Here is a 56,901-nt window from a genome sequence, read left to right as displayed (position 1 = left end):
TGTACGTTCCAAGTCGCTTTTTGATTTTACTTTATCTATATAGTTTTTCACTGCGCTTTGTTGATCTTTAGTTACAATCTTCTCAACAAGCGGATGTTCCGGTGCTAAAACAGCATAGGTTGCACCGTATAAGGTGTCCGGTCTAGTTGTAAAAACGGTAAATGTATCTTCATGCTCATCAATGCCAAAATGAACTTCTGCACCCTCAGAACGTCCAATCCAGTTACGTTGCATATCTTTAATACTTTCTGGCCAATCTAATTCCTCTAAGTCTTCAAGCAAACGGTCAGCGTAAGCAGTTATTCTTAACATCCACTGTTTCATTGGTTTACGTTCAACTGGATGTCCTCCCCGTTCACTTTTACCATCAATTATTTCTTCATTAGCAAGTACTGTACCTAGTGCAGGACACCAGTTAACTGCTACTTCATCTATATAGGCTAATCCCTTTTCATATAATTTCAAGAATATCCACTGTGTCCATTTATAATAGTGTGGATCTGTTGTATTAATCTCACGGTCCCAATCATACGAGAAACCAAGGTCTTGAATTTGACGTCGGAAAGTATCGATATTTTTTTTCGTAAATTCTGCCGGATCATTACCCGTATCAAGCGCATACTGTTCAGCCGGTAATCCGAAGGCATCCCATCCCATTGGGTGGAGCACCTCATAGCCTTGCATCCGTTTCATTCTCGAAATTATATCAGTAGCTGTGTACCCTTCAGGATGCCCTACGTGTAACCCTGCACCAGACGGATATGGAAACATATCTAATACATAAAATTTCTCTTTATTCGTTTCTGAATTCGTTTTAAAAGTCTTGTTTTGTAACCAGTGATTACTCCATTTCTTTTCAATCTTAATGTGATCAAATGACATGGCAATTACCTCCTCGTTTTAACCTATATAATTGTTGTGTTTCTTAGTTAATTCAAAGTTCCAGAGTTCCAGAAAACGAAACGTACGTTCCCACCATATAAAAAAATCCCCCTATCCCAAAAATGGGACGAGAGATCTTTCCCGCGGTACCACCCAACTTAGCGTAATTTTCATACGCCCGCTTTGAATCCTTAACGCGGAAAACGGCAGGAACTACCTATTTTTCATCCCTGCAACATCAAAGGTGAGTTCATAAAGTTCAAGGACAGTTCGCACCAATATACTGTCTCTCTTATACTTGAAGCCCTACTACTATTCCTTCTCTAAGTCGTTCATTAGTTATTGTAATCGTATTGTAAAGAAAGCGTTCCTCTTTGTCAAGGTTTGCCACATTTACATATTATTTCTCATTAAATCCAAAAGGCCTCGTACTTTACGAGGCCTTTTGGATTTATTCAAACTTATTTAAATCAATTTGATCTAATACCATATCATTCATATAGTTACTTACTTTTAGATGTAAGCGATGGAGTTGATCTCTTTGCTGATGGTTCGCACTATCCATCATTTTTTGAATCTCTTGTTCAACTTCGGCCAAACTTTGTTGGGATTGCGAATACGCTTCATCAACTTCAAAACCATTGCGATTAGTGATTTCCAACTGTTCCTGAGCAGTTGAGAGGTACGTGTTTGCTTTTTCAATTAAATTTTCAACAGATTGTCTAGTAGCCAAATAATCACCTCATTTTTAAAATGCTCAAAAAGATGATTAACATACATTCAGGATATTTACGCGACTTTTGCAACTTTTCTAGACATGCTACAATAAAGCAATACTAAATTTATTATGAAGTAAGATAAAAAAGAGGAGTTTAACCAATGAATAATCCTTTTCCATTTTCCTTTGATAAAAAAAGATATCATTCATGGAATTATCATTTAAAAAGTACATTTGGGCATAAGGTTTTTAAGGTAGCACTTGATGGAGGATTTGACTGTCCAAATCGTGATGGTACAGTCGCACATGGAGGTTGCACCTTTTGTTCGGCTGCTGGCAGCGGAGATTTTGCAGGAAGCAGATCAGATGACCTTAAAACACAATTTAATGAAATAAAAGACAAGATGCATCATAAGTGGAAAAATGGTAAATACATGGCCTACTTTCAGGCATATACTAATACCCATGCACCCGTTGAAGAGTTAAGAGCAAAGTATGAATCCGTCTTAAAACTAGATGGAGTAGTCGGAATATCCATTGCTACACGCCCAGACTGCTTGCCTGACGATGTCGTTGATTACCTTGCAGAATTAAATAGTCGAACTTATTTATGGGTGGAACTAGGATTACAAACGATTCACCAACAAACATCTGATTTAATTAATCGAGCACATAATATGGACTGCTATTTAGATGGTGTGGCAAAGCTTAGAAAACATAATATCAGAGTATGCACTCACATTATTAACGGTCTACCTGGCGAAAATTTTGAAATGATGATGGAAACTGTTAATGCTGTAAGCAAGATGGAGGTTCAAGGTATTAAAATTCACTTACTCCATCTACTTAAGGGGACCCCAATGGTTAAACAGTACGAAAAAGGGCTTCTTCAATTTCTATCAAAGGAAGAATATATTAAGCTTGTCGTTGATCAACTGGAAAGGCTCCCCAAAGAAATGATTATCCACCGCATTACTGGTGATGGTCCACCTGAACTATTAATTGGTCCAATGTGGAGTATGAATAAATGGCAAGTTTTAAACGAAATTGATAAGGAATTGGAGCGCCGTAACAGCTGGCAAGGCAAACTATTTACCACAACAGAAAAGGTGTTCTCATGTTAAAAAGGGTAATTGCATATGCACATGAACTCTTAGAGAATTCAGTTAAGCCTGGTGAAACGGTGATAGACGGAACATGCGGAAACGGAAATGACTCATTATTTCTTAGTAATTTAGTAGGTAGCGATGGAAACGTATTGGCTTTTGACATCCAAGAACAAGCAATAAATAATACAAGAAAGCTATTAGAAAATGAGGCAAAAAACAATGTTACCCTCATACAAGAAAGCCATCATAAAATACTCGAGTATTTAAATGAGGACCAAAGGGAGCGCATCGGTGGTGCTATTTTTAATTTAGGATACCTACCTGGTAGTGACAAAGAAATCATCACAAAACCTGAAAGTACTATTTCTGCTATCGAAGTAATTGGAAGCTTTTTAAAACCCGGTGGAATTATTGTGCTTGTTGTTTATCATGGCCATCCAGGTGGTGAGCTAGAAAAAGAAGAACTACTTAATCATCTAGGAAAGTATGATCAAAAAAAATTCAATGTAGTAAGGTATGGATTCATTAATCAGAAAAATAGCCCACCTTTTGTATTAGCAATTGAAAAAAAATAATTGAAAAGAGGCCTAGTATAGAACTCAATCTAGGCCCCTTTAACTTCTTCCTTTTAATTTATTGTATAATTTGATATTTAAATGGAAGAAGGAAGATTGAAATCCACTTGCCTGTAGCAATGTTTTTGTAATTTCTTTTCCACTTTTAAGTCCTTTCACCTTTGGATCCGCCAAATAAAGACCGACTAATCCATTGTGGACCATCTCATGAAACTGCTTATTCGGTAATTGCTGGACGTTTTTATTGGCTTGTTCAATAAAAAACAGTAAACGTTCTTTCATATGATCATTACTATTGTAATAATTACAAAAATTCAAGTCTCCTTCTATCCGATCCTCTTGTTGATCAATATAGTAATCCAACAGAATATGTAAACCCTGCATAAAGGGAAAATAACTTTCATAAATTCTTTTTGCGAGCTGTTTTGTCATTTCTTGGCCCATTCCATACGAAACAAGACAGAAAATACCTAATGTGGAGCCACTTGAAGCCGAGAATTCATACCAACTAAGGGATGGCCAACTTTCTTTATAGGAACAATACCACTTTTCCAGTCTCGGGATTCTTTCATCCTCTTTTACATGTTTATGTACTTGTAAATCACCATACAAGCGTTCCAATTGAAGCAAATAACCTTCAATATGTTGATAATCCGTGATTTGCCATAAGCTATGCTGACAAGTTTTCACTAAATCTGATAAATACTCTCCATCATCCTTCTCACATCTATATTGATAGTAGTCATTAGTTGGATTTCCAATTGTTAATGCATCTTCCATTGATCGATGGAGCATACTGAAGTCGTTTGGATCCAGTGATGTACTGCGATCACATAAATTATCTAAATAATCACTAATCGTTTGATAAGCAATTATAAATCGGATTGCTTCTTTCCACCTATGACCCGCCAAGATACTGTAAACCGCACCACCCTGACAATGAAATCTTTTTGACTCTAAACTTGCAAGAGCTTGTGCTCTTAATTCTCGATTTGGAATTTTTTCTGCTCTATCTTTCCAATAGTTCAACTCAACATTAACTTGCGGAAAGATTTTTCGATACACAAAACCCATTAGCATTGGTGATGTTTTCGGAATACTGTACATATGGATTCCCTCGTTTCCTTAATATAAGGTAAGCTCTACTTTAGATATCACTAATTAATAATAACCGTTTATGGTATTATTTATTATATCACCACAATAATGAGGAGGATTCAAATGTTTTACGAATACAAAGGAAAAAAACCAACAATTCATGAAACATCCTATATATCTGACGACGTTGTAATAACAGGTGATGTAACCATTGAGGAAGAAGTAAGTATTTGGTTTAAAACCGTAATTAGAGGAGACGTAGCTCCTGTACATATTGGAAAAAAGTCTAATGTTCAAGATCTCTGTTTACTACACCAAAGTCCGGATATGCCTTTAATTATAGAGGATGAGGTAACGATCGGACATCAAGTAACACTTCACTCCGCAATTATTCGGAAGAAGGCACTAGTGGGGATGGGCTCCATTATACTTGATGGGGCAGAAATTGGAGAACAGGCCTTTATTGGTGCTGGTAGCCTCGTTCCGCCTGGAAAAAAGATTCCTCCAAGAACGCTCGCTTTTGGTCGTCCAGCTAAAGTAATTCGCAATTTAACCGATGAAGATATAAAAGAAATGAATCGAATCAAAGAATCTTACGTAGAAAAAGGCCAGTACTATAAAAAATTACAAAACTAACTATTTTTTTCATAAGTAGTCAAAGCCAAATTTATTGTTCATGTTTTTTTATAAATCTGGCTAATGGTGAGGAGTGTAACTATGCTTTTCTTTTTAATGTTTTTTACTATTTTGATGACATTATTATTATTCTATCTGCTGAGAACTCCATTGCAATATGTGTACAAAAGTGCTTTAAAAACATATATTATTCTTTTTGGACTCTCAAGTTTAATGGTTACTGGTATTATACTTTATAATTCAAAATCCACTATCTATGATTGGTTGAAAAATCAAAGCGATAAATCCTATACTTATGCCACTGAACTACCAGAAACAGAATTAGAAATTGTATTGCCACCTGTTGAACTCGTCCAACTCCGCCCTGACGTTAGACTTGACGCTCCTATAGTAGGACAACATCCCGAGCTACCGCGAGGATGTGAAGTGACCAGTTTAGCTATGTTACTTCAATATTTTCAAGTGGATGTAGAAAAAATGGAACTAGCAGAAAAAGTAAAGAAGGATAACACTCCCTATAAGGTCACATCTGACGGCATTTTCTTCGGTAACCCGTCAAATGGTTTTGTTGGAGACATGTATTCTTTTTCAAATCCAGGCCTCGGTGTCTACCATGAACCAATAGCTGAGCTAGCAAAACAATACCTTGGTGATCAGGTGCTTGATTTCAGTGGTGGATCATTCTATGAGGTATTACAACACCTGAATCAAGATCGTCCTGTGTGGATCATTACGAATACGTTATATAAAGAGTTACCTGAAACTGAATTTGAGACGTGGCAAACAGATGATGGACCTATTGAAATCACAATGAGGGAACACTCCGTTTTAGTGACTGGCTACGATGAAGAATTCATCTACTTTAATGATCCAATATTAGCTGAAACAAGAAAAGCACCCTTTAAGAGCTTCGAGGAAGCCTGGGTGCAAATGGGAAAGCAAGCAATCACGGTAATTACACCGTGAGCTTGCTTTTTGTTTTATCTTCTTCCATTAACTCTTCAAACGAGAATTTTCGTTCTACATAAATTTGGTGCCAGAGCATAAACATCAAAACAGTCCAAATCTTTCTACTGTAGTCCCCTTTACCCTGACAGTGATCTTCTAGAAGCCTAAAAATAACATCTTTGCGAATAAGATCATCTGTTTCACTTTCCTGTATCAGTGTCTTCGCCCAACTATACAACTCTTTTTTTAGCCAATGACGAATCGGCACTGGAAAACCTAGTTTTTTTCGATCTAGGACATGATCCGGTACAATTCCTCTGGCCGCTTCTCTCAATATACTCTTCGTGGTTCCATTTGCAATTTTAAGGTTAACAGGAATTTGACTGGCAACCTGAAATACCTCTTTATCTAAGAACGGGACACGTAATTCTAAGGAATTAGCCATTGTCATCTTGTCTGCTTTCAATAAAATATCTCCACGAAGCCATGTATGAATATCAATATATTGCATTTGATTTACAGGATGATATTCGCTAACATTTTGATATAATTCTTCTGTTAGTTGTTGATAAGTTAGATTAGAATGATACTTCTTCAAAATCTGTTTCTTTTCTTGATCTTCAAACATTTTGGCATTTCCAATATAACGATCCTTTAAAGGAGTCGTTCCTCGCTCTAAGAAACTCTTTCCTGTCACACCCTCTGGTAAAACATTTGCAACACGGGAAAGCAACTCTTTGGCCGGGGTTGGTATAGATTGGAAAATTTTTAACGATTCAGGCTCTCGATAAATGTTGTATCCCCCGAACAATTCATCCGCACCTTCACCAGATAGTACCACTGTTACGTGTTTGTTCGCTTCTCTTGCCACAAAATACAATGGAACGCAGGCAGGATCAGCAAGCGGATCGTCCATATGCCACATTATCTTGGGTAGCTTTTGAACATATTCTTCTGGCGTTATCATATACGATATATTTTCTACATCTAATTTATCTGCAGTTTCTTTTGCTACATCAACTTCAGAATACCCATCGCGCTCAAATCCTACTGAAAATGTCTTCAGGTTCGGATTAAACTCTTTTGCAATGGCAACAATTATAGATGAATCTATCCCACCCGATAAAAATGATCCTACCGGTACATCACTTCTCATATGAACTTTAACCGAATCATACATAACATCTTGAATACGTTTAATCCAGTCTTTCTTTTCCATTAATACTGGACTAAAGGTCGCGTGCCAGTAACGGTGAAATTCAATTGATTCTCCTGGTTTTTTAATGAAAAAGTGTCCTGGCTCCACCTTATAGATTCCTTCAGTTAATGTTAACGGTTCTGGAGCAAACTGAAAACTTAAATAGTGTTGCAGTGCCGCTGTACTTACCTCTTCTTTCTCTTGAAACAGGGTTATAGTCTTCTTTTCAGAGGAAAAATATGTACCCTCTTCTGTCTCACTATAAAATAACGGTTTAATCCCAAATGGATCCCTTACTCCGTATAGAACTTGTTCTTGTTTATCCCATATTAAAACAGAAAACATTCCTCTTAAATGTTTAAATGCTTCTGTTCTATGTTCTTTAAACATAGCAATAATAACTTCCGTATCTGATTCTGTTTTAAATGTATATCCTTTTTCAATTAATTGTTCTCTTAATTCAACATAGTTATATATTTCTCCATTAAAAACCATCCAGAATTGTTCATCATCATAGTTGAATGGTTGATGTCCACTCTCAATATCGATAATACTTAATCGTCTAAATCCAAAAGAAATATATTCATCATGAAAATATCCTTCATCATCAGGTCCTCTATGAGCAATAAGGTTGTTTCGTTGTTGAAACGTATCTTGATTGTCCTGTCCAGGTAACTGAGCATGATTTCGAATCATTCCAATAAAACCACACATAATTTTTTGCCTCTCTTTCTCTTTACATCCTAACGAGTATATCATAAATCCAAATCAAAAAATATGCAAAATCATCGCTAAACACCCTACTCTTATTAGTCGTTCTTTCTATTAGAAAAGTCTCAGTCATTTAAATAAAAACAGAAAAAGATCATGCCTTTTACAGGTGGCATGATCTTTTTCTCAGGACAATCAATTTTTTGCAATATAGTTCTTAATATCTTCTACTTTATCTGTTTTCTCCCAAGAGAATTCAATATCTGTTCTCCCAAAATGACCATAAGCTGCAGTATCCTTATAGATAGGTCGTCTTAAGTCGAGCATCTTGATAATTCCAGCAGGTCTTAAGTCAAACAAAGCTCTTACTGCTGCCACTAGTTTTTCCTCGCTAGCTTTTCCTGATCCAAATGTATCAATGGAAATAGATACCGGCTCAGCTACACCTATTGCATAAGCGAGTTGAACCTCACAGGAGTCAGCCAATCCAGAGGCAACAATATTTTTAGCTACATAACGCGCAGCATACGCTGCAGAGCGGTCTACTTTCGTTGCGTCTTTACCACTAAATGCTCCGCCGCCATGACGCGCATAACCACCATAAGTATCGACGATAATTTTTCTACCAGTTAAACCAGCATCGCCTTGAGGGCCACCTATAACAAATCTCCCAGTAGGATTGATGAAATACTTTGTATTTTCATCAAGTAAATGTTTAGGAACAATTGGATTAATAACATGTTCTTTCAAATCCGCCTGAATTTGTTTTAGCTCTACTTCAGGATGGTGTTGGGTAGATATTACAATTGTATCAACCCTAACTGGTTTATTGTTCTCGTCGTATTCTACTGTTACTTGGGTTTTACCATCTGGACGTAGATAGTCTAAGGTATTATCTTTACGTACGTCTGATAGCCTCTTTGAAATTTTGTGTGCTAATGAAATTGGTAGTGGCATCAACTCAGGTGTTTCGTTGTTTGCATACCCAAACATTAATCCCTGATCACCAGCCCCAATTGAATCAATTTCACTCTCAGTCATTGTTCCTTCGCGAGATTCTAGAGCCTTATTCACCCCACCAGCGATATCTGGTGATTGTTCATCAATTGCAGTTAACACAGCACAGGTTTCTGAATCAAAACCATATTTTGCTCGAGTATAACCGATTTCTTTAATTGTTTTACGTACAATGCTCGGAATATCCACATAAGTTGACGTGGTAATTTCACCAGCCACTAATACTAAGCCAGTGGTTACTGTTGTTTCACATGCTACACGAGCATATGGATCATGTTTTAAAATTTCATCTAGAATGGCATCAGAGATCTGGTCACTAATCTTATCTGGATGTCCTTCTGTTACAGATTCTGATGTAAATAATCGACGATTTGCAGCCATTCTGCTAAATCCTCCTTCATGTATCTTATAATACGGAATTTCTCTTTCCTTGTATTAGGAAATTATAAGGCAAGTAATACTCATCTATTTTAAGTGTTTACTATTGCTAATTCAATTATGAGTTTTTAAAAAATTAATCACAAGTGAAATTTCACATAAAACCATGTGTTTGCAAAAAAGTAAAAGGAAGGTCAAATGCCTTCTTTGGATAAGAGTTAAGAGTTTCCGCTCGAATTTTATCGTATCGAAAGGTTTGTCTAATGTCAATTAAATCAAACCAAATTACTTGGGTATTTTACAAACTCCTTTGCATTTTTTCTTAAACAATTGATAGCGATTCTTCGCAACCCAACGATAGGCAGGTACACCAACTTTTGGTGATTTCGGTATATACATAAGAAGACCTATTATAACTGTAATTGGACATCGCAACAAAATGTATCTAACTGCAAAGTATCCCACAAGCACGCTGTCTTTCTTTGTAATAAGGTGGATTTCACCCTCCATTTCACTCAATTGCTCGTCTGTAAGAATGTGATTACCACTATACGTTTGTAAAGACTGCCACTCAAACACTCGGAGCCAATCAATTAATTGTATGATTTTTTTGCTTTGCTGACATAAATAGCAGGTTTCATCATATAAAACTGTTGCTTGATTCATTATCAATCTCCTTTATTTCAGATATTTAAAGCTATATTAGTAATCCTGACAGGCCTGATAGACAAAAATACCGGGCCAACTACATGTATTTAAAACAACAACCCTGCTCCGAATTATACAGAGCAAGGTTGTTAGTTAAATTCTGTAAGTTGATAGATTTTAGTAAGACTGTTCGGCAGAACTCCATCTTTCATCATAAAACTGAATTCTGGAGTTGTTTTTATTTTATCAGGCAACTCAGCTAAAATAATAGGTCCATCTGTTTCATAGTACGTCGATTGTTTTATTACTTCCTTAACATTCGCAAAGTAAATGTTCTTTACTACATTACCACTTTTTCCAGAAACGTAATATTGCCCCACATAAGTAATATGGTTAACAACACCTCCTGTTTCTTCATCCACTTCTCTAATTGCCGCTTCTTCAGCTGATTCTCCGAGTTCCACTTTACCACCTGGAAACTCTATTCCACGATCTTTATGCTTTGTTAATAGCCACTGATTTTGAAATCGACATATAACCCATACGTGCTTAGGGTGTTGCGTAAATGGATGGTCTTCAAATGATAGCTTAACCTCATTATTATAATAATCATTAAATATCTTCACTTTCACTCAGCTACCTTTTGTCAATTATGAATGTACTGTATTGGAAATTCTCCATCTTTCATCAAATGTTAGCACAAGTTCTATTGTGTATTTTCCATACAAGTCACTTTCATTTGTTTGTATTATTTTCATCTTATTTTCATCTAAATACATCATCTCATATTCTGATTTTTTTTGAAACCATGGCGGAGTTTCCGTTGGTAAAATGTACAGACCATCTTCTTTTTGTTGATAATAAAAGTCGATATATTTCACAGCTACAGTTTTTTCAACAATCGATTCAAAATCTTTGATAAGAGCATCTTTGGTTTGATAATTTTTCACTTTATAGTTCTTGTCCGTTTCTTGAACTAATAGACGCATAAATTGATCAGTTAGTTCAATTATTTCTTCATGGGTTAATTCAACATTTCCTTGATCTTCCTTGTTATTCGAAATTACCTCTTGGTCAGCTTCGACTGTTTTCTTCTGTTCTATTCCTTTGGTTGCTGTTTCATGTGTAGTTATACTCTCTTTACTGGCAGACACGACATCGACATTTGTTGTCTGTGAAGTCATAACTAATAATGGCAAAACAATAATTGTTATCCATTTCAAGATATTTTTCATATCTGTCTACCCCCTTCTATGTTCTTATTATATCTATACCTTTTTTGAATATAAGTTCAAACATTTGTATTAATATTTTGCTTAATTCCAAATAAATACTTACTTTATTAGACGTATGAACAGTAAAAAAGTTTCAAAAACATAAAATTAACCTTATCCATATTATTATTAGGATAAGGTTAATTTGAGACTACATTTTTCCCCCTTGGTCCAAGACTCCCATGCTTTCAATGTGCTCCATTGTACTCTCATCCCCTAGGTCATGGATCATTTGAAAGACTTTTTTTATTCCGTCATCGTATTCATCATTCGATTCATCGTTGTGATATTGCACAAAAGGTACATGCGCTCTCCAAAATGAAACCATGTCAGAATCGTACATTTCTGTTAACTTTTCTCTTAATTGAAAAACTTCTTCATCTGTGGCATGTATTGTAAAATCCTTGTTGTTCCCAACCTCAATTTGGGATATTTCCTGAGTTCCTATGTTTACAAAATACTTTTTCTTTTCCATTTTTCACCCTCCTACCCTTTTATTTTCTCCATTAGATAAGATTTATGAACAACTTTTCATTCTTTTTGCATAAGGTATGTTCAAAGACCACTAAAATTTGAAGGGATGATAAAATGAGATTTGCTGACGATGTACTACAACTATATCTACAACACTTCAATAACAATGAACATGATGATTCATTAGAACTATTTGTACAATCTATACTTGAACAAATGGATCACAATGATTTATTACAACTTGTTCAACGATGTAATAAGGAAGAACTGAATAAGATACTGACTAATTACTTGAGAGAAGACATCGAAGTAAAACTGAAAAATACTTCTTCGACAACTGAGGATTCTGATGGTAATATGACCTGGAAGAAAGTTCAGTGACTCGGGTCTAGTGATCTACAGATGACTTGTTATAGCCCTTAAAAAATATACATTAAGTTGAGTACGGAATTTTACTTTCTTATCCACAAAAAAACCTCACCAACAAGTTGATGAGGTTTAGCATATTTATTTTAATGAGCAGTTGCAGTTTTATATGATTCCGCCACGGCATTTTTAATTAAGCAACGACCTCTACCATGCGGTATACACATTGGAGTTCCAAACATCGGATCATACGTAACATCACACTTCATTTGGAATACATCATGAACCATGTTACAACTGATGACTTCTTCTGGTTTTCCTTGTGCATATACCTTCTTATCCTTTATAGCTACTATGTGATGTGCATATCTGCAGGCAAGATTTAAATCATGCAATACCATGACAACAGTACTACCATTACGCTCATTTAATTCAAATAAAAGATCCAAAATTTCAATTTGATGAGTCATGTCTAAATAGGTAGTTGGTTCATCTAAAAGAATAGTATCTGTCTTTTGAGCAAGTGTCATCGCTATCCATGCACGTTGACGTTGTCCACCGGACAAGGAGTCCACTGATCGTTCTTGTAAATCAATCATATTCGTTGACTTTAAGGCTTCATTAACAGCCTGATCATCTTCTTGAGACCACTTTTTAAACATACTTTTGTATGGATGTCTTCCTTGTTTAACTAGATCATAAACAGTTAAACCCTCTGGACTAACAGGGCTTTGTGGAAGAATAGCAAGTTTTCGAGCTACTTCTTTTGTAGGCATCTTAGCAATATCTTCCCCGTGAAGTACAACGCCACCTTCTTTTGGTTTTAAAAGGCGTGCCATTGATCGAAGCAATGTTGATTTCCCACAACCATTTCCACCAATGAAAACCGTGATTTCTCCTTTGGGAATAGCAATATTGAGATCATCAATAATAATTTCCTCACCGTATCCAAGGGTTAAATCCTTAGCTGTTAATGTCTCCATCTGTACTCTCTCCCCTACAAGCGCCTTAATTCCAACACATTATTTTAAAAATGAGAATCATTCTCATGTCGTTTAATTACTCTGCTTCTAGTTTATTTGGTTTATGTCCTCGCGTCAATGATTTTGATAATCTTTCTCAATAAAGTTTTTTATTTGTGTCTTTTTGCTGTATTATTCAGGATTTTGCTAAGCTTTTTCTACTGAATGGGATTAATTAACACTTTTTAAATAGATGTATTCAAGTTATACTATAATAAAAACGAACGTATGTTCCGCGAGGTGAGTTTACGATGAATTATAATAATTTTCCTCGAAATGATATTCTCTGTATTGATATGAGGTCATTTTATGCCAGTGTAGAATGTGTCAAGAGAGGACTTAATCCTATGCAAACTATGCTAGCTGTTGTTGGCGACAAAAAAAGAGCTGGAAGTATTATCCTTGCCGCTTCACCAGAGCTAAAAAAACGGCACGGTGTCAAAAATATTAGTCGTTTTTTTGAATTACCCGATGATCCTGCCATCCATGTGGTCGAAGCAAAAATGGGGGATTACTTAAAAGTATCTGTAGAGATTACAAAGTTAGTTAATCAATATGTACCGAAAGAAGCCGTCCATCAATATTCTGTCGATGAATTATGGGTAACTGTTAATGGTTTAAAACAACTTTACGGAAGTCGTTGGAATGTTGCTCAACTAATTAAACAAGAACTATACGATACTATGGGACTAAACTGTTCTATTGGGATTGGTGATAATAAATTTTTGGCAAAGGTTGTCATGGACTTGTATGCAAAGAAAGCCGGAATTGCAGAATGTACTTATGAGGATGTAACAGAAAAACTTTGGCCCATCCCTGTCGAAGAGATATGGGGGATTGGCAAGCGAATGATGCAAAACCTTAATCGTATGGGTATTGTTACATTAGGAAGCCTTGCCAACTACCCACTAACTCGGCTCAAGAAAAGGTTTGGCGTTATGGGTGAACAACTCTACTGGCATGCTTGGGGAATCGATCTTAGTCCAGTTCTAGGAGACTTTCAAAAACAAAGTCAAAAAGGATTTGGACATGGGATTACTCTATTGAGAGATTATCAAGGGGATGAAGTTTACGCATGTATTCTAGACCTAGCTGAGGAAGTGTGTCGGCGAGCAAGAACCGCTGCAAAAGCTGGTCGGACGATTCATTTAGGTATTGGTTATTCACAGGAAACAGGTGGCGGTTTTAGCCGATCGAAATCAGTGTATTTACCAATAAACATAACACTCGATGTTTATCATGTTTGCATGCAACTATTTAATCAATTTTACGATGGGCACAGTAAAGTACGCAGAGTATTTGTAACATTAGGTAACTTACATGATGATCAGGACACACAACTTGATTTATTTGAAGATAGAACAAAGAAACAAGACATTGGCTATGCAATGGATCAAATTAGAGACCGATTTGGTTCAACTGCCCTTTTAAGAGCAACTAGTTTCACCGATATTGGGGTAACAATAGATCGAAGTCAAAAAATAGGTGGACATAAGGCATAACTATTTTTCACTTTTTACATAGGAATTAAATAAATGAGTATCTAGTTCCTACTTTTTCCCTGCCATCTAGGTTGCTTTCTAAAAGATTGTTGTTTATGACACAAAATCTATAAAATACGTCGTAACTGTTATGGTGATTTGCGCTCCGGGCAGTCGCTTTCCGCGGGCAACGCTTCAACTTCCTCGGAAGAAAACCGCTTCCTGCGGGATTTTCAGCCGTCGCTTTTCCCGCAGGAGTCGACTGCCCTTCGCTCCAATCATCATATAAGCGGAGTTATTAACATTACTAGCGTTGTAAATACACTAAAACTCATAAAAAAATATAAACCTCTACGCAATGAAATTTTCAAATTAGTAAGTAATAATATTTCACGAAATAAACTTTTCATGGAGTTCAGTTCACTTAAACAGAAGCTATTCTAAGCTGCTGATAAACACTCCCTTTCAATTAGAGCAGTGTCCATGGAAACTTAATGATTATGGGTTTTTACTATCGCTAATCAGAACACCATTACTAGTGGAGGCAGAATACGTAGACTCCTATGGGAACAGCGCGTTCCGAAGACCCCGGAAGAATCGTTCTTTGATTCTGAGGAGGCTGAGGTCGTGCCCATGGAAAGCGAAGTATTCTGCCGAAACGGTAGTATAGCACCGATTTAACTAGTGTAAAAGAAAGCAAATCGATGCAGAAGTTACGACGCTTTTTATATCAACTACGCAATAGCAACAAAACTTACGAAAGAGCCTTTATCTAAGAGTAAGGCTTATCTTCTATGATTCAACTGATTTTTCTGGTATTCATTCTCATTTCTTCAATAAACCTTCTAACTTATACCTTACTAATTTACTCGATGCATTTCTAGGTAAAGAGGGTACAAAGTAGATTTCCTTAGGAATTTTATATTTTGCTAAATGCTTTCTACAATATGTTAGAATCTCTTCTATACTTAGTTCCTTGTTTATACGTACAACAAACGCTACCGGGATTTGCCCCCATTCATCATCTTGTTTACCAATAACTCCTACTTCTTTGATACCAGGTACTGCTGCCAATACACCTTCTATTTCCGCCGGATAAACATTTTCGCCACCAGAAATAATTAAATCTTTACGACGATCGATCACATAAAGAAAGCCTTCTTGGTCTAAATAGCCTAAATCGCCTGTTTTTAGCCAATCATTTTCAAATGTTTTTTGGTTAGCAATTTCGTTATTATAATAACCTCTGGACACCATTGGACCTTTCACTTGAATTTCTCCTACTTCAGACTCAACCGCAATTTTGCCATTCTTCCATATCCGAAGCTGTGCTGGAAACAATGACTTGCCTGCGGAACCGATTTTAGTTAATGCATACTTTTGACTTAGAGTTGCAATTTGCGAGGAGGTTTCTGTCATACCGTAAGTCTGAAAAACTGGAATATCATTTTTTTTCGCTCTTTCTAACAGCGTCTGAGAAGCTGGACCACCACCAAGCAACATACAGCGGAAACTAGCAGGATATTTACTCTCACCTAATTTATCAATTAATCTTTCTAACATAACAGAAACAACAGAAACAATTGTAACTCCGTCAATTTTAATTCCCTGATCTACTTGTTCGACATCAAACTTTTCCATTAAGTAAACAGGCATTCCGTAAATGACACTTTTTATTAAAATAGATAAACCACCAACATGAAATAGTGGTAACGCTACAAGCCATTTATCGTTGTGATCTAAACCGAGATTTAATGCAGAAGAAATGGCACTCCACCAATGATTCCCGTATGTATGTTGAACTCCTTTTGGAAATCCTGTTGTACCAGAGGTATATATAATTGTAAATAACTCATCTAAATTCAGTTCTTTCTTTAAAGAAATAGCTAATTCATTATGCAGGTGAACTTGCTCAAAGGTACATATTTGATATGATTGATTTACGGTTGCAATAAATTGCTTAGCTTCAACGGAAGTCAGCACTAAAGAGACGTTAGCATCCGTTAGCTGATACGTTAGTTCTGTTTCAGATAATCTTGTATTTAATAAAATAGCAACGGCTCCTAAGTAGGAGAGTGCATGTAGTCCTAGAACCATATCGAGAGAATTATTAGAATGAATTGCAACATGATCCCCTTCTGAAACTCCTTTATTTGATAACTTTCTTGCAAAACGTCTAGACTCATCCCTCAACTGGTGAAAGGTAACTACATGTTGGTTTGGAATCTCAATTGCTGTCTCATGCGGTGATAATTCTGCTTGTTTATCTAACCAATGCGGGATGACTTCAACCATAGCTCAGGTCCCCTCCTATCCTTTTTAGCGCTTGATTTCCCAACTATTTTCAACATCCAACATATTCGAAAATAGAACAAAGACCAAAACACAATGGTGTAATGGCCTTTATTTATGCCTTATTTAATTGTGGTGATTATGGGAACCTTGGAAACTGCTTAAAGTCAGGATCGCGCTTTTCTTTGAACGCATCTCGCCCTTCTTTTGCCTCATCCGTTGTATAATAGAGTAGTGTTGCGTCCCCACCCATTTGTTGTAATCCAGCTAGACCATCAGTATCAGCATTAAGTGACGCCTTTAAGAAACGTAGCGCTGTTGGAGATTTTTCTAAAATTTCTTCACACCATTGAACTGTTTCTGCTTCTAACTGGTCAAGAGGAACAACTGTATTAACTAGTCCCATATCTAGCGCCTCTTGGGCACTATACTGACGACATAGGAACCAAATTTCACGAGCCTTTTTGTGTCCAACAATTCGAGCTAAGTAACCAGCACCATATCCCGCATCAAAGCTTCCAACCTTAGGACCTGTTTGTCCAAAAATAGCATTATCTGCAGCAATTGTTAAGTCACAAATTATATGTAATATATGACCTCCACCAATAGCATAACCAGAAACCATAGCAATAACTGGTTTCGGAATCACACGGATTAAGCGTTGTAAATCAAGCACGTTTAAACGTGGAATTTGATCATCCCCAACATAACCACCGTGGCCTCGAACCTTTTGGTCACCTCCAGAACAGAAAGCATCATCTCCTGCTCCTGCGAGTACAATAACCCCAATACCTGAATCATCTCTTGCATACGCAAACGCATCTATTAATTCATTGACCGTTTTTGGGCGGAAAGCATTTCTAACCTCTGGACGATTAATAGTTATTTTTGCAATCCCATCGTTTGTTTCATATAGTATATCTTCATATTTACGTTCGTTGATCCATTCAACTGCCATAATTTTTCCTCCTATTCAATACATTGTTTAATAAATTCATTTACTATTGTACCAAAAATTTGTGATTGTTCCACATGAACTGCATGTCCTGCTTGAGATATAATTCTAAGGGTACTAGTGCCTATATATTTGTCCATTCGTCTAGCTATTCCAACAAACTTTTTATCTAATTCACCTACAACAAGTAAAACAGGGCTAGACAAGGTCGGTAGTTTTTCCCACCATGAAGGCTGTTTCCCAGTTCCCATTCCTCTTAGTGATGAGGCTAAACCAGCAGGAGATTGACTCAATCGCTCTTGCCTAATTGCAAAACGAACAGGATCAGACAAGTTATTTTGACTGGCAAATAAGGGAATGGTCTCCCAGTAATCTACAAATTTCAAAATACCCTGTTCCTCAATTTTCTTTGCTAACACTTCATCCTTAGTCTGTCTTGCCAATTGTTCTTTGGATTCTACCAGACCCGGTGATGCACTTTCTAGAGTTAATGATGCAACCCGTTTGGGATGAGTTAGAGCAAACGAAAGAGCCACACGGCCACCCATTGAATAACCAATAAGGTGAACATTGTCAATGTCCATCAAATCAAGAATAATGTCTAAGTCCTCACAAAATTCTTCTATTCTCACTGGCTCTACTATCTTTGTTTTACCATGCCCAGGCAAATCAACAGCAATAACCTTATAATTATTTTTCCAAGTATTCATATAAGAAGCCCAAGTACTACTACTCCCTGTAAATCCATGTAGGAACACAACTGGTGTTCCTGTTCCACATGATTCTATCCAGTATTCTTTTTTATTTATTATATAATACACAATTTTTCACCCTTCAAACAGTGCAAGTAGTTCCTTCTCTATTTGTATCCATTTTTGTCTATGCCATTCAGCATTCTCAGAACGATTTGTTTGGACTTCAATAACAGACAAACCTGCTTGTTGATGACTTTGAGCAAGTAGCTGTTGAAACTCAGACCATGAGGTTGGATTGGAGTAATTTCCACCATACATCGTGACAATATGCTCAAAATCTATGTCCATGGGTGTCCCAAATAACACTTCAAAATGCTCAGTATTATTAGTTGCTTGAGGAAGAAATGAAAAAATTCCCCCACCATTGTTATTAATTAAAACTACTGTCAGGTTCACTCTATATTGTTTAGCTAAAAGAAGCCCGTTAAAATCATGGAAAAAGGATAAATCGCCAATTATTAATGTGACTTTTTCTCCATGAGCGGCCGCACCAAGCGCACTGGATGTCAGACCATCAATACCATTAGCCCCGCGATTAGCTACAATTTTAAGTTGCTTAGGAGTATTCATAAAAAAGGTATCCATGTCACGTATCGGCATACTATTCCCAACATAAATAATACTTTGATCTGGCACTGATTCAGATAAATATTTAATTATATGCCCCTCTGTAAATACTTGCTCTGATGTCTCTTGTAACAAAGACTGTTTAGTCACTTCATTCATGTTTAACATTGTTTTTAACCAGTTTTGGTCAAAGGAAAGTCGTCCACTGGACATCAAATCCTGACATAGTAGGATCGGATCCGCAAAGATAAATTGAGCTGGTAGACCAACAGGCTCACGATATCCTTCATGGTGTTCTATAACAAAATGTAACGTGTTTTTTTTCTCTTTTAAAAATAATAGATAGGGTTTTGAAACAGGCATAGCACCAAATCGAATAATAAAGTCGGGATTCAACTTGTCCCTAATTTGTTTGCTTTTTAATATGGCATCATAACCTTCAATAACATTTTCTTTATCGTGCTTTCCAGCACGCAACTGTGATAAAGGGTCTGCAAATATTGGTAAACACCAACACTTAGAGAGCTCAATAATTTTTTTTACAAGCCCATCGCTCATTTGAGGACCACAAACAATAATGCCATTTTGATATTCAGCAATCTGCGAAATCAAAAAGTCCAACTGTCCTTCATTCAGTCGACGCTCACCATCAGAATAGTAATGATAGGCTGAAACGTTCTGTTCTCCCCATAAATCGTTAATTGAAAAATCAGGAAGTAGTGGTTCCCTGAATGGAAAGTTAAGATGAACTGGACCAGGGTTGCCGCCAACAGCTGTATTAATCGAGCGAGATGCCTTACCTCTTACATACTCTAATAACGATGGGGTGTCATCTGGCAGAGCCATCTCGTGAAACCACTTAACGTATTCCCCATACATTTTAATTTGTTCTATGGCTTGTGGCGCCCCTACATCACGTAGCTCATGGGGACGATCCGCAGTTAAAACTAGCAATGGCACTCTGCTATAATAAGCTTCAACAATAGCAGGATAGTAGTTAGCAGCTGCAGTACCTGATGTACAAACAATTGCCACAGCTCTATTCTGTTGCTTTGCCATACCCAACGCAAAGAAGGCTGCCGAGCGTTCATCCAAATTAACCCAATGTTGGATATTTGGATGCTCTGCGAATGTCATTGCTAAAGGAGTTGACCTTGAACCAGGGGAAATTACTACATCGGTCAGTCCGCTTCTGTACAACTCATCAACAAAGTTTGCTACATATCTTGTAAGTGCCTCATTGTTCATGTTTATCCTCCTAATACAGACAGCATCGGTGTAAATTTAATATTTGTTTCCTGATATTCGGCTTCTGGATCTGAATCTTTTACTACTCCGCAGCCCGAGAAAAGCGATGCTTCTGTACCTTGGATTAAAGCAGAACGTATGGCAACAGCAAATTCTCCATTTTTGTATGCATCTAACCACCCAATTGGCGCGCCATACCAACCGCGATCTAATTCCTCATTTTCACGTATATACTCAAGAGATTTAACTTTAGGCAACCCTCCGAGTGCAGGGGTGGGGTGTAATCTTTTTACAACATCAATAATCGTGTACTCACTTTTCAACCTTGCTTTCACTGGTGTATATAAATGTTGTAGATTTTTAAGTGGATAAAGCACTGGTTGACTTGGTACATCTACATCAATACAACAAGCAGTAACTGCGTCACGTATCATCTTGACAACAAACTCATGCTCCTCACGATTTTTTACATCGCGTAAAAGATCAAGGCCTATTTGATAATCCTCTTCCTTATTCTTTCCTCTAGGGGCCGTACCAGCAAGACACGTCGATAACAGGTGCTGGTCTTCTACACGTACTAATCGTTCAGGAGTTGCACCTAAAAAGCAACTATCACTATTCTCAAAAGCAAAAATGTAACTATTTGTTTGAGCCTTTGTTAACTTTGACAGGATAGGAGAAATGTTAGCCTTTTTCTCAAATGTAACTCTCATCTCTCTAGCTAATACAATTTTGTCTGCTTTTTCTTCTTTAATATCATTGGTTGCTCTTCTTACTAATTCTTTCCAGCCAACGGGATCTATCTCTATTTTACTGTTTATTACAGGCCCTTCGGGTAAACTAGTATTATTAGCTAGAAGCATCTTTTTATTTTTAGCTATGTTAAATTCCATTTGCTTTTGATGATCTTCTGGACGAACTACCGTATTAATGGTTAAATAAGTTACTCCATCAACAATCGTTAACAAATAAGCCGGGACCCGAAACTGGCTAGCCGGGAATTGTTGCCACATTCTGGTTTTTTCTTTCTCAGGATCAAATGAAAATCCACCTATCGCTATCGGTCCAGTACCTGGAACTCGATATGAATTATAAATTAAGGATTCAGCGAGCATCGCTTTGAACTTCGCTTCAGTTTGATCAAACCTATCCACACTAGAGCATATGTCAAAGGCCTCACCTGCTCCAACAAGGTAGAAGTTTTCAGCTGAGCTTGCCCAAAACACCCTATTTCCTTCAATATGCTTGGCTTGATCAAAAAATAAAAACGGATCTATATAATCAATCATTTCTGTTATACTAAAAAGTTGTGGAATTTGTTTATTTCCAGCAATGGTAATAGCCTCATTGAGAGCTTCATCTAACTTCTTTATTTCTGTTTGAATCATTTCCAAAACCCTCCAATATGGTTAGGGGCATAGCCAATAACGGCTTATATATTATATTATAAATGAAGATATATTGAAATAAATATGTTATAGTAAATAATTCGTTTTGCCCATATCTATTCTATTTTATTCGCTTTTACTAGGATTCTCAACAATTGGAACTAATTCCTTGTAAAACCGAACAAAAGTTAATTGACACTATAGCAACGATTCCATAAACTAAGAATGTTGATTATCGCTATAAGGGAGTTATTAAGGAGAGAACATTTATGCAACCAATAGAGAAAGATGCTTTTAAAATCGCCTTAAATGAAAAGAAAGGCTTTCATGTGTGGTGGAGATTATTAAGACCACATACATTAACAGCCTCGTTTATACCTGTATTTATCGGAACGATGATGGCAACACTTGATCAATCGATTAATTTTCTATTATTTTTAGCAATGTTGCTAGCTTCTATGCTGATCCAATCAGCAACAAATATGTTTAATGAGTACTATGATTTTGTACGTGGTCTTGATAATGAGGAGTCCGTTGGTATCGGTGGAACAATTGTTAGAGATGGTGTCCAACCAAAAACAGTACTTCAATTAGCTTTAATATTTTTTATCGCAGCTATGCTACTTGGAGTTTATATTTGCCTAGAGTCTAGTTGGTGGGTATGTGCGATAGGTCTTGTTTGTATGCTTTTTGGATATTTATATACTGGAGGTCCTTATCCTCTTGCTTACACACCTTTTGGTGAATTATTTGCCGGTTTTTTCATGGGGACCATTATTATAGGAATTAGTTATTATATCCAAACTCTTTCTGTTACAGGTACGGTATTACTAATATCAGTACCAATTTCAATTTTTATCGGAACAATCATGCTATCAAATAACATCCGCGACCTAAAAGGCGATGAAGAAAATGGTCGAAAAACAATCGCAATCCTCATTGGGCATAATAATGCTGTTAACCTGCTAGGGGCTAGTTTTGTAGCAAGTTATCTAATCACTTTTGTTTATATTATCATTGGTATTTTCCCTTTGTGGTCTATGATTGCTTTCTTAAGTATCAAGAAAGCATGGGAAGCATTTAATGGTTTTAAAGGAAAAACTAAAAACATTGAAATGATGTCAGCTATGAAAGCTACCGCCCAAACAAATACTATTTATGGTTTGCTGTTAGGCTTATCATTATTATTACAATTAATATTCTCATTTACATTGTAACGGCAAGCTTATGCTTGTCGTTTTTTATATCAAACTTAACTATGTTCCCCATTAAAATAACTATGCTACATTGTTAAAAACTGGCAAAGGAGAAATACAATGATTTTTGAAAATACATTAATGGAAGCTTTACAAATGGAAACTGTGACACTGACTAAGGATTTTGTGGAAATGAAAATGCCGGTAAATGCTAAGACTCATCAGCCTATGGGGTTCTTACATGGTGGAGCAAGTGTTGCTTTAGCCGAATCTGCTGCAAGTATTGGCGCTTCGTTAAATGTTGATATGAGTAAAGAACAAATTTTCGGAATAGAAATCAATGCTAACCATATAAAAAGCAAACGGGACGGATGGGTTTTTGCAAAAGCCGAACCGATACATATTGGTAGAACTACAATGGTTTGGGAAATAAAAATTGTCGATGAGCATGATCGTTTAGTTTCTATTTCAAGGTGCACAATTGGCATTGTTCCATTAGCTACCACTTAGGAATGGATCAAAAAAAATGCTACCGAATTCGGTAGCATTTCCATTATGATATAGTAGCTCGTTTTTGTTCAAACCAAGGTCTGAGCTTTGTAAACAGCGGTATAAATAAAAGAGCGATAACTATCCCTTTAATTACATTAAAAGGTAAAATCCCTGCCGTTACAATCGTCCATTTAACAGAAGGAATAGCCATGTCTGACATCCCCATAAATAAACTATATGCAGGAAGAATTAGATAATAGTTTAAAATCCCCATGCCAATGGCCATCACAATTGTACTAGTTACTAAACCAGCAATAAGACTCTTAACTCCTTTAAATCTGTGATAAAGAATAGAGACAGGTAAGACAAACATTGTTCCCGCAAGGAAATTAGCAGTAACGCCCACCGGCTCTCCTCCCCCAACTAAAAGGTGAAGTAGATTTTTGAATACCTGAACGATCACTCCAGCAACTGGACTAAATAATAATGCCGCAAGTAATGCTGGCACATCACTAAAGTCAATTGTTAAGTAAGCAAAAGCAGGTAAAACCGGAAAATTCACAAACATTAATAACATAGAGATTGTACCTAGTAAAGATAAAACAATTAATTTTAATAGCTTAGACGATTGCATTTGATTATTTTTCATATTCCTTTTCCTCCTTCATCTTTTATCGATTCTAATCTTTTCGATGAAGGGGAGTATTATCCTGTGTATACAAAAAACCCTAAAACCTATCGGGCTTTAGGGTACATGTGCATCAGGAAATAAAGGTATAAAAATACCTTATCTACTCCTTATCTTCTCCCATCCAGACTATAACTGTCGGTCCCGGATTTGCACCAGGTCCACCGCCAAAGAAAACTAAAGCGGGTCACGGACTAAGAGTGGTTAAACCACTCATCACCGTCGGTCGGGAATTTCACCCTGCCCCGAAGATAGAATCGATATTAAATTATATTCTTATTATACATCTAAAAAAGAAGCTTGTGAAGTCCTTTTGTGAAAATATTCACTAACTTAATCTTCTAATGGATTAAGACTTTCATGTCCTGTTAAATCTTCTATCATTTTGACAAGTAAATCAATTTCTTCATCAATATCTTTAGTACTTGCTGTTTCAACCGGCGAGTGCATATACCTTAAAGGTAAAGAAACTAAGCTTACAGGAACTCCTCTACCAGTTAACCGCATTTTATCTGCGTCGGTACCAGTATTTCTTGGTGTTAACTCATACTGGACATTCATATTTAGTGATCTTGCAGCTTTTTCTAATAGTTTATTCATCTTTAGGTTGATTGGTGCACCCTTAGCCAGTACTGGTCCTTTTTCTAGCCGGATATCTCCGTGCTTATTTTTATTAACGCCCGGGTAGTCTGTAGCAAAAGTAACATCACAGGCGATGGCTACGGTTGGCTCAATTCCCGCTGCTGCGAAATAGGCACCTCCCATGTTTGTTTCTTCATTTACCGTACTAGCCGCATAAACTCCAACATTGATCTTTTTCTCTGAAAGCCTACGAAGTACCTCGGCAACAATAAAAGCACCAGTACGGTTGTCTAACCCTCTTCCTGCTATATACCTATCCATTAGTAGTTCTGGTTCGCGTTTGTAGACAGCTAAATCACCAATTTGAACGTATTTGTCCATTTCCTCTTTGGACTTTGCTCCACAATCAATAAATAAGTCTTCTAAACCAAAGTCATCTTTAATACCACCATGATGCTGAGCATTCACGCCTATAACACCCGTAATCGCACCACTAAAACCTTCAATTATTACTTTCATTCCGATTGCTGCTTTAGGATTAATTCCACCCATCTTGTCAAAATGAAGATACCCCTGTTCATCTATACGGTTAATTACTAAGGCTATTTCGTCACAATGACCAGCCAACAAAACTTTAAAATTAGCATCCTTGTTTAATACACCAATTGCATTACCTGCATTATCTGTTATAATCTCATCTGCAAATGGAGTAACGTAATTTATCCATTTTTTTTGTATTTCCATTTCCATGCTTGATGGTGACGGAGTTCGCAATAACTCCAACAAAAAGTCCTGTCTTATCTGTTCCATATGTAAGTCCTCCTTTAGTTATAAAGTAATCATATCAAAAAGATTGGAAATTACTAAGAAAAGAGCGTATTCATTTACTTACATATGTAAATTCTTTACACTTTTACTACTATAAAATAAAGGAGTGGACGATTTTGGAATTAGAGCAGTGGTTTAAAAAAGGCATTGACCCTGACACATATGTAGAATCAATGCAAACACATAAGGAAAACCTTTTGCATGTTTATGATCAGTTTAATTTACCAAAGGAGGATACAGAGTCTCTCCATAAAATAAAGGAACAGAATTTACGTGTAATTGTTTTAACAGAAGATTGGTGTGGGGACGCAATGTTAAACATTCCTATTTTATTTCGACTTGCCGAGAAAACAAATATTAAAATCAGTCTGTTATTAAGAGATAGCAATTTAGAACTTATGGACGAATACCTAACAAAGGGGAAGGCTAGAGCAATCCCTATCTTTATCTTTATTGACGAAAAAGGAAAAGAAGTTGCCAAATGGGGGCCGCGGGCACCTGAAATTCAAGAGTTTATCGAAGAAGCAACTTCAAAATTACCGACAAAAGAAACAACTGATTTTAAGGAAAAACAAAAAGAAGTTTTCACGTTTGTAACCAAAGCATTTAAAGAAAATAATGAGTTTTGGGATAAAGTATATCAAAATCTAAAGCAAACACTTCTTAAGTCTATTTAAAATTAATTGGATAAAAGAATTTGTAATCATATTTTAAATGTCCTGTTTCTTGTCCATACTGTTAAGAAAAATTGTGTGGTGACAAGTAGTGAATTTATATAAGTTCTGGCAATTTTATTTTCGAATGCCGACCATATTTAGACTATTAGCAACAGTATCTTTAACAATGCTTTCATTTGGTATAGTCATACATTTTGTTGAGCCCAAACATTTCCCCACGATTTTTGATGGAGTTTGGTGGGCATTTGTTACGGGGTCAACAGTAGGGTATGGAGATTATGTTCCACTCAGTACAGTAGGAAGAGTGGTTGCGATTTTATTAATCCTAGCTGGTGGTGGAGTTGTAACCTTTTATATGGCCACTATTTCTGCAGGTACGATTAAACATGAGCAAGAATTATCAAAGGGGACTATTACTTATAAAGGTAGTAATCATATAATATTCGTTGGTTGGAACGAACGAACCAAACAGTTATTAGAAATGTTAAAAGAACGTAACACACATGAACAAATTGTATTAATTGATAAAACGTTAAATAATTTACCTTTTCAAAAGCATTTTCTTCATTTCGTTCGAGGAGATGCAACAGAAGATGAAATATTGCAAAAAGCTAATATTAGTCAAGCAAAGTATGTAGTGATTACATCAGATCCGTCAAAAAAGGAAAGGCAGGCTGATCAAAGCAGTATTCTTACAACTGTTGCGACAAGAGGCAATAATTCCGATGTTTATATTATTACAGAGATTTTAACTAAAGAGCAAGTCACAAACGCAACTCGGGCTGGTGCTAACACGGTTATCCGTTCTAACGATTTCATGAGTACATTATTCTTTCATGAAATTTTCCGAGATGAACCAATTAAACCCTTTGATATTTTACTTAAGGTGCTGGCCAATCAGCAATTCCATCAAATAGATCTCAAACAGCAAATGATCGGTAATACGTTTCTTGAATGCTCTGATCATTATGTTGCCGAAGAACAAATTTTGATTGGCATCATTAGAAAAGGAGAGTTAATACTCAACCCCCCCTTTGATGATAAACTTCAAAAAAATGATACGCTTATCGTTTTATCAAGGCTATAGTAGTAAATGCTCAAGTTGTTCAATTAATCTCTTACCTTTTTCTACATACTTTTCTGGTACTTCAGCATCTTTATCTACCGGTGACTGGAATTGGTTAATCATACCTTGGATCACGCCATTATCAGCATGATCCTCTACACCAGCTTGAAAAACGTGAGTGAGTATAAACGGTTGTCCTAAGCGAACAATTGCACCAGGAGAATCAAGCATTCCTTCTTCGGCTTTAAAAGGAAGCCTAATGAATTGATAGCCATCTTCATCCGACATTCTATAATCAAGGGAACCTTCATTAAAGTCCCAATTCCCACCAATTACATAGCCGAGCGGTTTTAATTGCTTTTCTAGTTCATATAATGGGAAAACCTTGTTTTCTAGATCTGAGGTCACTGGAATCATAAGAGAAACTCCTTTTTAGCTTACTTTTCCCCATTCTTTGAAACTTATGTTTAATAATAGAGGATCCTTATTTATGATAAATAAGGATCCTCCTTTTTTCTTATAATCTTTTTTCTAATTCTTCTTTTTCTTTTTCAAATCCTGGTTTACCTAACAGTGCAAACATGTTCTTTTTATATGCCTCAACACCTGGTTGATCAAAAGGATTCACTCCAAGTAGGTACCCACTAATTGCACATGCCTTTTCAAAGAAGTAAACAATATACCCAAATGTGTAGGCGTCAAGCTTAGGTAAATGCACAATCAGGTTTGGCACTTGTCCATCTGTGTGAGCTAACATCGTCCCTTGGTACGCCTTTTCATTGACAAAATCCATTGTTTTTCCTGCAAGATAATTTAATCCATCAAGGTCCTGTTTATCTTCTTCAATGGTAATATCTGATTTTGGTTCTTCAACATGAAGAACTGTTTCAAATAAATCTCTTCTTCCCTCCTGAACATATTGTCCCATAGAGTGTAAATCAGTCGAAAAGTTCGCGGAGGCAGGGAAAATACCTTTAAAATCTTTTCCTTCACTTTCCCCAAATAACTGCTTCCACCATTCAGAAAAGTATTGAAGTGATGGCTCATAGTTGATTAACATTTCAATAGTTTTGCCTTTATTGTAAAGCACATTTCTAACAGCAGCGTACTGATAAGCAGGATTTTTATAAAGATCTTCCTCACTAAGCTCAGCCTGTGCTTTTTGTGCACCACTCATCATAGCATCAATATCTACACCACTTGCAGCAATTGGAAGTAAACCAACAGCTGTTAGTACAGAATAACGACCACCAACATCATCAGGAATGATAAAACTCTCATAACCCTCTTCAGTTGCAAGTGTTTTTAAGGCTCCTCGTTCTTTATCCGTTGTAGCGTATATTCTACCCTTTGCTTCTTCTACTCCATATTTATCTTCAAGGAACTTTCTAAAAATACGGAATGCTATAGCTGGCTCGGTTGTAGTCCCACTTTTAGAAATAACATTAACAGAAACATCCTTGTCTTTTAGAGTATCGAATAAATCATTAATGTAAGGGGCACTAACACTATTCCCTACGAAGAAAACTTGAGGAGTTTTCCGTTGTTCTTTAGACAATGCATTATAGAAAGAATGATTTAACATCTCAAGAGCAGCACGAGCCCCTAAATAAGAACCGCCGATTCCAACAACTAAAAGTACATCAGAATCTGATTTGATTTTTTCTGCAGACTTTTTAATTCGGCTGAACTCATCTTTATCATATGCTTCAGGTAAGTCTACCCATCCAAGGTATTCATTTCCTGCCCCTGTTTGATTATGTATGGCTTCGTGAGCAAGTTTAACAGGCTCTTTCAAATAATCTAGTTCATGCTGACCAAAGAAAGATAAAGCTTTATCGTATTCAAAACGTACATGAGTCATTATAGAACCTCCATAATATTTTAATATCATCTTCTTAAATTTACCTTAAACAACGCCATTAAATCAAGTAAAGACTTGAATATTCTTTCTAATCCAGAACAAAACTACTACATAATGTATAAATTTCAATGAAAAAGAAAAAATACTAATGAAATAACTCACAAGGAGGTTTAATAAATGAGTACATTACAAAGAATTTCATTACTTTTACTTATTGTCGGAGGAATTAATTGGGGACTTATTGGTTTGTTTCAATTTGATTTAGTTGCTGCTATCTTTGGTGGTGGTGAACAAAGTGGAGCATTTGCTCGTGTAATTTATGCCATCGTAGGTGTTAGTGGCTTAATCTGCCTGTCTTTACTTTTCAAACCGTCAGAAGAACTCGCTGATCGAAGAGAACCAAAAGCAGAGCGTTAAATATACGTCTATCCCCTTAGAATTTCCCAACAATATAAGTAAAACCGAAATAAAGACTTCATTTTTAACATATTGAACATAATTCAGCCTTTCGATCTATCCGAAAGGCTGCTTTTTTCTGTTCAAACTTCATCTTCTTCTTTAAACTAGAATAAAATGGGAGGGGAAATTTATGGTTTTTAGTTACATATCACATTTATATTGTCCAAAATGTTCATCCACCTATGATCACCTTAAAATACAACAGCTATGTATATGCGGCTCACCGTTATTAGTAGAATATAAAATCGATGAATTAAAAAGAAACTTAGCTCCTGAGCAAATACAAAAACGGTCTGCATCTCTGTGGCGATATCATGAACTATTACCAATTTCATCTACAGAGAACGTTGTATCTTTAGGAGAAGGAATGACACCACTTGTAGAACTAAAAAAATTAAGCCAAGAAATGAATATAGAAAACTTGCTTATGAAAGATGAAGGGCTAATTCCAACCGGTTCTTTTAAGGCACGTGGAGCAACAGTCGGAGTTTCAAAAGCGAAAGAATTAGGAATTAAAAAACTTGCGATGCCCACAAATGGAAACGCAGGTGCAGCTTGGTCACTATATTCCGCCCGTGCTGATATAAAAGCTACTATCGTAATGCCAATCGATGCTCCTAAAATAACCCGAGAGGAATGTGCTATTGCTGGCGCGGATCTTTTCCTAGTAAATGGTTTAATTAGTGATGCAGGTAAAATTGTTGGTGAGTGGATAAATAGAAATAACATCTATGATGCATCAACCTTAAAGGAGCCTTACCGAATTGAAGGAAAAAAGACAATGGGATTTGAAATTGCCGAACAACTAGACTGGAAATGTCCAGATGTCATTGTATATCCAACTGGTGGTGGAGTTGGTCTTATTGGCATATATAAAGCATTTAAGGAACTAATTCAGCTTGGTTGGTTAAAGTCTGACAAACTTCCTCGTTTAGTTGCCGTTCAGGCTGACGGGTGTGCCCCAATAGTAAAGGCATGGGAAGAAGGAAAACACAGTTCTGATTTCTGGCCAAACAGCTCGACAAAAGCTTTTGGAATTAATGTCCCAAAAGCAATTGGCGACTTTTTAGTCTTAGATGCCTTATACAACACAGATGGTTACGCAATATCGGTTAGTGATCAGGAATTATTCACTGAACAGCGAACTGTTGCTAGTCTTGAAGGAACATTTATTTGTCCTGAAGGTGCTGCGGCATTTTCGGCAATTAGAAAGTTAAGAGGTAATGGATGGATTAAAGATAAAGACAAAGTAGTTGTTCTTAATACAGGAGCTGGCATCAAATATCCTGATTCAACTGACGTACAAGTTCCAATTTTACAACCCGATGATATATTATCATAAATAAAAAAAAGGACCCAAATTCAAAACCGGGGTCCTTTTTATATTGAAATTCAATTATTTCTTAAAAGTACTTTCTCGCTCTTCAGATTGTTTAATCCAATCGCCAAGTTTGTCTTTTAAAGTATTAAATCCTTCTTGATCATCTTGTTTTTGTGTATATGTTTGTGTTTGCTTAGGCTGCTGAGGTCTCTTAACACTTTGTTTTGGCGCCTCTTCTGTTGCACGAATAGAAAGAGAATATTTATTTTTCGCTTCGTCTATTTGAAGAATTTTCACCTTAACCTGATCACCAAGAGTAAGATGTTCGTTAATGTCTTTTACAAAACCATGTGTTACTTCTGAAATATGAACTAGACCTTGGACTTTATCGTCTAGTGCTACAAATGCTCCATAAGGTTGAATACCTGTTACTTTTCCTTCTAATACTTGACCTACCTCAAAACTATTTTCCATAAAAAACAACTCCCAATTTTTTATCATCGTTATCTTGATGTACTATCTGATAATATACGTATATTTGAAGATTGAATTCACTCAACATTCCAGACATTCACATCGATTAAACAACAATTATTAGCAAAATGAATGAAGAAAAACCCACTAATAAAAGTTTAGCTTTATACACAATTATCTATTTTAGCACAGATAAGTCTTTTACGGCAAAGAATATTAAGAAATAGTAAAAATTATATATTTTTATGTTTAAAACTGTGCAATTTTGGCAATACCTATATATGTAAGACTTTCTCGTATTCCCCCTGTGAGGCAAAGCGATACTATCGCTTTGCTTTTTTTGTGTTCAATTTGAGTGAATGATTTAAATTATCGATAAAAATTTCTTTGTTGGAGCATGATAAGTCATACTAATAATGAAGGTGAAAGGAGTACAACCTTTCATGGAAAACATCAAAGTCAAGAAACAATGGATTACCTATAAAGGAACCAATATATGTTTTCAAGCTTATAAAGAACCACTGGATTCTAATAAACCTTATATGATATTTATCCATGGATTTCTTTCTTCTCAATACAGTTTCAGGAAAATGATTCCTTTACTAATAGAAAAATACAACATTGTAACTATTGATCTTCCACCATTTGGAGATAGTGACAGACTAACAAGATTTAAGTATTCCTATGTCAATTTAGCAAATATTATCATATATTTTATGAATACAAAATCTATTAGCCAAGCCTATCTTGTTGGACATTCAATGGGTGGACAGATCGCCTTAACTTGTGCCTATCACTATCCAGAACGTATAAGAAAACTTATACTACTCGCTCCTTGTAGTTATCTGTCAAAGGCGGACCGATTTAGCTATCTAATTAGTTGGTTACCTTTTTTTCCGTACTTATTAAAAGGACTTCTTTATCGAAAAGGTGTTTATGAAACACTTAGGCAATGTGTTTACAATGAATCCATCATTTCTAAGGGTATGTTGAAAACATATATAAAACCTTTCCTAGATAATGCGATCTATTTGTGTCTAACAAAAATGATTCGAGATCGGGAGGGTGATTTGGATTCAGAGTGTTTAGCAACGATTGAGATTCAATCTTACATTTTTTGGGGAAAAAAAGATGAGATTTTACCGATATCAATCGCATACCATTTAGTACGTGATTTGCCTAGGGCTGAGCTTTGTACCTTTGATTTTGCTGGACATTTGTTACCCGAAGAAGTCCCAAATGTAATTTGCGAAAGAATTCTCGATGAATGCAACTAAGAAAATACACTTAAAATTGTCTACTGAATTCAGGGATTTCTTAAATAAACATTTCCATTCTTTCACAGCATTTACTATAATGTTCATAATGAAAGTACAAGAGGAGGACAAATTTTATGAGTTTCGATTACGTTCATGAAAGAAAAGGAACTCGTTCTGTTAAGTGGGACTTAATCAAAGCTATATATGGATCGGATGAGGTGTTACCCTTGTGGGTTGCGGACATGGATTTTCAAACCCCTCAACCAGTAATTGACTCACTAGTTGATAGATCAAAACATGGGATATTTGGTTATACAATTACAGACACAACAATTAATAATACCATAATAGATTGGCTCTACCGAAGACATGACTGGGAAATCAATAAATCTTGGCTTTTATACAGTCCAGGTGTTGTTTCTACACTACATACTGCAGTACAAGCATTAACAAAGCCCGGAGATTCTATACTAATCCAAACTCCTGTGTATCCCCCATTTTATAACATAGTTAAGAACCATGATCGCAATTTAGTTACCAATTCTTTGAAGCTGGTTAATAATAGTTATGAGATAGATTTCGAAGACTTTGAAGAGAAATTGAGACTAGGTGTGAAAGCATTTATTCTTTGTAATCCCCATAATCCAGCTGGAAGAGTCTGGACAAAAGAAGAGTTAACAAAAATGGGGGAATTGTGCTTAAAATATGATGTTAAAATTTTCTCTGATGAAATTCATGCCGATCTAGTCTATTCTAATCAGAAACATATTCCAATTGGCCTACTCTCAAAAGAGATAAACGAACAAACAATAACTTGTATGTCACCTACAAAAACATTTAATTTAGCTGGTTTGCAAGTATCCTATGCGGTGATACCAAATACGAAAGACAGAGATTTAATTAAAGATTTCTTTAATAGTCAAGGTATTTATATGTTAAACACAATGGGAATATCCGCTTTGGAAGCAGCCTATAAATATGGAGAGTCTTGGCTAGAAGAATTATTGTCCATTTTAGAAGAAAATAGGGACCTTGTCACTCGTTCATTTAAAGATAGAGATGAAATAAATATTATTGAGCCTGAAGGAACTTACTTGGTTTGGATGGACTGTCGGGGACTTGGACTAAAGAACGAAGAATTAAAGAAGTTCATGGCAAATAAAGCAAAAGTTGGTTTAAATGATGGAGTTTCTTTTGGGGAAGAGTCAGATGGATTTATGCGAATGAATATTGCGTGCCCAAAAGCTGTGCTTAAAGATGGAATTGATCGAATTATCACAGCCTTAGACAACTATAACAAATCAAACTAGACGATAGATTGATATAGGAATTTTTTAAAAGTGTACTGTACTTTCTTGAAATTCCTATTTTTTTAGAGTCTTTGGTTATTGAATTAATGATTGAACGACTATTTGTAAGTTATTCTTCCTCTTCATTGGATTCAGTAGGATCTGTTGGAGGCTCGCTTTTATTTTCGTCTAAGGATATCGTCCCACACGCAATTCTTGATCCAGCATCCCCAGCGGGCTGACTAACTCCATCATCCTGCTTTTCGTGTATAATTAAAGCTGTCCCGTCATTTTGAAGGATAGAGTTTTTTTCATCCATCAATGTCGCGCCACTTAGTACCAGTTCTGTTTCAACTGTTCCATCTTCCCCGACTTCTATGTTAGGTAAATCACCTAAATGGGCTCCCTCAGGATGCATTAAACCATGTTCATTACCTTCTGTGTCAAGGTGATTTCCAGCGGACTTAAAATCTGGCCCTTCACATTCTGGAAACTCGTGAACATGGATTCCATGTAAACCAGGCTCCAAGCCTTCAACGGATAATTTAATTTTCACACCATCAGGTTGCTCCGACAAGGTAGCTGTACCAATCGAATCATCATTACCATTGTACATACTCACTTCCAAAGGAGTTCGTTCTTGTTCTTGACAAGAAGTTAACAAAAGAAAGAAAATAACTATACAAATAGAAAAAAATTTCATTGCTTAACTACCTCTCTTTTTACATACTCCAACTAGTATCGCCAAGTTAAATCATCAATATAACCAAAAGAAAAAACCTTCATCGAAGATAAAGGTTTTGGGGTTTAATTATCTATTTATTTGTCTCATCCGTTGTAGACTGATATATTTCGGATTGGTATTTCTCATCTATTCTTCGTTCCTCTTTTTTTGAGGATTTATGAAATAAATACATTGCCACAAATGCACCAATCACGAAAAACAACAAACTAATAATAGCAGGAAAATATAACGATTTATCTTCTGGAAAATAAAGAAACTCCATCATGGTAATCACGTCCTTATTTAAGTATTATACCAAATATCATTTGAAAATTTAAAGCATTTAAAATGTAATCGCTTGTATTACCATTGGTTGTTCTGTCAAAATATATGTAATTACTATCATATAAGGAGTTATTCACATGGATCATGCTAAAATTGGCGAAATAGTAAAAGCTCACTATAAATCAGGTACTTACGTTGGGGAGGTAATTGAGGAACGCGGTAAAGACTATTTAATAAAGGTCTTGGCTGTTGTAAAACACCCGCTGCAAGGTGACTTGCATAACTTTGGTAAAACTGAAGATATTTTCTTTCACCAGCGAAAAGCATTAAGCTATAACGAAAAAATGAATGTATCAAGATCCGCTGTCCATGAATTCAATGAGGAAGTTCCAGACTATCAATTGTCACTTAAACAATCGGTAGAAGTATTAAAAGAAAAGCTTAACGACAAAGAATCAGATTTTAACCAAGCTGCAATGAAGAAGTTAGAGGATTTAGAACAACATTATTTTAAACAAAAGAAAAATTAGGGTTTTGTGCACCAAATAGACACTCTAGGAGTAAATTAAAGTACTGTCATGTAGTTTGACAGTACTTTAATAGTTTTTATTCTCCGGGTACCTTTAAATCCTTTTTCTTAGGCTTCTTTTTACCATAAACCTTATTAGCTATGGCAGGAGCTCTCTCAAATAAAAGCATCCCTAAAAAGGCAGCAGCTACGATATAAATTCCACCCATCACCTTAATCGCTCCAGTAGCAACACTTGCAATAACTACTGAGAATTCACCTCTCGCACATAGTGAAAGTCCTGCCCTCAAGGAAACCTTTTTCGAGAGTCCATACCATCGTCCACCAAGTATTCCAACAATTATTTTAGCTGCAATTGACCATAATAAAAGAACTGCTAAAAATAAAGGCATCGGTATCCCATCTCCAAATGTAATCGATGTACCAAAGTATATAAAAAATGTTGGTAATAAAAGGTCTCTAACCGGATCAACCGCTTGTTCGACTCGTTCAATCTTAGCAATTTCAGCTAACATCATACCTGCTAGAAATGCACCAAGTACTTCTGAAAGACCTAAGTATAATGCAAAACCCCCATAACTTACTGCTATCCCAATTAATAATACGATTTTAAAATCTTCATCTTCGACTTTATCTAGCAAATCGTCAAACTTTTTGAAAAGTGTCTTACCTAAAATAATTGCTAATGCAGCTAAGCCAATGACCTTACCGACGAGCAAGAATAAATCATTCGCTTCAAAGCTACCCCCTGTACTTATACCAATTAATATTGCAATAACTATTGGGGCAATTAAATCCTCAAAAATTAAAATTGCTAGAATAAATTCTGTTTCAGTATTCGCCATCCTACTTTTATCATCTAATAATTTTGCTGTAATCGAAGAGCTAGTTGCGTAAGCAATTCCCCCAATCAAGAAGGCGCTAAACAAATCCATCCCAAACCCTAACGCAATCAGCATGGACACGCCTAAACTTAGGAAGATATCTAATAAACCCGAAGGCCATATTTTTTTGGCAATACCTCCAAGTCTACGCACACTAAATTCAAGACCTAATAAGAAAAAGAGTAATACTATACCTATCTCACTTGCAAAGTGCAATAGTTCATTGTGACTTAATAAGTCTGCAAGTACTACACCAAATAGTATATATAATATAACACTTGGAAAATTTAACTTCAGGCTTAAAAAGCCTAAAAAAAAGATTCCAAGTAACACCAATCCTGCTCCCAGCAATAATGGAAAATCACTTAACAAAATAAGATCATTCCTCTCCTTTACATAACGCATCAAGGCTATCTATTTGTTCTTTTTTTCCAATAGACATAAGTATGTCACCAGGTTCTAATTTTCTAGTTATATCTGGTATGGCAATCATATCATCGCCTTGTACGATGCCTATAATTGTTGCTCCTGTTTTGTTCCTTATTTCAGACTCTTCTAGGGTTTTGTATGCAATTTGGGACTTTTCACTTAACTTGATATAATCCACTACTATTTGCTTTTTAAACATTTTTAGTTGATCAGAATTTACTGGTTGATAGGTAGCACCGAGTAGTTGAGCACCAAGCTCTCTCGTTTCATCTGGGGTTAAATCCATTGCGAAATCTGCCTCGTCACTATCTGCATCATCAAAAAAGTAAAGTTCTCTCTTTCCTGTATGATGAACAATTACCACTAGCATACTTTCTTCTGCTGTTTGCAACGAAATTTTTTGTCCAATTCCAGGTAACTGTGATACGGAAATTTTCATTGATATACACCTCTGAATACACGTTTTTAAATAGTCTTCATACTAGTATAACTTAAATGATATAAAATTGTGCGTGGTCTTTATAAGAAGTTCAAAGTTCGTATGGTTTCAAAACCCTATATGCAAAAAAGCTAGAGCATAAGCATCTCTAGCTTTTGATTAAATTTAAGTATAGTTATTACTCTCCAAGATGCTCTTTAATCGTTTCTTCTACACCTTGTAAAGCTTGTTCCTCATCACTACCGTCAGCTGTAACTACAATCTCTGCACCTTTTGGAACACCTAGAGACATAACACCCATAATAGATTTTAAGTTAACTGTTTTTCCATTATAATGCATTTCAATGTGTGCCTCGTATTGACCTGCTTTATTAACAAGTAAAGTTGCTGGTCTTGCATGGATCCCTGTATCATCTGTAATAGTAAATTTTTTTTCTTTCATTGTAAATCCTCCCTTTGATTTCATTAAAATTTTACATATATTACTATTTAGTATGAAAATCTTACCTATGTGAAATTACTAACTAAATCTATTATATACGAAATGTAAACGTTAAGAAACTAAAAAGAAATTTTGCTATCTATGTATTTTATTATACGATTGGTTTAACAATCTATACATAGCAAGATTTGTGTTCTACCTATCGTTATGATACGTTATTTCTGTAAAACAACAGTTTTTAGGAGGCTATAAAATATGAGTGTCCATATCGGGGCAAAAACAGGTGATATCGCAGACAAAATATTACTACCGGGTGATCCACTTCGTGCCAAGTATATTGCAGAAAACTTCTTAGAAAATGTAACTTGCTACAATGAAGTTAGAGGAATGTATGGATACACAGGTACATATAAAGGGGAAAAGGTATCTGTTCAAGGAACAGGAATGGGTGTTCCTTCCATTTCCATCTACGTAAATGAGTTAATACAAAGCTATGATGTCCAAAAGTTAATCCGAGTTGGTACATGTGGTGCGATACAAAAGGATGTACAAGTTAGAGACGTAATCTTAGCATCAACCTCTACTACTGATTCACAAATGAATCGAATGGTATTCGGAGGTGTTGATTTTGCACCTAATGCCGATTTCCAGTTATTAAAAAATGCATACGACACTGGGATTGAAAAAGGACTTGAACTGAAAGTAGGAAATGTTTTTACGAGCGATAGTTTTTATCGAGACAATGGGCTAGAACTATTCCATTTACTTGCTAAATATAACGTATTAGCGGTTGAAATGGAAACTACAGCTCTCTACACACTGGCCGCGAAGTTTAACCGTCAGGCTCTGTCAGTATTGACTGTTTCTGATCATATTCTTACAGGTGAAGAAACGAGTTCAGAAGAACGACAAACCACTTTCAATGAAATGATTGAGGTATCACTTGAAACTGCTATTAAGTGATAATGAGAAGAACCAGAAGCAACTGCTTTTGGTTCTTTTTAATTTTGGTTTTACTGTTTTTGACACAAAATCCATAGACTCCCTCTGTTAGATTCAATTTACGAGACACCCCTTAAGCTATTTCTCTTGCATGTCAATTGATTCCTTCTACTAAACTCTTATGGTATAATCAAACACAATTACATTAAGCATTTGCTTAAAATTTAGAATAACGAAGAACTAATTTTGTAAGTTTTAACTGAAAATTGAAAGGGAAAACTACATATATTAATTAGTCGCAGAAAGGATGTTCGGTTTTGGAGTTATTTTTAAATTTCCCTCTTTGGGCTGCACTTTTAGGTATTACTTTTGCACAACTTGTGAAAATTCCAATTCATTATATTGCCACAAAGGAATTCAAGCCTGGATTAGCTTTTAGTACTGGTGGAATGCCCAGTAGTCACTCAGCAGCAGTAACAGCAGTAACAACTGGTATTGGTATCGAGCACGGGCTCTCATCAGGCATCTTTGCTGTTTCCTGTGTGTTTAGTATTATTATTATGTTTGATGCCACTGGTGTTAGAAGACAAGCCGGTGAGCAAGCAGTGGTGCTTAATATGCTTGTTAAGGACTTTAACTATTTTATCGAGGAAGCTAAAGTCTGGTCAAAAAAGAAGGAATATGAAAAAAGAGCAGAACTTAAGGAACTATTGGGTCATCAGCCAATCGAAGTATTTTTTGGGGGACTAACCGGAATTATCCTAGCTTTTCTCCTATATCCATTATTTTAAAGCTTGACCAACCAAACTCAACAATTACAGAAACCAATAAAAAACCCCCGAAAAAACATATTTTTTTCGGGGGTTTATAATTTAACTTTTTCGTATTTCTTCACGAAAGACTTGAAGAGCTTCTGTTTTATTTAAGTTTACAAGCACTTCTTCAGTTAACTTTCCTTCGCCTTTTTCTATTACATAAATTTCAACTTGTTTTTTACCCCATTTATCATACACTTCTTTAACAGTAGGGTAATACAAATCAATTTTATTGCCCGTAATTGCTGAACCTTTATCAGCAACTACCCCATAGCCATATCCAGGTACATATAAGATAGTACCAATAGGATATACATTAAGGTCAGCAGCAATAGTTGAATAAAGATCACGTTTTACTTTCACACCAGAGTAAGTAATACCATACTCAGGATGGTCAGGGGTCTTACCTGTTGACTCAACACCCGCAGTGTATCCAGTAGCTGTTACAGATGCAGTTGGGTACTGTTCAAAATCAATTGCTTCTTCCAGTGACTTAGGACCTTCTACTTGTTCACTAGATATATACCTTGTCGTAGCCTTTTGATGATTAAATGACTTTTTCCATAAGGCAATTTCACGAGTTGGTTGGTCTGAAAAAGTAGAATAAATTGCTAAATCACCAGTGCCTCCATATATACCATTCTTGACGTCACTTGCTGAAACATTCGATACTGATGAAATTGTTGTGAAAAATGCTCCCAAAAACAAAACAGTCATTATCAGTCGTCTTAAATACTTATATTTTTTCATTTTATTGATAACACCTCTCTGAGTGTCATCATTTCCAGTAATGGAACATTTTATACATTTCAAAATACTGGGTAAGTATTAAAACATTCTATAACCGTTCTTTCTTAACATTCTTATAACTATTCCGGAGACAATTGTCCCGGTAAAGCCTGCTAATAAAATCACGATATCATATACATTTAAATTAATAAGATTGTACCAAACAGTTGAGAACGCTGAACCCGGATTATTAAAATAATTTGATAGTGGAAACTCATCCACAATAAGCATAATTACTATCGGGTAAACAAACGACATAATCCATGTCTGTCTTAATAACATATTTAGGATAAAGGCTATTCCAAAAAACAAAACAAAAAATAAGACAATTGAAACAATAAACTGTAACATTTCTTCTCTCCCTTAGTTCTTTCTATTGTTGAGACTAGATTTAAAAACTGAACGGTTATCGACAACTATTTTATTATTTATAGTCAAAAAAAGCAAAGACAGTTATTCTGCCTTTGCTTTTTAGAACTTTAAAAGATATTGAATTTACCCTTTTTAAGCACTAAGCCGATTCCACCTATTTTAAATAAAGAACGGTTATCTATAACTTTTTTCATTATTGATGCAGACCATCCAAATATCTTCTTATCACCAAAAACTACGCCCATTGCATCATTATGGCCAAGCGAAGCTACAGTACCCATATTATTAAACTCAAACGATTCAAGCTCGTCTCCACCTTTAACAATAGTAGCTAAATTATGCGCACATACCTCTGCTTCCTGCATAGCAATTTGCGCCGTTGGTGGATAAGGTCTTTCTGTTTCTTTGTTCCAAATTAGAGCACAGTCTCCGACAACAAATACATTTTCATGCGAAGGGGCACGAAGATCAGGTTTGACTTCAACTTTTCCACGGTTATGCTCAAGGCCAGACTGCTCTACAAGACTATTCGCTCTAACACCAGCTGCCCAAACAGTTGTGAAAGTTGGAATTTCTTCTTGTTCTCCGTCCTTTTCTATAACGATACCTTCAGGAGTACAGCCCTTTAATAATGCACCAACTTTAAATTCTACTCCCCTTGCTTCTAACGAGTTCAATGTGTATTCCACTAACTGTGGATCAAACCCCGGTAATATTGTAGGAGCACCTTCAACGTTAATGATACGTACCTTGTCACGATCAATATCATACTCTTTACAAAGCTCTGGAATTCGGTTTGCAAGCTCACCTAAAAATTCGATGCCTGTAAAACCGCCGCCTCCAACAACAATATTTAAACGTTCTTGCTTCTTTTCTATTTCATTGTTATACATGGCGAAATTATAATCAATATGCTCCCTAAGTAAACGAGAAGAGTTAATATTGTTTATCATAAATGCGTTTTCCGATAGTCCCGGAATCCCAAATGTCGCCGCTTCAAAACCTAATGCAACAACAAGATAGTCATATTCTAATTCTCCGTCTTCCAAGATAACTTTATTATCATCTGGTTGAATTGATACTACTGTATCTTGTACAAAATTTACCTTACTTAAATCAACTACATCCTTAATAGCAAAGCGTGCATGGTCTGGACTAATCGTTCCTGCTGCAACCTCGTGAAGCCAGGTTGCTTCATAATGATAATCATGCTTGTTTACTAAGGTGATTTGTGCATCATTCGCGCCTAATTTCTTTTGTAGTTTTACAGTAGTCGTTAAACCACCATATCCTGCTCCAAGTATTACAATGTTTGGTTTTTTCATCTAATTCACTTCCATCTTTATATTTATTATTTCCATTTTATAACCTGCAACCTCGTGATACATTTCACGTATAACTATGTAATGTCACAAATTCGTACTATTTCAACCTATTGCTAATCTTAGACTTTTTTATTATAATTTTCAACCCTTAAGTATATTTATTGAATATTTAGAATTAGCAATTAATTATTTAAATCTGTTCACTATTATACAAACTGAAAAATGTGTTAAAATAAATATCGTTATATTTAATGTTTATCTATTATAGGAGGAATTATCCATGTCCGATAAAATATATGATATTACTATAATTGGTGCTGGCCCTGTTGGTTTATTTACAGCTTTTTATGGAGGGTTACGTCAAGCTAGTGTAAAAATAGTTGAGAGTTTGCCGCATATTGGTGGGCAATTAAGTGCTCTATATCCGGAAAAATATATATATGATATAGCAGGATTTCCGAAAATCAGAGCTCAGAAGTTAGTTGACAACTTAAAGGAGCAAACGGATTTATTTGACCCAACAATCGTACTTAATGAGTCAGTAGAAACTGTTGAACGCCAAGGAGATGGATCTTTAAAGCTTACAACAAATTCAGGAGTACATTACACAAAAGCTGTTATAATTACCGCAGGAAATGGAGCATTCCAACCACGAAAATTAGCTGTTGATAACGCAGAAATGTTTGAGGGTAAAAATCTTCATTATTTTGTGGAAAATATGGAAGTATATAAAGACAAAAGAGTAGTATTGTTTGGTGGTGGAGACTCTGCAGTTGACTGGGCACTAATGTTAGAGCCCATTGCCAAGGAAGTAGTTCTAGTTCATCGTCGTAGTGATTTCAGAGCACACGAACATAGTGTTGAAAATTTAATGCAGTCAAGTGTCAACATCATGACGCCTTATGTCCCAGAGCAACTAATAGGCACAGATAAAATTGAACAAGTTAAACTGAAGGAAGTTAAAGGTGACAATGAAGTGCTGATCGATGTGGATGCAGTCTTAGTCAATTATGGCTTCGTCTCCTCTCTTGGCCCCATTAAAAACTGGGATCTAGAAATAGATAAAAACAGTATCTCTGTTAATTCGAAGATGGAAACAAACATTCCTGGAATTTATGCAGCAGGAGACATTTGTACCTATCCAGGTAAAGTAAATTTAATTGTTGCAGGTTTTGGAGAAGGACCAACAGCTGTTAATAATGCTAAAGCATACATTGACCCAGACGCTAGAGTTCAGCCAAAACATTCTACAAGTATGTTTTAAATTTAAATTATTTGTCCGTATCTGAAATGATTCAGATACGGACTGTTTTTTGGGAAATTCTTTTATTTGATAAAGCGATTCTTACTTCAGAATTGGGAATGCTACCTATGTAAATCCTTTTTTCATGTGGCTTGTAGCATTTGGTTCCAAGTAACTGCTCCTGTTATAGGGGGGATATGGATATCATAATATTGGGGGGATATCATTGGAGAATGAATTCGAAGAAAGAATTTTACCAGTCACTTCAGTCGCTAATCGAATGGGACTCAATGTAGCACCAGATATTTACTGTTACACTGATCAAATCGTTAATTTAGTTTTTATTGGCACAAAAGATAGCTTTGTGCTTGTTGATGCGGGTATGCCTAGATCATCAACAGAAATAATCCAACAGGCCGAAGACCATTTTGGTAACAATGCAAGTCCTAAAGCTATTATATTAACACATGGCCACTTTGATCATGTTGGCTCTATCATTGATTTAGTTAAGACATGGGATGTGCCAGTATTTGCACATGATTTAGAACTCCCATATTTAACTGGTAAAGCCTCCTATCCAGAAGGTGATCCCTCCGTTGATGGTGGACTAGTTGCAAAGATGTCACCTTTTTTTCCTAATCATGGAATAAATTTAGAAAACCATGTCCAACCTTTGCCAAAAGACGGTACAATTCCTGGAATGGATGGATGGCGGTGGATTCATACTCCTGGTCACACTAAAGGTCACGTCTCATTATTTAGAGACGCAGATCGATCATTAATTGTTGGGGACGCTTTTGTTACTGTAAAACAAGAATCATTGTATAAGGTTATTACCCAACAACAAGAAATTAGTGGTCCACCAAAATATTTTACAACAAACTGGGATGCGGCCTGGAACTCCGTGAAAGAGTTAAATAAATTAGAGCCAGAGATTGCCGTTACAGGACATGGTCACCCAATGGAAGGTGTCTTTTTAAGAGAAGAATTGCAAAAACTAGCTGACCACTTTGATACAATCGCTATTCCGGAAAAAGGAAAATTTGTTCATTAACTTACAATTGGCCAGTCAAATAAATAATAAAAAAGAAGCCTTGGTCCTAAATGAATCAAGGCTTCTTTTTATTAACAATTTTCAGGTGTTCCTTCTCTTTCTTTCGCTTTAAACGAAGAACCACACCCACATGATATAACGGCATTCGGATTATCAATCGTAAATCCGCCACCCATCATGTTTTGTTTGAAATCAATTGTTGTTCCATCAATAACAGGAATATCCTGCTTAAATATTATTAAAGGAATATCATTTATATTTTCAACTATGTCTAATTCTTCATTTACATCATAATCAAAACCCATCGAATAGGACAATCCACTACATCCGCCACCTTTTACACCAAAACGCAGACGAACTGTTTCTTGATCTTCTTCTTTCATCATTTCCTTTATTTGTAGGCTTGCATTATCAGTAATATTTAGAACCATTTCGTGTCCTCCTCATCTATTACTATCACAAGTATACTAGGGATAGAGTAAAACATCAAACACAACCAATTAGATATTTCGATTCCATTTGAATTCTCCAGTAACGGTTGTTTCTGCTTTACCTCTCATCCATACATGACCATCTTCAGTCCATTTAATGGTTAAATCTCCTCCACTTAGATGAACAACTACTGAAGTGTTTTTTGGGATATGACCATTTAATACTGATGCTACAACAGCTGCACACGCACCAGTTCCACAGGCTTGTGTAACACCTGAACCGCGTTCCCATACAGAGAAGTTAATTTCTTTATTCGAAACAACCTCTACAAACTCAACATTTACTCCTTCTGGAAAACGTTGATCATTGGAAATCATTGGTCCTAACTCAAATAATGGTGCCTCGTCAATATTCTCGACAAAGAAAATTGCATGAGGGTTTCCCATCGAAACAGCAGTAATTTGCAATGGATGGTGGCTCACTTCAAAGTTTTCCATAACTACTTGTGGAATATCTTCTCCAACCATTGGTATTTCTGAACGTTTTAAGATAGGTTTCCCCATATCGACTGTAACTTCCTCAACAACTTTATTTACCACATGGACTTCAGCGGTAACATTACCTGCCTTTGTTTCAACAGTAAATATCTTTTCATTAACAAGGTCATTCTCAAAAGCAAATTTCGCGACACACCGAACGCCATTCCCGCAATTCTTACCTTCAGATCCATCCTTGTTAAAGATTCTCATACCAACATCAGCTTGCTTAGATGGATGAATTAAAATCAGGCCATCTGAGCCAATGCCAGTATTCACATTTGAAACATCAATGGCTAGTGAACTGAGATCTTTATCTTCCATTTCAAAATTAAATAAATTCAAAAAGATATAGCTGTTACCTAAACCATGCATTTTAGTGAATGGTATTTTCATGAAGTACCCCCGGAATTAGATTTTGCCTCAATCTGAGACCTTATGTTAAATTGACTTAACTTCAATACAATATTGATCATGAGCATACCACGGTTTGACCATTAGATCACCTATGGCATTACTATTAAAATAGGGGATTCTCCTCAATATATTTGTAAACATTTTCAACTAATTCATCAGGGGTATCTGCCATTACAGGCTCACCATCAACAATTGCAAATAAAGTCTGAGAGCATATACCACAAAAACTTGTACAACCATATTCTATAACATCAAGATCTGGGTCTTTTTCCAGTTCTTCTTTAGCTTTTTGAGATCCACTAACAATATTATTTATACAAAATTCAATAACTGGATTCATCATTCTCTCCTCTTACTTAAATGAAGATGAACTCCCCTAAACTCAAGATATAATACATAGGTAAATAAAGCAATCCATTCGTCTTTATTACCTTTGTATTTAGGATTTTTTCTCACAGATTGTTGTTTTTGACACATTAACTATAAACTGCGTCGTAACTTACACCACTTCGGAAATACACTACGCTTTCCGCGGGCGGCTGTTGAGCCTCCTCGTGCTACGCACTGTGGGGTCTCAACTATGCCTTTTTATCCCGCAGGAGTCTCCGTGTATTTCCTCCGTTGGTATAGTTCGGTTGTTAGATTACTACATTAAAACAAGCAACCTTGAAGATTACACAAGACTAGAATTAACTTCCTGAACCAACACTCACGAAGAAAATTGAACTTTATTTTCGAGGAGCCTACATATTCTGCCTACACAGGTAATAGTGTTCTGATTATCAAAGAATAAAACCTATGGTTATATGTGAAAAGGATTTTTATCTTCTTGAATACAAAGCTATTCTAAGATGTGGAACTACACTTTGGTAAGTTTTCCGCTATATCCATCTTTTTTTCATTATTGTTCTATTAAGATGGTGATTGGAGCGTAGGGCAGTCGACTCCAGCGGGAAAAGCGACGGCTGAAAATCCCGCTGGAAGTGGTTTTCTTCCGAGGAAGTTGAAGCGTTGCCCGCGGAAAGCGACTGCCCGGAGCGCGAATCAACAAGTAGTTACGACGCTTTTTATATCAAGTACGAAATTAAAAAGCAACAAATATTGCGAAAAGAGCCTTTATTTAATACCCTTGTTTACCAACGCTTGGTAAACCATCTTAAGTCTTGGGATCCCTTCACCAACAATTTCATCATTTACCAATACTACCGGATAAAATAAATCATCGTTAAGTATCCTTTGAACGATCTGTTTATGCTCAACACTCACTTCTGATTGGTGTACATCGATGTACTCATAATTTATATTTGCACACTCGAATTTTCTTGAGATAGCTGCTTGCAACCACTCATATGTTTCCCTGGAGCCCGGAGCATTAACACAACTAGCACAAATTTGTTCCGCACCATATACGGTTACTTTTACCTCTTGATTCTTCAAAAGAATTCCCCCAATTAGTTTTAGTTATTTATATTTTACAAAAAGACATAATAAAGATAAAATAAAAATAATGAAATATATAATTTAGTAAGTAATTCCGATAGATTTTTTTAAAGAAACAAACTATAATAAGTAGTGTGTATTAGGAAAGGAGAAGATGGATGATGAACGAGCAGGTACAAGAGGTTTTAAACAAACTACGTCCATTTTTACTACGTGATGGTGGAGATGTTGAATTAGTTGATGTAGATGATGGTATTGTACGTCTTCGTCTTATGGGAGCGTGTGGTAATTGCCCTAGTTCTACAATCACATTGAAAGCCGGTATTGAACGTGCACTTATGGCTGAAGTTCCTGGTGTAATTGAAATTGAACAAGTCTTCTAAATTTAAATTATAAACATTAAAAATATATTACACCCCTTCATCAAAGATGAAGGGGTGTTTATTTATTTAGTATATTAATTTAATCTTAATAAGATACATTTAATTTTAAAGCCTTTACGCCTTCATTCTCTACCTTTAATGGCAACCAATCAAATTGGGAATATTGCTTTTTCCATATATGGAGATTTTTTTCTACAACTGAATCATCAACGATTGCTATCATTGTAGGACCTGCTCCACTTAAGAATGTGCCAAAGACTTCACCCTCCAAGAAGTTTTCTAGTTCTTCATAATGCGGTACTAGAGGCTTTCTATAAGGCTGGTGAAATCGATCTTTTTTCATCATCTTACCTAATAATTGCCAATCTTGTTGACAGATAGCAGCCACACTAACATTTGCTATACTGCTTGCTAGAACACTTTCTTGATAGCTAAATTGATTAGGAAGAACGGCTCTTGCTTTATCTGTCATCAACTCAAACTCAGGGATTATTGCCAAAAACGTGATTCCATCAATAGGCACCTTTGTCCAATTCACCTCAAAGTCAAAATGTCCAATTACACATCCACCCATTAGTGAAGGTGCAACATTATCTGGGTGTCCTTCAATAGCAGTCGCAATATCTAATTTTTCTTCCTCAGTAAAGTTAAATTCCAATAACAAATTGGCAAGTTCGATGCCAGCTATTGTAGCTGTCGCACTGCTACCCAAGCCACGTGCTAAAGGTATTTCACTTCTCATTTCAACCCTACATGGAGGCAACTCGTTTATACCAAATTTCTCAGCTGTTATTAAAGCTATTTTATATATTAAGTTTTGCTTATCTGTAGGTGTACCATGCAGCAGTCCTGATACAGGTACAAATTCCCACTCCTCAGAAGGAGTTACTTTTAATTCAAGGTATAAGTTTAAGGCTAGACCTACAGAATCAAATCCAGCTCCGAGATTTGCAGTACTCGATGGGACAGTTATCACCCAACTCATACCAAAACACTACTCATGATTTCTTGAACTACTTTCTTTTCATCATTTGGCAAAACTCGCGGTTTTATTTTAGCATAATCGATCGCTGTATTCGGGTCTTTTAAGCCATTGCCAGTTAAGACTGTAACAATTGTTGAACCGGGCTCTACTTGTTTGTTTTTCAGGGCTTTAAATAAACCAGCAATTGATGCACAAGAGGCGGGCTCTGCAAAAATCCCTTCGTTTGCAGCTAGCCATTGGTATGCTTCAATCATCTCTTCATCAGTTACTTCATCAATTGCCCCACCAGATTCTTCTCTGGCATTAATAGCACCTTGCCAGCTCGCAGGATTTCCAATACGAATAGCAGTGCCTACTGTTTCCGGTTTTTCAAATATACGATTATGCACGATAGCTGCGGCCCCACTAGCTTCATATCCCATCATTTTAGGAAGTCCAGTATTTTGTTTCTCGTGGTTTTCTTTAAACCCTTTCCAGTATGCTGTTATGTTACCTGCATTTCCTACAGGTATAAACAAATAATCTGGAGCTTTACCCAATGTGTCACAGACTTCAAAAGCGGCAGTTTTTTGACCTTCAATACGATAAGGGTTAACTGAATTAACTAAAGTGATATCTTCTTTCTCACTAATTTTTCTTACAATTTTTAGTGCATCGTCAAAATTACCTTCAATTGAAAAGACTTCTGCTCCATACATAACTGCCTGAGCAAGTTTTCCTTGTGCAATCTTCCCTTCTGGTATCACGACAATACATTTTAGACCAGCCCTGGCAGCAAACGCAGCAGCAGAAGCTGATGTGTTTCCGGTCGAAGCACAAATGACCGCTTTGGCACCATCTTCCATTGCTTTAGCGATAGCCAGTACCATACCTCTATCCTTAAAAGAACCGGTAGGATTAGCTCCTTCTACCTTGGCGTACACATTCACCGAAAATTTTTCAGATAATTTTTCCAATTTAATTAGTGGTGTATTTCCTTCTTGTAAAGTTATTTTAGGAGTATTTTCATTCACTGGTAACCGATCTTGATATTCAGATAACAACCCTTGCCATGACATAATTTATTCCTCCCCATCTACGCGGTAATAGCTAATAATATCTTTGACTACAGATAAACCTTTTAACTTATCTAAACTATTCAATAATTGTTGTTTACTTATTTTATGAGTAACCATTACAATTTCTGCTGTTTCCTTTGAACTAGCTGGAAGTTGTAGTATTTTAGCAAAACTAACACTTTCTTCAGAAAAAACGTTGGTGATTTTCTGGAATGTACCAGCTTCATCGTACACTTCCATACGTATGAAACGACTGGTGTACTTCTCTCTATTTTCTTTTAACTGTGTTTTATATTGCGGAGAAACATAAGCATTCCCACTAATCCCTAAACGAATATTCTTAATAACTTCCATCAAATCTGATACTATTGCTGTTGCAGTAGGTAGGCTACCTGCGCCTGGTCCATAGAACATTGTTTCTCCAACAGCTTCTCCATACACATAAACAGCATTATATTCATTTTTAACTAGAGCTAATGGATGGTCTTGTGGTAATAGAGTTGGTTCTACAGTAACCTCTACCTTTCCATTATTAATTGATGCAATACCTATCAATTTAATTGTATAACCTAGACTACTAGCAAATGAAATATCTTCTTGGGTAATGTTACTAATACCTGACACTTCTACATCATCAAGACTAATCTCCATCTTAAATGCTAAGTTAGCTAGGATAGTCATTTTTCTAGCTGCATCTAACCCTTCAACATCAGATGTAGGATCTGCTTCCGCAAAGCCTAATTCCTGTGCTTCTTTCAACACAACCTCGAAGTCTAGTTTTTCGTCTGTCATTTTGGTGAGAATGTAATTCGTTGTACCATTGACAATTCCCATTATCTTTTGAATACGATCAGATGCTAAACCGTCAGACAAGGTGCGAAGAATTGGAATCCCCCCAGCAACGCTCGCATCATAATAAATATCACAATTATTTTCTTTTGCAAGCTTTAGTAGCTTTTGACCATGTACAGCCATTAAATCCTTATTTGCAGTTACAATATGTTTCTTATTCTTTAGTGCCTGCTCTAACAGCACGTTAGTATTTTCAATTCCACCCATAACCTCAATGATTACATCAATTTCCTCGTTATTAACAAGGTCATCGGGATCTGTAGTAAGCCAGTTAGGATCAATTTCTACATCTCTTTGTTTATGTATGTCGCTGACTAGTATTTTTTTAACTGCAATTTCACAACCTAGTTTATATTTTATTTCTTCTTTGTGATTTTTCAATATATTTACTACACCTGTTCCAACTGTCCCTAATCCACATAATCCTAAACTTATTTCTCTCATATTCTATCTTACCCCCTGTATGTTTAAAGAGTACATGTGTTTATCTATAGTGGACATTATACAGTTGAACTACTCTATTATCAAGGTACAAATAACTAATTTTCAAAAATATTAGATTTCTTATTACAGTATTCGATAAAAAACTGTTTCTTATCAGTAGGTCTAAAAAAGAGAAAAACCTTAAAAGTTATTTCCTTTTAAGGTTTGGTTACTTAATATATTTTTACACATCTTTTTTATTATTTTACCAATCCAATACTGGAATGCTAAGAGTCCTTGTATCTACTCCTACCTCATTAAAGAATCTCTTTAGATTCCTTTCATAATTAGATTGCTTTTCAAGTTTTAATTTATATTCATTGTACAGATTTTCAGGTTCATTCCTTACTAATCCACTTTCCAGAAAGTCAAATAAATGAATAGGAAACAGTAGTCTGGCGTAAAGTAATCTCCAGCTAAAAACGGATAGAGGTTGAACCTGTTCGTATTCCTTTAACGCTGTTTTTATTTTGAAAAAAGCTTGATCCTCTTCTAATAGAAAGGGGCGAATGTGTTCTGCTAAATCTCTTACAGGATGATCATGAACCAACTCGTGCGACCAAATTATATCTTTTTGAAGTTGATGTTGATATCTTTGAAAAGTGATAGTTGGGCGGTCACTTTCATGAAACCTTTTGTCTGCTTCTGATTCCTGCAAAAATTGAATCGCATTTTCAGATAGTCCAATTAGATACGGAAAAGTATCTATGAATAGACGGTGATAACTTGACACAGGACGTTTTTGATATAGACTAGCATACATTTGTTCAAAGCTCTCCACTTTACTTGCCCATAAGGTTTTCCACTGTCCGTAACTTGAAACATAGTTTGGCTCATATGGATAATTTGTGCCAAGTTTGTGAAATGAAGCCAGGGTATGGGCAGAGGAAGAAGTTCTACTACTTCTACTAATTCGTCCCATGTAAACAAGGTAGTCTTTACTATCTATACGAGTAGTTAATTGACCTTGTTGACTGAACAACGGTGTTGCTATATTATCCACTCCACTGTTTATAAGGAAATCACTTATTACTTTTTGTTCATAATGTACCTCTTCATTGTTTGGCTCAGGAATGATAAAATAACCAGTATCACCATTTATATATCCATTGAATCCATCTATTGTTGTCCTTGAGCCATAAAAATTCGGCACATATTGTGATAATAATTCATCCAAGACTTTTCTCTCCCTTCGAGATTCCTCACGTAATCTTCTGTGGGTTGTTTAGGCCATAGCTTGCAAATGGTTTATAATCAATCTAGGTTGTTTTTTCTGTTCTAAACACATAATCCCTTCAACTTACTCAAATCCTAGATTAGTGAATTATGCGATTTATTTAATGTAACAACTGTTTTTGTAAAGTCTATGTTCAGAATTATAAAATTGAACCATTTTTTTAGATTCATCATCATCAAGTAAGGGTATAATTAGTAATAGAAAATCTAAAAATAGGGTGTGTAAAAGAATATGGATAAAATTACGAATCAATCAGTACTGGAGACAAAAGCGAGAAATTGGTTAGAGGAACGCGGTGTTACTATTGATGACATTGCAGACCTTGTTTATTATTTGCAAAGTAAATACCATGATAATCTATCCATGGATGATTGCCGTCATCACGTTGATCGTGTCTTAATGAAGCGTGAAGTTCAAAATGCTATTGTAACAGGAATACAGCTTGATGTACTTGCAGAACAAAAAAAACTGGAGCAACCACTTCAAGATACTATTGAAAGAGATGAAAGTTTATATGGAGTCGATGAAATTATTGCCTTTTCAATTGTTAATGTTTACGGTTCAATAGGTTTTACTAACTATGGTTACATTGATAAACAAAAACCCGGAATTCTTGAAAAGTTAAATGATAAGTCAAGTGGAAGTTGCCATACCTTCTTAGATGATATTGTTGGCGCTATAGCGGCAGCTGCTTCGAGTAGATTAGCTCACGGGGCGGCTAACGATAGAGATGTCGATTAAATAGTCAAAATTAGTCATAATAAAAATCCTAAGTCGTCAAGAAGACACTTAGGATTTTTATGTTTCTTCTGAAACATCCGTTGCTTTAAGTGATAATATATAATAAGACACCGCAATAAAAATAATGAGTAAGACAACGGAAATAACAAGACTATTTATAACGAAAAAGATTGAATAAAGTGCGCTTGACCAAAGTATTATTAGGACTTTAACCTTTGTTTTTAATGGAATACCATGACCTTGTTTAAATTGACTAATATATTTACCAAGGATTTTATTATTGTGCAGCCAATTATTTAAAGTGATTGATGACCTGCCATAAAAATAAGCTGCTAGTAGCAAAAACGGAGTAGTAGGGACAAGTGGTAGAATCACGCCAATTACTCCTAAAACTAAGAATAATGTTCCAAAGAAGATAAGTAATGATTTAGATACTTTGTTCATAGATCCTCTCTCCAACTCAACGTACATTCTTTTTATTCCGGAAAGTCCTCGCGGTGGTTTATATTAATAAAAGGATTTTCATCCTCTATATTCGTTAAATACTTAACTTTAGCGTTAGTTAATAATTGATCAAGTGAGCGTTTCCCTTGCTGCAAATTTTCTTCAATTCGATTCCTCAAGCTCTGATGATAGAGCGCAACTAATGGTTGTTTTTTTCCATTTACCACAGGAACAATAGCTTCATAGGAATCATCCAGTTGATAGATTAATTCTTCAATTACCCATTCCTGCATGAAAGGAACATCTATCGGTAAAACCATATACCACTCGTCTGTAACTTTAGTCATCGCTGAAAAAATTCCTGCAAGAGGTCCTTGCCCTTGATATTTCTTAATATCTTGAATCACCTGTACCGCTAGGTTTTCTTGTTTAAACGATTGCTCTAATGAAGAATTCGTAACTAGTACAATACTGGAACAATATTTGTTTAATATCGAGATAGAATAACTATAAAGTGGTTTTCCCTCTAGTTTAGCAAATGCTTTGGGTGAACCAAACCTTCTTGACTGACCCCCGGCAATAATAATACCTGTATATGAAACTGTCACTTTTGGCACTCCTTTTGCTTGCATATCCATTTTTTATATAGACCTCAAAAGAGACTGGTCAAGTTTAGACTCAACTTTTTAGATGTGTCAGTAACCACTCGATAAGAGCCATTTTATGTTCAGAAGTAAACACTTGGTATCGATGTTGGTTTGTAATATGCATATCAGTTACAACTGCTTTAACGTTTGTAAGTGTATCCAATAAATGAAGGTCTTCTTCGGATCGGATCATCACTATTTTCGGGAAATCAAGATTTTTATATCCTTCTATTATTAAAACCTCGGGATTAATAATAGAATAGAAAGCTACGATTTGCTCAATGCTCCATCTTTCTTTTCGAACAGTTAACTGTAGAATATCCTCACCTTGTACACCGGACATCACTGCACCAGCTTGATGGTGTTTGGCACTATCGTTATCTTCCAAGCTTGTTGGCACGCCTCCGTGTCCATGATGTTTAAGTGCTGCAACTTCCAATCCATGTCTAGTTAAATTCTCAATAATAAAACTCGACATCGTTGTTTTACCGCTATTTTTGTATCCAACTACTTGTACAGTTTTCACTATACTTTCACTCCTATTAGAAACGATCGAATTGGTATAATCAATTCTTAATCAGCCACCACTAACTGGTGGTATTAAAGCTACAGTGTCACCGCTATTAATCAGATCATTGTTGAATGCAAATTCTTCATTTATTGCAACCATCACTTGATCCAATTGGGTAAATTTATATCTATCCTCTAACATTTGTTTAAATTCGTCTACTCTCATACCTTCTTCATCTATTTCGAGGCGATCCTGTCCAGCTTCTTCTTGGAGGTGTGCGAATAGAAGTACATTAATCATCTTTTTCATCCTTTATATGTGGTTTTCCATCATGATATGGAACATTCTCTAATTGGTCACCCAACCAAGTTTCTCCATCTTCCCAATGCTCTTTCTTCCATATAGGTACAATTTGTTTGATTCGTTCAATTGCGTATTCATTGGCTTCATAAGCGGCTTTTCTATGCGGAGAAGAAACCGCAATAATAACCGCAACATCTGATATATCCAAATGTCCAATTCGATGAGTGATTGCAACGATCGTATTCGGCCACTTCGATTGTATCTCTTCACCTATGGTTGCTAACATCTTTACAGCCATAGGCTTATAGGCTTGATATTCTAGATAGACTGTTCGTTTTCCCTTCGTCCATTCTCTAACAGTACCTATAAAAGTTGTTATGGCTCCAGCATTCCTACTCTCAACCTTTTTGATTAGGTTTTCTAGTTGAATGGGGTGATCTACGATTTCAAATAGTTCCTCTTTCATAATACGACTCCTTCCCATCCACGTTTAAAGTTAATCAGATAAAAATGATTCCAGTGTAGTACCTGTTTGATCCTCTAATAAGATTACTTTAACATTCATTCCTCGCTTGTAACCTCTTGTTCCTCCAGGTAAAAGAATCAAAACATTTGCCATTCCTAACGAAGACACAACATTGGATTTATCTAAACCAGCTGGAGTAGCGGTTAATTTACCTTCGTCATAAGATAAATATCCTCTCACGAATCTGTCAAAAGGATTTGGCTTAAGAAAATCAGCTCCAAGTGTAGCTGAAACTTTTTGAAGGCACTGGTGGTTTGAATGCAAATAAGTCCGAATAATTGGTCTTGTAAATAATTCAAATCCTACATAGCATGCTGATGGATTACCTGATAAACCAAAAAGTAGCTTCCCATCTTTCTCTGCAATTGTCGTTACACTACCTGGGCGCATCCCGACTTTATTGAACAATACATTGGCACCGAGCATTTGATAGATTTCAGGTAAATAATCATAGTCGCCTACGGAAACACCGCCTGTAGTGATTAAAAAATCCACTTTATTAAGCGCATCTTTTACTTGAGTATAACAAGTTGATAGATCATCACTGAATTGACCTAAATAGACCGGTTGTCCACCTGCACGTTCGATCTGTGAAACAATCATGTATGCATTGCTATTGCGAATTTTCCCTGGTTGTAGTGCCTCATCCACTTCAAGTAATTCACTTCCAGTAGCAATTACCCCTATTTTGGGTTTGCTACTAACAGGAACATCTTTGTAACCAAAAGTTGCTAACAATGCAACGATACCAGGGTTTATATAGGTACCTTTTGTTGCTAGAACAGTGCCACTTTTTGTATCCTCACCCGTAAATGAAATATTGTCCCCTTGATTGAAGCTTCGTTTAATTTCAATATGTGGTTTGCTATCTTTTTCGAACTCCTGCGTTAATTCCAGCATTACTACTGCATCACAACCGGCAGGAATCTGTGCTCCAGTCATAATTCTAACTGTTTGTCCTTCACCTACTGTTTTCTCAAATAAACTACCCGCTCCAATTTCACCAACTACTTCTAAAGTTAACGGGTTGGTATGAGAAGCATTTTTTGTGTCTATTGATCGAATGGCAAAGCCATCATAAGGGGAACGATCAAAAGAAGGAACATCATGATCAGCAACCAGGTCTTCACCTAGAAAATGTCCATACGCTTGTTCAATTGATAGATAACTCACACTACCAGAAACTGCAAATTTCATTACACGGTCCACTGCATCATTTACCTTAATTGGTTTTCTTCTCTCAACCATGATTGTCCTCCCTATCCTACCAGCCTATAATAAACTTTTTTTGCTTGTTCAATTGAATTTGTTCCATGGACAAATGTTCGACCGTCGCGAAAGAACACCACTCGGTAACTATCGTACTGAATAGATAATAGGAAAGGATTTAAATTTATCTTTCCCACACTCTTCAGTCTAGAAGCTAAATCCTCCAATTGAATATCAAGATTAGAGCGTATTTGTACAGTATCTCTTCCACACAATACTTCCGTTTTTGTCTGTGTATCATAATCCAAATATGGAAAAGTTGGATTGGCCCCACAAGAAGGACAATCGATTCTTTTGGCCCGCTCCACATTAATTGTTTGATAGTGGTTATTCCATAAATCAAACATAACGAGGCCTCTTCTCAATGCTTGATGATCCTCTACTAGTAGCTTGAAGGCCTCAGTCATTTGATGTGCGACCACCATTTGAA

Annotated in this window: 64 protein-coding genes, 1 riboswitch and 1 other annotated feature (2 of these 66 running past the window's edge); of the genes, 21 read left to right on the top strand and 43 right to left on the bottom strand. The window is 36.0% G+C overall.

The features are described 5' to 3' along the window. Window positions 1–882, bottom strand: partial view of a leucine--tRNA ligase gene (leuS, locus tag GH741_RS19295; RefSeq protein ID WP_153738397.1) — the start only. It extends 1,536 nt beyond the left edge of the window; 882 of the gene's 2,418 nt are visible here — the first part of the coding sequence; its start codon is at window positions 880–882; the stop codon falls past the left edge of the window. Window positions 883–1,002: 120 nt separating this feature from the next. After that, window positions 1,003–1,217 (bottom strand) — a binding site (T-box leader). Window positions 1,218–1,333: 116 nt separating this feature from the next. Further along, on the bottom strand, window positions 1,334–1,615 hold the full coding sequence (locus GH741_RS19290; RefSeq protein WP_153738396.1) for a DUF2524 family protein: 282 nt from the start codon (window positions 1,613–1,615) through the stop codon (window positions 1,334–1,336). Between the two features lie 146 nt (window positions 1,616–1,761). On the opposite strand from GH741_RS19290, the gene mnmL reads away from it, so the two are divergent. Both mnmL and mnmM read left to right on the top strand, forming a co-directional pair. Continuing rightward, window positions 1,762–2,724: a tRNA modification radical SAM protein MnmL/YtqA gene (mnmL, locus tag GH741_RS19285; RefSeq protein WP_153738395.1), complete on the top strand. Its 963-nt coding sequence runs from the start codon at window positions 1,762–1,764 to the stop codon at window positions 2,722–2,724. Then, complete coding sequence (mnmM, locus tag GH741_RS19280; protein ID WP_153738394.1) at window positions 2,718–3,284, top strand: tRNA 5-(aminomethyl)-2-thiouridylate-methyltransferase MnmM; 567 nt, start codon at window positions 2,718–2,720, stop codon at window positions 3,282–3,284. Before mnmL ends, mnmM begins: the two co-directional genes overlap by 7 nt. Before the next feature lie 39 nt (window positions 3,285–3,323). Here the strand turns inward: mnmM and GH741_RS19275 are convergent, their stop codons facing one another. Next, entirely contained in the window at window positions 3,324–4,391 is a 1,068-nt protein-coding gene (locus tag GH741_RS19275) for a tetraprenyl-beta-curcumene synthase family protein (protein ID WP_153738393.1), read from the bottom strand. A gap of 114 nt (window positions 4,392–4,505) precedes the next feature. Here GH741_RS19275 and GH741_RS19270 point away from each other — a divergent pair, with 114 nt between their 5' ends. Both GH741_RS19270 and GH741_RS19265 read left to right on the top strand, forming a co-directional pair. Beyond that, window positions 4,506–5,018 (top strand): gamma carbonic anhydrase, encoded by a 513-nt coding sequence (locus GH741_RS19270; protein WP_153738392.1) that lies wholly within the window; start codon window positions 4,506–4,508, stop codon window positions 5,016–5,018. Window positions 5,019–5,099: 81 nt separating this feature from the next. Further along, complete coding sequence (locus GH741_RS19265) at window positions 5,100–5,984, top strand: C39 family peptidase (protein ID WP_153738391.1); 885 nt, start codon at window positions 5,100–5,102, stop codon at window positions 5,982–5,984. Here GH741_RS19265 and asnB read toward each other — a convergent pair. From asnB to GH741_RS19235, 6 genes are all read right to left on the bottom strand, one after another. Continuing rightward, the gene (gene asnB, locus GH741_RS19260; RefSeq protein WP_153738407.1) at window positions 5,974–7,878 is read right to left on the bottom strand and encodes an asparagine synthase (glutamine-hydrolyzing); all 1,905 of its coding nucleotides are present in this window, start codon (window positions 7,876–7,878) and stop codon (window positions 5,974–5,976) included. The genes GH741_RS19265 and asnB overlap by 11 nt on opposite strands. A 192-nt stretch (window positions 7,879–8,070) precedes the next feature. Further along, entirely contained in the window at window positions 8,071–9,273 is a 1,203-nt protein-coding gene (gene metK, locus GH741_RS19255; protein WP_153738390.1) for a methionine adenosyltransferase, read from the bottom strand. A gap of 282 nt (window positions 9,274–9,555) precedes the next feature. Then, window positions 9,556–9,936 carry a thiol-disulfide oxidoreductase DCC family protein gene (locus GH741_RS19250; RefSeq protein WP_153738389.1) on the bottom strand — a complete coding sequence of 127 codons (381 nt, stop codon included), beginning with the start codon at window positions 9,934–9,936 and terminating at the stop codon, window positions 9,556–9,558. Between the two features lie 131 nt (window positions 9,937–10,067). Further along, window positions 10,068–10,544, bottom strand: a complete 477-nt coding sequence (ytkD, locus tag GH741_RS19245; RefSeq protein ID WP_420809417.1) for an RNA deprotection pyrophosphohydrolase — start codon at window positions 10,542–10,544, stop codon at window positions 10,068–10,070. Between the two features lie 24 nt (window positions 10,545–10,568). Next, on the bottom strand, window positions 10,569–11,153 hold the full coding sequence (locus GH741_RS19240) for a hypothetical protein (protein ID WP_153738388.1): 585 nt from the start codon (window positions 11,151–11,153) through the stop codon (window positions 10,569–10,571). Between the two features lie 190 nt (window positions 11,154–11,343). Beyond that, window positions 11,344–11,667: a hydrolase gene (locus GH741_RS19235; RefSeq protein ID WP_153738387.1), complete on the bottom strand. Its 324-nt coding sequence runs from the start codon at window positions 11,665–11,667 to the stop codon at window positions 11,344–11,346. A 113-nt stretch (window positions 11,668–11,780) separates the two neighbouring features. Here GH741_RS19235 and GH741_RS19230 point away from each other — a divergent pair, with 113 nt between their 5' ends. After that, window positions 11,781–12,047, top strand: coding sequence for a DUF6154 family protein (locus tag GH741_RS19230; protein ID WP_153738386.1), 267 nt, complete (start codon window positions 11,781–11,783; stop codon window positions 12,045–12,047). 131 nt (window positions 12,048–12,178) lie between these two features. On the opposite strand, the gene GH741_RS19225 is transcribed toward GH741_RS19230, so the two are convergent. Beyond that, window positions 12,179–13,015, bottom strand: a complete 837-nt coding sequence (locus GH741_RS19225) for an ABC transporter ATP-binding protein (protein ID WP_153738385.1) — start codon at window positions 13,013–13,015, stop codon at window positions 12,179–12,181. A 290-nt stretch (window positions 13,016–13,305) separates the two neighbouring features. Here GH741_RS19225 and GH741_RS19220 point away from each other — a divergent pair, with 290 nt between their 5' ends. After that, window positions 13,306–14,556 (top strand): Y-family DNA polymerase, encoded by a 1,251-nt coding sequence (locus GH741_RS19220; protein WP_153738384.1) that lies wholly within the window; start codon window positions 13,306–13,308, stop codon window positions 14,554–14,556. A gap of 804 nt (window positions 14,557–15,360) precedes the next feature. Here the strand turns inward: GH741_RS19220 and GH741_RS19215 are convergent. The 5 genes from GH741_RS19215 to GH741_RS19195 all read right to left on the bottom strand — a co-directional run bounded on the left by GH741_RS19215 (window position 15,361) and on the right by GH741_RS19195 (window position 21,740). Further along, complete coding sequence (locus GH741_RS19215) at window positions 15,361–16,830, bottom strand: o-succinylbenzoate--CoA ligase (protein WP_153738383.1); 1,470 nt, start codon at window positions 16,828–16,830, stop codon at window positions 15,361–15,363. A 136-nt stretch (window positions 16,831–16,966) separates the two neighbouring features. After that, the gene (gene menB, locus GH741_RS19210) at window positions 16,967–17,785 is read right to left on the bottom strand and encodes a 1,4-dihydroxy-2-naphthoyl-CoA synthase (RefSeq protein ID WP_153738382.1); all 819 of its coding nucleotides are present in this window, start codon (window positions 17,783–17,785) and stop codon (window positions 16,967–16,969) included. A gap of 11 nt (window positions 17,786–17,796) precedes the next feature. After that, entirely contained in the window at window positions 17,797–18,603 is an 807-nt protein-coding gene (gene menH / locus GH741_RS19205) for a 2-succinyl-6-hydroxy-2,4-cyclohexadiene-1-carboxylate synthase (RefSeq protein WP_338079573.1), read from the bottom strand. 6 nt (window positions 18,604–18,609) lie between these two features. Continuing rightward, entirely contained in the window at window positions 18,610–20,352 is a 1,743-nt protein-coding gene (menD, locus tag GH741_RS19200; protein WP_153738381.1) for a 2-succinyl-5-enolpyruvyl-6-hydroxy-3-cyclohexene-1-carboxylic-acid synthase, read from the bottom strand. 2 nt (window positions 20,353–20,354) lie between these two features. Further along, a complete protein-coding gene (locus GH741_RS19195; RefSeq protein ID WP_153738380.1) occupies window positions 20,355–21,740 on the bottom strand; it encodes an isochorismate synthase in 1,386 nt (461 codons plus the stop codon). Window positions 21,741–22,009: 269 nt separating this feature from the next. Here GH741_RS19195 and GH741_RS19190 point away from each other — a divergent pair, with 269 nt between their 5' ends. Together GH741_RS19190 and GH741_RS19185 are read left to right on the top strand one after the other, a co-directional pair. Beyond that, window positions 22,010–22,957 carry a 1,4-dihydroxy-2-naphthoate polyprenyltransferase gene (locus tag GH741_RS19190; protein WP_153738379.1) on the top strand — a complete coding sequence of 316 codons (948 nt, stop codon included), beginning with the start codon at window positions 22,010–22,012 and terminating at the stop codon, window positions 22,955–22,957. Between the two features lie 99 nt (window positions 22,958–23,056). Then, window positions 23,057–23,446 carry a hotdog fold thioesterase gene (locus GH741_RS19185; protein WP_153738378.1) on the top strand — a complete coding sequence of 130 codons (390 nt, stop codon included), beginning with the start codon at window positions 23,057–23,059 and terminating at the stop codon, window positions 23,444–23,446. 43 nt (window positions 23,447–23,489) lie between these two features. On the opposite strand, the gene GH741_RS19180 is transcribed toward GH741_RS19185, so the two are convergent. Then, complete coding sequence (locus tag GH741_RS19180) at window positions 23,490–24,077, bottom strand: ECF transporter S component (RefSeq protein WP_240795572.1); 588 nt, start codon at window positions 24,075–24,077, stop codon at window positions 23,490–23,492. A gap of 147 nt (window positions 24,078–24,224) precedes the next feature. Continuing rightward, a riboswitch (FMN riboswitch) is annotated at window positions 24,225–24,373 on the bottom strand. A 76-nt stretch (window positions 24,374–24,449) separates the two neighbouring features. Further along, window positions 24,450–25,508 carry a M20/M25/M40 family metallo-hydrolase gene (locus GH741_RS19175; protein ID WP_153738377.1) on the bottom strand — a complete coding sequence of 353 codons (1,059 nt, stop codon included), beginning with the start codon at window positions 25,506–25,508 and terminating at the stop codon, window positions 24,450–24,452. Between the two features lie 134 nt (window positions 25,509–25,642). Here GH741_RS19175 and GH741_RS19170 point away from each other — a divergent pair, with 134 nt between their 5' ends. Both GH741_RS19170 and GH741_RS19165 read left to right on the top strand, forming a co-directional pair. Continuing rightward, window positions 25,643–26,203 (top strand): thioredoxin family protein, encoded by a 561-nt coding sequence (locus tag GH741_RS19170; RefSeq protein WP_153738376.1) that lies wholly within the window; start codon window positions 25,643–25,645, stop codon window positions 26,201–26,203. Window positions 26,204–26,327: 124 nt separating this feature from the next. Further along, window positions 26,328–27,290, top strand: coding sequence for a potassium channel family protein (locus GH741_RS19165; RefSeq protein WP_153738375.1), 963 nt, complete (start codon window positions 26,328–26,330; stop codon window positions 27,288–27,290). Here the strand turns inward: GH741_RS19165 and GH741_RS19160 are convergent. Both GH741_RS19160 and GH741_RS19155 read right to left on the bottom strand, forming a co-directional pair. Then, window positions 27,285–27,686: a YugN-like family protein gene (locus GH741_RS19160; RefSeq protein WP_153738374.1), complete on the bottom strand. Its 402-nt coding sequence runs from the start codon at window positions 27,684–27,686 to the stop codon at window positions 27,285–27,287. The two genes, GH741_RS19165 and GH741_RS19160, sit on opposite strands and share 6 nt — an antisense overlap. A gap of 100 nt (window positions 27,687–27,786) precedes the next feature. Continuing rightward, a complete protein-coding gene (locus GH741_RS19155; protein WP_153738373.1) occupies window positions 27,787–29,133 on the bottom strand; it encodes a glucose-6-phosphate isomerase in 1,347 nt (448 codons plus the stop codon). Window positions 29,134–29,310: 177 nt separating this feature from the next. On the opposite strand from GH741_RS19155, the gene GH741_RS19150 reads away from it, so the two are divergent. Together GH741_RS19150 and GH741_RS19145 are read left to right on the top strand one after the other, a co-directional pair. Continuing rightward, window positions 29,311–29,550, top strand: a complete 240-nt coding sequence (locus tag GH741_RS19150) for a DUF378 domain-containing protein (RefSeq protein WP_153738372.1) — start codon at window positions 29,311–29,313, stop codon at window positions 29,548–29,550. A gap of 172 nt (window positions 29,551–29,722) precedes the next feature. After that, on the top strand, window positions 29,723–30,934 hold the full coding sequence (locus GH741_RS19145) for a threonine synthase (RefSeq protein ID WP_153738371.1): 1,212 nt from the start codon (window positions 29,723–29,725) through the stop codon (window positions 30,932–30,934). 54 nt (window positions 30,935–30,988) lie between these two features. Here the strand turns inward: GH741_RS19145 and yugI are convergent, their stop codons facing one another. Further along, complete coding sequence (yugI, locus tag GH741_RS19140; RefSeq protein ID WP_153738370.1) at window positions 30,989–31,387, bottom strand: S1 domain-containing post-transcriptional regulator GSP13; 399 nt, start codon at window positions 31,385–31,387, stop codon at window positions 30,989–30,991. 443 nt (window positions 31,388–31,830) lie between these two features. Between yugI and GH741_RS19135 the strand changes: the two genes are divergently transcribed. Beyond that, window positions 31,831–32,664 (top strand): alpha/beta fold hydrolase, encoded by an 834-nt coding sequence (locus tag GH741_RS19135; RefSeq protein ID WP_170287669.1) that lies wholly within the window; start codon window positions 31,831–31,833, stop codon window positions 32,662–32,664. A gap of 116 nt (window positions 32,665–32,780) precedes the next feature. Next, a complete protein-coding gene (locus GH741_RS19130; RefSeq protein ID WP_153738368.1) occupies window positions 32,781–33,956 on the top strand; it encodes a MalY/PatB family protein in 1,176 nt (391 codons plus the stop codon). A 109-nt stretch (window positions 33,957–34,065) separates the two neighbouring features. Here GH741_RS19130 and GH741_RS19125 read toward each other — a convergent pair whose 3' ends face one another. Together GH741_RS19125 and GH741_RS19120 are read right to left on the bottom strand one after the other, a co-directional pair. After that, on the bottom strand, window positions 34,066–34,638 hold the full coding sequence (locus tag GH741_RS19125) for a superoxide dismutase family protein (protein ID WP_153738367.1): 573 nt from the start codon (window positions 34,636–34,638) through the stop codon (window positions 34,066–34,068). 112 nt (window positions 34,639–34,750) lie between these two features. Then, entirely contained in the window at window positions 34,751–34,945 is a 195-nt protein-coding gene (locus GH741_RS19120; protein ID WP_153738366.1) for a hypothetical protein, read from the bottom strand. Between the two features lie 136 nt (window positions 34,946–35,081). Here GH741_RS19120 and kapB point away from each other — a divergent pair, with 136 nt between their 5' ends. Beyond that, on the top strand, window positions 35,082–35,474 hold the full coding sequence (gene kapB / locus GH741_RS19115) for a kinase-associated lipoprotein KapB (protein WP_153738365.1): 393 nt from the start codon (window positions 35,082–35,084) through the stop codon (window positions 35,472–35,474). A 76-nt stretch (window positions 35,475–35,550) separates the two neighbouring features. Here kapB and GH741_RS19110 read toward each other — a convergent pair whose 3' ends face one another. From GH741_RS19110 to GH741_RS19100, 3 genes are all read right to left on the bottom strand, one after another. Beyond that, on the bottom strand, window positions 35,551–36,690 hold the full coding sequence (locus GH741_RS19110) for a cation:proton antiporter (RefSeq protein ID WP_338079572.1): 1,140 nt from the start codon (window positions 36,688–36,690) through the stop codon (window positions 35,551–35,553). Window positions 36,691–36,736: 46 nt separating this feature from the next. Beyond that, the gene (locus GH741_RS19105) at window positions 36,737–37,225 is read right to left on the bottom strand and encodes a cation:proton antiporter regulatory subunit (protein ID WP_153738364.1); all 489 of its coding nucleotides are present in this window, start codon (window positions 37,223–37,225) and stop codon (window positions 36,737–36,739) included. A 178-nt stretch (window positions 37,226–37,403) separates the two neighbouring features. Then, window positions 37,404–37,667 carry a phosphocarrier protein HPr gene (locus tag GH741_RS19100; protein WP_153738363.1) on the bottom strand — a complete coding sequence of 88 codons (264 nt, stop codon included), beginning with the start codon at window positions 37,665–37,667 and terminating at the stop codon, window positions 37,404–37,406. Between the two features lie 255 nt (window positions 37,668–37,922). Between GH741_RS19100 and deoD the strand changes: the two genes are divergently transcribed. Next, entirely contained in the window at window positions 37,923–38,630 is a 708-nt protein-coding gene (gene deoD / locus GH741_RS19095) for a purine-nucleoside phosphorylase (RefSeq protein WP_153738362.1), read from the top strand. A 296-nt stretch (window positions 38,631–38,926) separates the two neighbouring features. Further along, the gene (locus GH741_RS19090; protein WP_153738361.1) at window positions 38,927–39,400 is read left to right on the top strand and encodes a divergent PAP2 family protein; all 474 of its coding nucleotides are present in this window, start codon (window positions 38,927–38,929) and stop codon (window positions 39,398–39,400) included. Between the two features lie 81 nt (window positions 39,401–39,481). Here GH741_RS19090 and GH741_RS19085 read toward each other — a convergent pair whose 3' ends face one another. The 3 genes from GH741_RS19085 to GH741_RS19075 form a co-directional block, all read right to left on the bottom strand. After that, a complete protein-coding gene (locus GH741_RS19085; protein ID WP_153738360.1) occupies window positions 39,482–40,174 on the bottom strand; it encodes a 3D domain-containing protein in 693 nt (230 codons plus the stop codon). 78 nt (window positions 40,175–40,252) lie between these two features. Next, window positions 40,253–40,564, bottom strand: a complete 312-nt coding sequence (locus GH741_RS19080) for a YuiB family protein (RefSeq protein WP_153738359.1) — start codon at window positions 40,562–40,564, stop codon at window positions 40,253–40,255. A 128-nt stretch (window positions 40,565–40,692) separates the two neighbouring features. Next, window positions 40,693–41,910, bottom strand: coding sequence for an NAD(P)/FAD-dependent oxidoreductase (locus GH741_RS19075; protein ID WP_153738358.1), 1,218 nt, complete (start codon window positions 41,908–41,910; stop codon window positions 40,693–40,695). A gap of 280 nt (window positions 41,911–42,190) precedes the next feature. Between GH741_RS19075 and GH741_RS19070 the strand changes: the two genes are divergently transcribed. Both GH741_RS19070 and GH741_RS19065 read left to right on the top strand, forming a co-directional pair. Beyond that, a complete protein-coding gene (locus GH741_RS19070) occupies window positions 42,191–43,174 on the top strand; it encodes an NAD(P)/FAD-dependent oxidoreductase (protein ID WP_153738357.1) in 984 nt (327 codons plus the stop codon). Window positions 43,175–43,379: 205 nt separating this feature from the next. After that, window positions 43,380–44,207 (top strand): MBL fold metallo-hydrolase, encoded by an 828-nt coding sequence (locus tag GH741_RS19065; protein ID WP_420809415.1) that lies wholly within the window; start codon window positions 43,380–43,382, stop codon window positions 44,205–44,207. Window positions 44,208–44,278: 71 nt separating this feature from the next. Here the strand turns inward: GH741_RS19065 and GH741_RS19060 are convergent, their stop codons facing one another. The 4 genes from GH741_RS19060 to GH741_RS19045 all read right to left on the bottom strand — a co-directional run bounded on the left by GH741_RS19060 (window position 44,279) and on the right by GH741_RS19045 (window position 47,029). Then, window positions 44,279–44,638: a HesB/IscA family protein gene (locus tag GH741_RS19060; RefSeq protein ID WP_153738356.1), complete on the bottom strand. Its 360-nt coding sequence runs from the start codon at window positions 44,636–44,638 to the stop codon at window positions 44,279–44,281. Window positions 44,639–44,707: 69 nt separating this feature from the next. Then, entirely contained in the window at window positions 44,708–45,571 is an 864-nt protein-coding gene (dapF, locus tag GH741_RS19055) for a diaminopimelate epimerase (protein WP_153738355.1), read from the bottom strand. A gap of 124 nt (window positions 45,572–45,695) precedes the next feature. After that, window positions 45,696–45,935, bottom strand: a complete 240-nt coding sequence (locus GH741_RS19050; protein WP_153738354.1) for a YuzB family protein — start codon at window positions 45,933–45,935, stop codon at window positions 45,696–45,698. A 773-nt stretch (window positions 45,936–46,708) separates the two neighbouring features. Continuing rightward, complete coding sequence (locus GH741_RS19045; protein ID WP_153738353.1) at window positions 46,709–47,029, bottom strand: YuzD family protein; 321 nt, start codon at window positions 47,027–47,029, stop codon at window positions 46,709–46,711. A 161-nt stretch (window positions 47,030–47,190) separates the two neighbouring features. Here GH741_RS19045 and GH741_RS19040 point away from each other — a divergent pair, with 161 nt between their 5' ends. Continuing rightward, the gene (locus GH741_RS19040; protein WP_240795571.1) at window positions 47,191–47,415 is read left to right on the top strand and encodes a NifU family protein; all 225 of its coding nucleotides are present in this window, start codon (window positions 47,191–47,193) and stop codon (window positions 47,413–47,415) included. Between the two features lie 85 nt (window positions 47,416–47,500). On the opposite strand, the gene thrB is transcribed toward GH741_RS19040, so the two are convergent. The 4 genes from thrB to GH741_RS19020 all read right to left on the bottom strand — a co-directional run bounded on the left by thrB (window position 47,501) and on the right by GH741_RS19020 (window position 51,970). Continuing rightward, on the bottom strand, window positions 47,501–48,400 hold the full coding sequence (gene thrB, locus GH741_RS19035) for a homoserine kinase (protein WP_153738352.1): 900 nt from the start codon (window positions 48,398–48,400) through the stop codon (window positions 47,501–47,503). Next, on the bottom strand, window positions 48,397–49,458 hold the full coding sequence (thrC, locus tag GH741_RS19030; protein ID WP_153738351.1) for a threonine synthase: 1,062 nt from the start codon (window positions 49,456–49,458) through the stop codon (window positions 48,397–48,399). The genes thrB and thrC overlap by 4 nt, the downstream gene beginning before the upstream one ends. A 3-nt stretch (window positions 49,459–49,461) precedes the next feature. Continuing rightward, window positions 49,462–50,754: a homoserine dehydrogenase gene (locus tag GH741_RS19025; RefSeq protein ID WP_153738350.1), complete on the bottom strand. Its 1,293-nt coding sequence runs from the start codon at window positions 50,752–50,754 to the stop codon at window positions 49,462–49,464. A 244-nt stretch (window positions 50,755–50,998) separates the two neighbouring features. Next, window positions 50,999–51,970 carry a protein kinase family protein gene (locus GH741_RS19020; protein WP_153738349.1) on the bottom strand — a complete coding sequence of 324 codons (972 nt, stop codon included), beginning with the start codon at window positions 51,968–51,970 and terminating at the stop codon, window positions 50,999–51,001. 291 nt (window positions 51,971–52,261) lie between these two features. Between GH741_RS19020 and GH741_RS19015 the strand changes: the two genes are divergently transcribed. Further along, window positions 52,262–52,771: a phosphatidylglycerophosphatase A family protein gene (locus GH741_RS19015; RefSeq protein ID WP_153738348.1), complete on the top strand. Its 510-nt coding sequence runs from the start codon at window positions 52,262–52,264 to the stop codon at window positions 52,769–52,771. A gap of 57 nt (window positions 52,772–52,828) precedes the next feature. Here GH741_RS19015 and GH741_RS19010 read toward each other — a convergent pair whose 3' ends face one another. The 7 genes from GH741_RS19010 to GH741_RS18980 form a co-directional block, all read right to left on the bottom strand. Then, the gene (locus GH741_RS19010) at window positions 52,829–53,215 is read right to left on the bottom strand and encodes a YbaN family protein (protein WP_153738347.1); all 387 of its coding nucleotides are present in this window, start codon (window positions 53,213–53,215) and stop codon (window positions 52,829–52,831) included. A gap of 32 nt (window positions 53,216–53,247) precedes the next feature. Continuing rightward, on the bottom strand, window positions 53,248–53,823 hold the full coding sequence (locus GH741_RS19005; RefSeq protein WP_170287667.1) for an NTP transferase domain-containing protein: 576 nt from the start codon (window positions 53,821–53,823) through the stop codon (window positions 53,248–53,250). A gap of 70 nt (window positions 53,824–53,893) precedes the next feature. After that, window positions 53,894–54,388 carry a molybdopterin-guanine dinucleotide biosynthesis protein B gene (gene mobB / locus GH741_RS19000; protein WP_153738345.1) on the bottom strand — a complete coding sequence of 165 codons (495 nt, stop codon included), beginning with the start codon at window positions 54,386–54,388 and terminating at the stop codon, window positions 53,894–53,896. 51 nt (window positions 54,389–54,439) lie between these two features. Then, the gene (gene moaD / locus GH741_RS18995; RefSeq protein WP_153738344.1) at window positions 54,440–54,673 is read right to left on the bottom strand and encodes a molybdopterin converting factor subunit 1; all 234 of its coding nucleotides are present in this window, start codon (window positions 54,671–54,673) and stop codon (window positions 54,440–54,442) included. Next, window positions 54,666–55,142, bottom strand: coding sequence for a molybdenum cofactor biosynthesis protein MoaE (locus GH741_RS18990; RefSeq protein ID WP_153738343.1), 477 nt, complete (start codon window positions 55,140–55,142; stop codon window positions 54,666–54,668). Before GH741_RS18990 ends, moaD begins: the two co-directional genes overlap by 8 nt. Before the next feature lie 30 nt (window positions 55,143–55,172). Then, window positions 55,173–56,450 carry a molybdopterin molybdotransferase MoeA gene (locus GH741_RS18985; protein WP_153738342.1) on the bottom strand — a complete coding sequence of 426 codons (1,278 nt, stop codon included), beginning with the start codon at window positions 56,448–56,450 and terminating at the stop codon, window positions 55,173–55,175. Window positions 56,451–56,461: 11 nt separating this feature from the next. Continuing rightward, on the bottom strand, window positions 56,462–56,901 hold the 3' portion of the coding sequence (locus GH741_RS18980; protein ID WP_338079571.1) for a MoeB/ThiF family adenylyltransferase. It continues 571 nt past the right edge of the window; only the last 440 of its 1,011 coding nucleotides appear in the window; its start codon lies beyond the right edge, outside the window; its stop codon occupies window positions 56,462–56,464.

It is taken from the genome of Aquibacillus halophilus, from assembly GCF_009649745.1.
Taxonomy (GTDB): Bacteria; Bacillota; Bacilli; order Bacillales; family Amphibacillaceae; genus Aquibacillus; species Aquibacillus halophilus.
This window is presented reverse-complemented; position numbering and strand designations above follow the sequence as displayed.

Excerpts from the sequence above, each read along its gene's own strand:
- GH741_RS19025 (WP_153738350.1), bottom strand. The coding sequence starts at position 50,754 with ATGAGAGAAATAAGTTTAGGATTATGTGGATTAGGGACAGTTGGAACA.
- metK (WP_153738390.1), bottom strand. The coding sequence starts at position 9,273 with ATGGCTGCAAATCGTCGATTATTTACATCAGAATCTGTAACAGAAGGA.
- GH741_RS18985 (WP_153738342.1), bottom strand. The coding sequence starts at position 56,450 with ATGGTTGAGAGAAGAAAACCAATTAAGGTAAATGATGCAGTGGACCGT.
- GH741_RS19040 (WP_240795571.1), top strand. The coding sequence starts at position 47,191 with ATGATGAACGAGCAGGTACAAGAGGTTTTAAACAAACTACGTCCATTT.
- GH741_RS19165 (WP_153738375.1), top strand. The coding sequence starts at position 26,328 with ATGCCGACCATATTTAGACTATTAGCAACAGTATCTTTAACAATGCTT.
- GH741_RS19125 (WP_153738367.1), bottom strand. The coding sequence starts at position 34,638 with ATGAAATTTTTTTCTATTTGTATAGTTATTTTCTTTCTTTTGTTAACT.
- GH741_RS18990 (WP_153738343.1), bottom strand. The coding sequence starts at position 55,142 with ATGAAAGAGGAACTATTTGAAATCGTAGATCACCCCATTCAACTAGAA.
- GH741_RS19225 (WP_153738385.1), bottom strand. The coding sequence starts at position 13,015 with ATGGAGACATTAACAGCTAAGGATTTAACCCTTGGATACGGTGAGGAA.
- GH741_RS19070 (WP_153738357.1), top strand. The coding sequence starts at position 42,191 with ATGTCCGATAAAATATATGATATTACTATAATTGGTGCTGGCCCTGTT.
- GH741_RS19160 (WP_153738374.1), bottom strand. The coding sequence starts at position 27,686 with ATGATTCCAGTGACCTCAGATCTAGAAAACAAGGTTTTCCCATTATAT.
- GH741_RS19230 (WP_153738386.1), top strand. The coding sequence starts at position 11,781 with ATGAGATTTGCTGACGATGTACTACAACTATATCTACAACACTTCAAT.
- deoD (WP_153738362.1), top strand. The coding sequence starts at position 37,923 with ATGAGTGTCCATATCGGGGCAAAAACAGGTGATATCGCAGACAAAATA.
- GH741_RS19105 (WP_153738364.1), bottom strand. The coding sequence starts at position 37,225 with ATGAAAATTTCCGTATCACAGTTACCTGGAATTGGACAAAAAATTTCG.
- menD (WP_153738381.1), bottom strand. The coding sequence starts at position 20,352 with ATGAACAATGAGGCACTTACAAGATATGTAGCAAACTTTGTTGATGAG.
- GH741_RS19060 (WP_153738356.1), bottom strand. The coding sequence starts at position 44,638 with ATGGTTCTAAATATTACTGATAATGCAAGCCTACAAATAAAGGAAATG.
- kapB (WP_153738365.1), top strand. The coding sequence starts at position 35,082 with ATGGATCATGCTAAAATTGGCGAAATAGTAAAAGCTCACTATAAATCA.
- mnmM (WP_153738394.1), top strand. The coding sequence starts at position 2,718 with ATGTTAAAAAGGGTAATTGCATATGCACATGAACTCTTAGAGAATTCA.
- thrB (WP_153738352.1), bottom strand. The coding sequence starts at position 48,400 with ATGAGTTGGGTGATAACTGTCCCATCGAGTACTGCAAATCTCGGAGCT.
- GH741_RS19085 (WP_153738360.1), bottom strand. The coding sequence starts at position 40,174 with ATGAAAAAATATAAGTATTTAAGACGACTGATAATGACTGTTTTGTTT.
- GH741_RS19235 (WP_153738387.1), bottom strand. The coding sequence starts at position 11,667 with ATGGAAAAGAAAAAGTATTTTGTAAACATAGGAACTCAGGAAATATCC.
- menB (WP_153738382.1), bottom strand. The coding sequence starts at position 17,785 with ATGGCAGTTGAATGGATCAACGAACGTAAATATGAAGATATACTATAT.
- GH741_RS19135 (WP_170287669.1), top strand. The coding sequence starts at position 31,831 with ATGGAAAACATCAAAGTCAAGAAACAATGGATTACCTATAAAGGAACC.
- GH741_RS19050 (WP_153738354.1), bottom strand. The coding sequence starts at position 45,935 with ATGATGAATCCAGTTATTGAATTTTGTATAAATAATATTGTTAGTGGA.
- GH741_RS19275 (WP_153738393.1), bottom strand. The coding sequence starts at position 4,391 with ATGTACAGTATTCCGAAAACATCACCAATGCTAATGGGTTTTGTGTAT.
- GH741_RS19195 (WP_153738380.1), bottom strand. The coding sequence starts at position 21,740 with ATGATTCAAACAGAAATAAAGAAGTTAGATGAAGCTCTCAATGAGGCT.
- GH741_RS19175 (WP_153738377.1), bottom strand. The coding sequence starts at position 25,508 with ATGGAACAGATAAGACAGGACTTTTTGTTGGAGTTATTGCGAACTCCG.
- GH741_RS19075 (WP_153738358.1), bottom strand. The coding sequence starts at position 41,910 with ATGAAAAAACCAAACATTGTAATACTTGGAGCAGGATATGGTGGTTTA.
- GH741_RS19220 (WP_153738384.1), top strand. The coding sequence starts at position 13,306 with ATGAATTATAATAATTTTCCTCGAAATGATATTCTCTGTATTGATATG.
- GH741_RS19130 (WP_153738368.1), top strand. The coding sequence starts at position 32,781 with ATGAGTTTCGATTACGTTCATGAAAGAAAAGGAACTCGTTCTGTTAAG.
- GH741_RS19270 (WP_153738392.1), top strand. The coding sequence starts at position 4,506 with ATGTTTTACGAATACAAAGGAAAAAAACCAACAATTCATGAAACATCC.
- GH741_RS19150 (WP_153738372.1), top strand. The coding sequence starts at position 29,311 with ATGAGTACATTACAAAGAATTTCATTACTTTTACTTATTGTCGGAGGA.
- GH741_RS19145 (WP_153738371.1), top strand. The coding sequence starts at position 29,723 with ATGGTTTTTAGTTACATATCACATTTATATTGTCCAAAATGTTCATCC.
- thrC (WP_153738351.1), bottom strand. The coding sequence starts at position 49,458 with ATGTCATGGCAAGGGTTGTTATCTGAATATCAAGATCGGTTACCAGTG.
- GH741_RS19080 (WP_153738359.1), bottom strand. The coding sequence starts at position 40,564 with ATGTTACAGTTTATTGTTTCAATTGTCTTATTTTTTGTTTTGTTTTTT.
- GH741_RS19015 (WP_153738348.1), top strand. The coding sequence starts at position 52,262 with ATGGATAAAATTACGAATCAATCAGTACTGGAGACAAAAGCGAGAAAT.
- yugI (WP_153738370.1), bottom strand. The coding sequence starts at position 31,387 with ATGGAAAATAGTTTTGAGGTAGGTCAAGTATTAGAAGGAAAAGTAACA.
- GH741_RS19185 (WP_153738378.1), top strand. The coding sequence starts at position 23,057 with ATGATTTTTGAAAATACATTAATGGAAGCTTTACAAATGGAAACTGTG.
- asnB (WP_153738407.1), bottom strand. The coding sequence starts at position 7,878 with ATGTGTGGTTTTATTGGAATGATTCGAAATCATGCTCAGTTACCTGGA.
- GH741_RS19100 (WP_153738363.1), bottom strand. The coding sequence starts at position 37,667 with ATGAAAGAAAAAAAATTTACTATTACAGATGATACAGGGATCCATGCA.
- GH741_RS19240 (WP_153738388.1), bottom strand. The coding sequence starts at position 11,153 with ATGAAAAATATCTTGAAATGGATAACAATTATTGTTTTGCCATTATTA.
- GH741_RS19215 (WP_153738383.1), bottom strand. The coding sequence starts at position 16,830 with ATGGTTGAAGTCATCCCGCATTGGTTAGATAAACAAGCAGAATTATCA.
- GH741_RS19120 (WP_153738366.1), bottom strand. The coding sequence starts at position 34,945 with ATGATGGAGTTTCTTTATTTTCCAGAAGATAAATCGTTATATTTTCCT.
- GH741_RS19180 (WP_240795572.1), bottom strand. The coding sequence starts at position 24,077 with ATGAAAAATAATCAAATGCAATCGTCTAAGCTATTAAAATTAATTGTT.
- GH741_RS19190 (WP_153738379.1), top strand. The coding sequence starts at position 22,010 with ATGCAACCAATAGAGAAAGATGCTTTTAAAATCGCCTTAAATGAAAAG.
- mnmL (WP_153738395.1), top strand. The coding sequence starts at position 1,762 with ATGAATAATCCTTTTCCATTTTCCTTTGATAAAAAAAGATATCATTCA.
- GH741_RS19250 (WP_153738389.1), bottom strand. The coding sequence starts at position 9,936 with ATGAATCAAGCAACAGTTTTATATGATGAAACCTGCTATTTATGTCAG.
- dapF (WP_153738355.1), bottom strand. The coding sequence starts at position 45,571 with ATGAAAATACCATTCACTAAAATGCATGGTTTAGGTAACAGCTATATC.
- GH741_RS19265 (WP_153738391.1), top strand. The coding sequence starts at position 5,100 with ATGCTTTTCTTTTTAATGTTTTTTACTATTTTGATGACATTATTATTA.
- moaD (WP_153738344.1), bottom strand. The coding sequence starts at position 54,673 with ATGATTAATGTACTTCTATTCGCACACCTCCAAGAAGAAGCTGGACAG.
- GH741_RS19155 (WP_153738373.1), bottom strand. The coding sequence starts at position 29,133 with ATGACTCATGTACGTTTTGAATACGATAAAGCTTTATCTTTCTTTGGT.
- GH741_RS19010 (WP_153738347.1), bottom strand. The coding sequence starts at position 53,215 with ATGAACAAAGTATCTAAATCATTACTTATCTTCTTTGGAACATTATTC.